The sequence below is a fragment of the Micromonospora sp. HK10 genome (assembly GCF_000982955.1).
Classification (GTDB): domain Bacteria; phylum Actinomycetota; class Actinomycetes; order Mycobacteriales; family Micromonosporaceae; genus Micromonospora.
Genome location: NZ_KQ058850.1, coordinates 57,081 through 110,536, shown reverse-complemented (window position 1 = coordinate 110,536; position 53,456 = coordinate 57,081). Strand labels below are relative to the sequence as shown.

The window sequence follows — 53,456 nt, the reverse complement described above, 5'->3', positions numbered from 1 at the left end:
AGCCCGAGCGCGAGCCGGCGGCGCCGGGCGGCCGCCGCGGCGCCGGCGCCCAGCCACCCGGCGGCCGCGAGGACCGCGATCAGCAGGTCGGCGGCGATGAGCGAGGCGACGCTCACGCCGGCTCCCCGGCCCGCACCGGCGTTTCGGTGGCGTCGACCGGCGCGGGGCCGGCCAGCTTCCGCGCCGCCTGGAGCACCCGGACCACCACGTGGACCACGATGATGCCGTTGAGCGCGTGCAGCCCGGCGAAGGTCAGGCCGAGCGGGGTGCTGGCACCCCCCGCGTCGGTGAACGCGTTCGCCAGCGCGGCGATGAGCCCCTGCAGGAGCACCAGGCCGAGCGGCAGGACGGCCAGACCGACCAGCCTGCCGGGCGCCTTCGCCAGGATCGCGAACAGGACGGTGAGCAGGGTGAGGGCGGGGATCACCGCCATCCCGGTGACGCTGTGCAGCGCGTACGCGCCTTCGCCCGCGGGTTTGGTGAACGAACCCACGGCGGCGAAGACGAACTGCAGGACGAACACGACGAGCAGCACGCTGGTGACGATGACGAGAGCCTTGCGCATGACGATCTCCTAGTGGTGGGCCGGGGACAGGGTCTGGGCGACGTGCTCGGTGGCCGTGATCGCCCCGAAGGCGACCAGCCGCACCAGGTCGGCGTCGTCCGGATGGGACAGTCGCCACAGGGCGACGTCGCCGGCCGTGACGGCGCTGGGGGCGAACGCCGCCAGCAGCGCGATCCGGGTCCCGACGCGGTCCGCGCCGGGCACGTCCCGGACCAGGTCGACGGCCCAGTCGGTGGGCCGGTCCGGGTGCCGGCCGTCCTCCCAGCGCACCGTGGCCTCGACGGTCCGCCGGGCCACGTCGCCCAGCAGGTCGCCGCCGCGCCGGGCGGCGTCGCGCAGCGCCGCGTACGCGACGCCGACCGGACTCCGTCCGGCCCAGGCCGGTGGCGGCGGCGGATCGACGCCGAGCAGCGGCAGGCTGCCACCGGGCTCCTTCGGCTCGCGGGCCGCCCGGGCGTAGAGCCGGCCCCCGAAGGAGCGCACCACCGGAGACCGTTGCAGGCCGCCGGGGAGCAGATCCGGGTCGAGCAGCGCCGAGACGACCCGGTTGATGAAGTGGAAGGCGAGCACCGTGCCGGTGACCTCCGGGCCGTACGGGCTGGCCCAGGCGGTGGCCCGGGGGGTGCGGCTGGCCTCGGCCCAGGCGACCAGTTCCGCGTGCCCCGGCTGCGGCGGCGTGCCGCCCTGGGCGATGACCTCGGCCAGGGCGTGCTCGCCGAGGGCGTGCAGCAGCATCACGTGCGCGTCGACGCAGAACCGGCACCGGTTGGCCCGGGACACCGCCGACGCGGTCAGCTCCCGGTCGACCCGGGACGCGTCCCCGGCGAGCAGCGCCTCTCTCAGCAGCGACCAGGTCGCGGCCTGCACCTCGGGCACCGCCGCGAGCGCCTGGAAGGTGGGCACCGGCCCGAGGAACTCGTCGCGCAGCTGCCGGTAGACCGCCGCGGTGAGTCCACTCGCCGTCCTGGCCGGCGCGGGGGTGAAGAAGCGGTATGTCATGGGCTCGATGCTTGTCTCGGCGGGCCGGGAAAACGTCGTGCCGCCGCAGGCACTTGCCCGGCCGCCGGTACCGCGGTCGCGGTACCCCACAGCTACCGCGGGCGCGGGATGCCCGGACCGGACCGCGCGTTCTACAGTCCGGTCATGCGCCGCGACCTGCCGTACGCCCTCACCGGCCTCGCCCTCGGCGTCCTGCTGCTCGGCAACGCCGCGCTCAGCCCGGACGCCGCCGCACCGGGGCCGGCCGACGTCGCCCTGGTCCTGATCATGGTGGCGGGCCTGGCGGTGTGCCGCCGGTTCCCGGTGCTGGCGCTGGCCGTGGTGACCGCCGCCATGCTGCTGGTCCACCTGCGGGTGCACGCCGGGGCGACGGCCGCGTTCCCGGTCCTCGGCACGGTCTACCTCGCCGCCTGGCGCGGGCACCGGTGGGCCGCCGTGCTGGCCAGCGTCGGCTTCCTCGCCGGCTTCCTGGCCCGGGACGTGTCGGTCGCGCCGGCCGGCGAGGCCGGTCAGCAGCTGGCCGAGCGGACCGCCCTGCTGCTGGGCTGGTTCGTGGCCGCCAACGTCGCCGGCCTGGTCGCCGGGCAGCGCCGGGCCTACCTGGAGCAGGTCGAGCAGCGGGCGGTCGAGGCCGAACGCACCCGCGAGGAGATGGCGTTGCGCCGCGCCGGGGAGGAGCGGCTGCGCATCGCCCGGGACCTGCACGACTCGCTGACCCACAGCATCTCGCTGATCAAGGTGCAGGCCGGGATCGCCGTGCACCTGGCCCGCAAGCAGGGCGAGGAGCCGTCGGCCGCGCTGCTGGCGATCCAGGAGGCCAGCGCCGCGGCGATGCGGGAGCTACGGGCCACGCTGGACGTGCTGCGCTCCCCCGCCGACGCCGACGAGGTGGGCCTGGACCGGGTGGCGGAACTCGCCGAGCGGACCCGGTCCGCCGGCGTACCGGTGCGGGTGACCGTGACCGGCCAGCCCCGGGGCCTGCCCAGCGCGGTCGACCAGGCCGGTTACCGGGTCGTCCAGGAGGCCCTGACCAACGTGGCCCGGCACGCCGGCGCCGCCACCGCGCAGATCCACCTCGCGTACGCCCCGGCGCAGCTGACCGTCTCGGTCACCGACGACGGCCAGGCCACGCCGGTCCGGCCGGTGACCCCCGGCGTGGGCCTGAACGGCATGCGGGAACGGGTCACCGGACTGGGCGGCACGCTGCACGCCGCGGCCCGCGACGACGGTGGCTTCGCGGTCCGGGCCACGTTCCCGCTGAACGGCCCGGCATGACCGACCGCGCGCCGGAGGCGACCGCCGGGCGGCCGGTCCGGGTGCTGCTCGCCGACGACCAGGCGCTGATGCGGGCCGGCTTCCGGGCGCTGCTCGACGCCGAGGACGACCTGCTGGTGGTCGGCGAGGCCGCCGACGGCGCGTCGGCCGTCCAGCTGTCCCGGCGGCTCCGGCCGGACGTGGTGCTGATGGACGTGCAGATGCCGGGGCTCGACGGCATCGAAGCCACCCGGCGGATCGCCGCCGACCCCGACCTCACCGCGGTCCGCGTGCTCATCCTCACCAACTACGGTCTCGACTCGTACGTCTTCGCCGCGCTGCGGGCGGGCGCCAGCGGGTTCCTGCTCAAGGACGCCGACCCCGCCGACCTGTTGCAGGCGGTGGCCGTGGTGGCGCGCGGGGACGCGCTGCTCGCCCCGGCGGTGACCCGCACGCTGATCAGCGAGTTCGTCACCGGCCCGCCGCCGGCCGACCCGGCGGCCGGGCGCGACGTGCTGACCGCCCGGGAGCAGGAGGTCGTCGAGCTGGTCGCCCGGGGGCTGACCAACGACGACATCGCCGAGCGCATGGTGATCAGCCCGTTGACCGCCAAGACCCACGTGAACCGGGCCATGACGAAGCTGCACTGCCGCGACCGGGCCCAGCTCGTCGTCTGGGCGTACGAGTCGGGACTGGTCACGCCCCGGCGGCGGTGACGGCGGGCCGGGGCCCGGTTGGCGGCGGCGCACCGGCGGTGGCGGTAGGTTCACCGGTCATGGCCACCACCGCCGACGTCCGGCGCGACCTCGCCGGCCTCGCCGATCCGGGGCGGGCCGCGGCAACCAGCCGGTTCCTCCAGATGGCCCCCGGCGGGTACGGCGAGGGCGACCGCGCCATCGGCGTCAGCGTGCCGGACCAGCGCCGGGTGGCCGCCCGGTACTGGCGGGACCTGACCCTGGCCGACACGGCGGAACTGCTCGCCGGCGAGGTGCACGAGGAGCGGTTGACTTCGCTCTTCATCCTGGTGCGCAAGTTCGCCAAGGGCGACGAGGCGGAGCGGGGCCGGATCTTCCGCTTGGTGCTGGCCAACACCGGGCACATCAACAACTGGGACCTGGTCGACTCGTCCGCCCCGTACCTCGTCGGGCCCTGGCTGCTCGACCGGGACCGCGGCGTGCTGGACCGGCTGGCCGGGTCGGACCGGGTGTGGGACCGGCGGATCGCCGTCATGGCGACGTTCGCCTTCATCCGGGCCGGCGACTTCGAATGGACCTTCCGGCTCGCCGACCGGCTGCTGCGCGACCCGCACGACCTCGTGCACAAGGCGGTGGGTTGGATGCTGCGCGAGGTGGGCAACCGGGACCGGGCCGCGGCGGAGGAGTTCCTGGCCGGCCGCTACCGGGACATGCCGCGGGTGATGCTCCGGTACGCGATCGAGAAGTTCGAACCGGACCGACGCCGGGCGTACCTGTCGGGCACCGTCTAGCCCGTCGCGCGGTGGGATCGCCGGCGCGCGGCCCGGGCCAGGCGGCCGAGCCCACGGAGACCGGCGAGCAGCAGCCAGCCCAGCCAGGCCAGCAGGCCCGCGCAGGTGACCAGGAACGCCGGCCCGGCGACGCTGTCGGGCAGCGGACCCGACGGCAGGAGCGCGCTCAGCACGATGGTGACCAGTTCCAGCAGCGCGGCGAGGGTCAGCGGGACGAGCAGCAGCCCGAGCGCGGCGTTCTCCCGGCCGGGCCGCCGGATGAGCCGGCGCCGCGACCACACCCCGTAGCCGAGGAACCCGGCCAGCGCGGCCACGCCGACGGCTGCCCGGGCCGGCCAGGACGCCGGCGGATCGATGGCCAGCAGCAGCGGCAGCACGGTGAACACCGCCCCGGCCCGGGCCAACCGCAGCGCCCACCGGCCCCCGTACGACGCCGCGCGCTGCTCGGCGAGCAGGTCGGTGCCCGACGGCTGCGCCGCGGCGCCGGCCGTCCTCGGGGCATCCGCCGGGGTGCCGCCCGGACCGGCCGCCGATCCGGGCGCGGGCGGTGGCGGGCCGGCCACCCGGCGGTCGACGGCGAACACGGCCGCCCCGCTGACGAACAGCGCCAGCAGGTGCGCCACCATCAGGCCCAGCATGACGTCCGACGGCGGCCGGTCCGGATCCTGGCCCAGCGCGGTGCCGAACAGCCCGACCGCGGTGAGCGCGCACAACGCCAGCCCGAACAGCCGGGCGCGGACCCGGATGTCGGCGCGGAGCAGATGTCCGGCGTACACCCGCGCGCCCGGGGAGAGGGCACGCCAGGTCCGGGCGGCCCACAGCAGCCACAGCAGCGGCGGCAGCGCGGCCAGCGCCCACACCCACGGGAGCATGGCGAACATGCCGATGAAGCCTCCGGTCCAGACCGACATCAGCGCCCACCCGCCGAGGCCGCCGATGACCACCCGGTCCAGTTCGGCGCGGGCGGTGGGGTTGGTCGGTTCGGCGGCCAGCACCGCGCTGAGATGCCCGGCGGCGGACGCCAGCCGCCCCTGGGTGGCCGCGACCCGACCGAGCCCGGTGAGGGCCGCGGTGTGCTCCGGGTCGAGCGCCAGCGCCCGCCGGTACGACCGGTTGGCGGACCGGTGCCAGCCGATCGTCTGGAACATCAACCCCCGGATGTGGTGCGGGCCGGCCGAGTCCGGGGCCAACACCACCGCCTGCTTGATCACCCGGAAGGCCCGGCGGGGCTGCCCGAGATTGAACGAGGCGAGCGCCGACGCCGCGTACCCGCGCCAGTCGTCGGGGGCGAGCCGGACGGTCTCCGCCGCGCTGGCCCGGGCCGCCGTCGGGTCGTCCACCCCGAGCTGGGCGAACGCGAGCAGCAGGTGACCCTCGGGCTGCGCCGGTGCGACCGCCACGGCCCGCGCCGCCGCCTCCCGCATCGCGGCGAACTCGTCCTCCGCCTGGTACGCGCGGGCCAACATGCACAGCGCCTCGACGTGCTCGGGATCGCCGGCCAGCACCGTCGCGAGTTCCTGCCGGGCGGCCTCGATCCGGCCGACCTCCAGCAGGTTGCCGGCCCGGGCCACCCCGGCGTCGGCCGCCGCCTGCCTCGTCATCGGCTCACCCTACGGCCACGAGGCACAACGCATGGCTCGCGTTCGTCACGAGGCGGGCAGGTCGGGTGCGGGGATCTCGCGCAGGTGGCCGCCGTCGAGGCGCAGCCACCGCCGCACCCCGATCTCGGTGAGGAACCGCTCGTCGTGGCTGACCACCACGAACGCGCCCCGGTACGCGGTGAGGGCGCTGGCCAGTTGGCCCACGCTGACCAGGTCGAGGTTGTTGGTGGGCTCGTCGAGCAGCAGCAGGTGCGGTGCCGGCTGGGCGTAGAGGACGCAGGCGAGGGTGGCGCGCAGCCGTTCGCCGCCGGAGAGCACCCCGGCCGGAAGCTGGGCCCGGGCGCCGCGGAACAGGAACCGGGCGAGCAGGTTCATCCGTTCGGCCTGCGGCCGGTCGGGGGCGTACGCGGCGAAGTTGTCCGCGACGCTCCGGTCGAGGTCCAGCAGGTCGAGGCGTTGCGACAGGTAGGCGACCCGCCCGTCGGCGCGGTGCACCTGCCCGGCGTCCGGTTCGAGTTCGCCCTGCAACAGGCGCAGCAGCGTGGACTTGCCGGCGCCGTTGGGGCCGGTCAGCGCGATCCGTTCCGGTCCCCGGATGCTCAGGTCGACGCCGTCGCCGGCGAAGACCGCCCGGTCGCCGTGCTGCACCCGCAGGTGCTCGGCGGCGACCACGGTACGGCCGGCGGGCACGGCGGTGTCCGGCAGGTCCAGGGTCAGGGTCTGGTCGTCGCGGAGCGTACGGCTGGCCTCGTCGAGCCGGGTCTGCGCCTCGCTGACCCGGTTGGCGTGCGCCTGCTGCGCCCGGCCCGCCGACTCCTGGGCGCTGCGTTTGAGTCCACCGGCGACGATGCGGGCCAGCCCGGCGTTGCCGAGGTTGCGGGCGGCGTTGCTGGCGCGGCGTTCGGCCCGCTCCCGGGCCTGCTGCATCTCCCGCTTCTCCCGCTTCACCTCCTGCTCGGCGCTGCGTGCGCCGCGTTCCGCCGCCTCGCGGGCCACCCGGGCCGCCTCCTCGTACGCGGTGAAGTTCCCGCCGAACAGGCGCAGGTCACCGCGGGAGAGTTCGGCGATGCGGTCCATTCGGTCCAGCAGGACCCGGTCGTGGCTGACCACCAGCAGGCACCCCGACCAGTTCTCCAGCACCTCGTACAGCCGGTGCCGCGCGTCGAGGTCGAGGTTGTTGGTCGGCTCGTCGAGCAGCAGCACGTCCGGACGCCGGAGCAGTTGCGCCGCCAGTCCGAGCGAGACCACCTGCCCACCGCTGAGCGTGTGCAGGCGCCGCTCCAACGCCACGTCACCGAGGCCGAGCCGGTCCAGCTCGGCGCGGCTGCGTTCCGCCACGTCCCAGTCGTCCCCGACGGCGGTGAAGTGTTCCTCGGCCGCGTCGCCCGCCTCGATGGCGCGCAGCGCCGCGAGCGCCGCGTCGATCCCGAGCACCTGCGCGACGGTCAGCTCACCGGCGAGGGGCAGGTTCTGCGGCAGGTAGCCGAGGACGCCCTCGACGGTCACGCCACCCCCGGTGGGGGCCAGTTCACCGGCGATCAGCCGGAGCAGGGTCGTCTTGCCCGCGCCGTTGGGCGCGACGAGGCCGGTGCGGCCGGGCGGCACGGTGAAGGACAGGTCCCGGAAGACCGGCGTGTCGTCCGGCCAGGAAAAGGACAGGTTCGTACAGACGATGCAGACATCAGACATCGGGAGACACCCTCGACAGGAGAACCGGGGTACGCCAAAGACGCCCCGGCGGGGCGGACAGGTCCACGACAAGGCAGGCCACCGTCGGCGCAGGCCGGCGTGCGGCCGGGGCTGCTCACCCCGAAATGTCGTCGTCCCCCGTCACCATGATCCGCTCCCTCACCTTGCTCAGCGCGGTCTCCGGAGCCAGCCTAACAACATCCGGGGCCGGTGGCGGCGCCACCGCTCAGGCGCACGGCCGACCACTGTTCGACCGGTCAGCCATTTCCGCAGGGTATGACGGTTTCGGGGGCGACCGACGGATCGCGCGACGGGCCTCGGACCGCGTACCCTCGCCGCGTGATCGGCAAGCGGGCGCGCACGGCGCTGGTGGTGGCGGCCGCCGTCGGGCTGGCCGGATGTGGCACCGGTTCGACCGGCCCGGAACCGGTCTGGCACGGAGGCACGCCGGGTCCGACGCCGCCCGCCGCCGCTCCCGCGACGGCGGACCAGGACGCCGCGGCCGAGGTACGGCTGACCTTCGCGGGCGACGTGCACTTCACCGGCCGCACCCGGCGCCTGCTCGACGATCCGGAGTCGGCGTTCGGGTCGATCGCCTCGGCGCTGCGGGACGCCGACCTCACGCTGGTCAACCTGGAGACGGCGGTGACCGACCGGGGCACCCCGGAACCGAAGACATACCACTTCCGGGCGCCGAAGACCGCCTTCGCGGCGCTGCGCGCGGCCGGGGTGGACGCGGTGTCGATCGCCAACAACCACATCCTCGACTACGGCCGGCAGGGGCTCTCGGACACCCTGGCCGCCGCCGCGGAAGCCGACTACCCGGTGTTCGGTGCCGGCCGCGATGCCGACGCGGCGTACGCGCCCTGGCTGACCACCGTGCGCGGGCTGCGCATCGCGGTGCTCGGCATGTCGCAGGTGCATGACCTGGCCGGGTCGTGGCGGGCGACGGACACCCGGTCGGGGGTGGCCATGGCGTTCGATCCGGCCCGGGCCACCGCCGCGGTGCGCGCGGCCCGCAAGCAGGCCGACCTGGTCATCGTCTTCATGCACTGGGGCGTGGAGGGCAACCCGTGCCCGAGCGCGGAGATGAAGACGTTCGCCGGGAAACTGTCCGGATCCGGCGCCGACATCGTGGTCGGTACGCACGCGCACACGCTGCTCGCCGACGGCTGGCTGGGCCCGACCTACGTGCACTACGGGCTGGGCAACTTCCTCTGGTACGGCACCTCGCACAGCACCGACTCCGGGGTGCTGAACCTGGTCGTGCGGGGCCGGACCGTCGTGGACAGCCAGTTCGTCCCGGCGACGGTCTCCGGCAATGGCCAGCCGGTGCGGGCCACCGGGGCCGGCCGGCAGCGCATCCTCGACCGGCTCGCCACCGCACAGCGCTGCACCGGCCTGGCGACGCGGCGCGCCGGCTGACCGACGCCCCGTCAGACGAGCCGCTGGATGCGGACCTTGGGACGCTCGTTGCGCAGGTGGCCCTGCTTGTGCTGGCGGACCTGCTCGTCCCAGACCGCCTGGTCGTAGTCCGGATCGGGTGGGATCCACCGGTGCGAGCCATCGCTGTAGTGGAACTTCTCGTCCCCGGGCCGCAGGATGCTCACCGCAGCCAGCCGAGGAAGCGTCGGTGCAGCACCCCGGCCGGTAGCCAGGTCAGGTCCTCGGCGGCGCGCACCAGCTGGGCGCCCAGATAGAGCGCCAGGGACAGCGGAGCACCGTCGAACTCCGCGCGCAGCTCGCGCCGGCGGGTGCGGCAGGGCCACGGCGCGCCGCAGCCGCCGCAGCTCCAGATCGGCAGCACCGGGTCGTGGCTGCTCACGCGCGCTCTCCGCGCAGCGCCGCCGGCAGGGACCGCGCCCGCCGGGCGGTCGCCCAGACCACCCGCCCGCACGGGTACGACGTCAGCCGAGCGGGGGCCGTCGCCGCTGCGGCCAGGTACTCAGAGTTGACTGTCATGCCAGCACGGTGCCGCTGAACCCGGTTCAGCAGCCATGTCGGCACGTCATGTCACGGTGACATGACGCTTCTCGACCCGTTTCTGATCACGTTCTAGGCTTCCGACAGACACCGTCAGTAGTCATGTGGCGACGCCGGGGAGCTGGACGTGCTAGTTGACCCGCTTCGAATTCCTTCCGATGTCTGGTCCGACAGCGTCGTCTGCGAGGCGCTGCGCAGCCGGAACATCGGGGCGTTGTTCCGCCGGATCGGCCAGCTGACCGGCGCGAGCCAGACCCGGATCGGCGCTGGCGTCGGCTTGGAGCAGGGCTACGTCAGTCGCGTCGTGGCCGGACGGAGGATCAGCACGATCGAGGTGCTGGAACGGGTAGCGGCCGGGCTCGGCATGCCCGACGAGTCCCGGATGGCGCTGGGCCTCGCGCCCACGCGAAGGCCATGCCAGCACGACATGGCCGGCACCGCCGAGCAGCGGCAGGGTGACGCCGCGGCCGACCGGTGCTGGCGCGACGACCTGCATGCCGCCGTACGGCTCTGGGAAGGCGATGTGAACCGCAGAGACCTGATCCGCCAGACGTCATTCGCCTCGACGAGTTACCTCCTTCCGGCGCTGCGCTGGTTCACCGCACCCTCCGGGCCGCCGCTGAACGCGTCCGGCCGTCGCATCGTCGGCCAGCCCGACATCGCGACCGTCCGTGAGATGTCCAAGACCTTTCGCCAACTCGACAACCGGTACGGCGGGGGCCATGCCCGTGGCGCGGTGGCGCGCTACCTCCATGAGGAGGTCACTCCGCTGTTGACCGACGGCCGGTATGACACGGCGACCGGCCGCAGCCTGCTCAGCGCAACCGCCGAGCTGACCCAGCTCGCCGGATGGCAGGCCTATGACGTTGCGCAGCACGGCGTCGCTCAGCGTTACCTGACCCTCGCCCTGGACCTCGCCCGCGCTGCTGACGATGCCGGTCTGGGCGCGGAGATCCTGGCCGCAATGAGCCACCAGGCCACTTACCTCGGTCAAGCCGCGACCGGAATCGACCTCGCCCGGGCGGCCGGGCAGACCGCCAAACGCGCCGGGTTGGCCGTCCTGCTTGCCGAAGCGCACGTGATGGAAGCCCATGCCCACGCCACAGCCCGGGACGAGAAAGCCTGTGCCGCCGCCCTGCACCAGGCCGAACAGACCCTCGACAAGGCTGACCGCAGCGGCAACCCGCAATGGCTTGGCTACTTCGATGAGGCCTACCTGTCCGCGAAGTTCGCGCACTGCTTCCTGGCCCTCGGCAGGGCGTTGCCCGCTGAGCGCTTCGCCAGCCGGTCACTCAAGATGGACGAGCGTTACGTCCGAGGAAAGGCGTTCAACCTGTCGCTGCTCGCTTCGGTGCAGGTCAGACGAGGAGAGCCGGAACGCGCCTGCGCCATCGGCACGGAAGCACTGACGCTCACCGGGCAACTTCGCTCGGCGCGAGCCGTCCGCTACGTACGCGACCTGCAGTCCCAGCTGGCGCCATACCGAAACCGGGCCGCCGTACGACAGTTCAGCACGCGAGTGAACGCCGTCCTGGGCAGCCGACGATGACCGCTACCACTCGCCGCGTGCGTCCCGGGCCACCAACTCCAGCACCGCCATCACGGTGCCTGCGCCGACGATCTCACCGCTGCTCACCAGCGCACGCGCCTCGCCGAGCGGAATCCAGGCAACCTGCTCCGTCTCGTTGATGTCTGTGGGTGGCCCGATGTGCTCCGCGCTCCGGGAGAGAAACAGCAGGTTTTCCGCGTCGGCCGTGCCGACCCACGGCTGGAATGTCAGCAACGGTTCGAGTGCGCCCGGGCGCCAGCCGGTCTCCTCTTCAACCTCCCTGGCCGCGCAGACAACCGGTTCCTCCTGGTCGTCGACGTAGCCACCGGGTAGCTCCCAGACCCAGCGGTCGATCACGAAGCGGTGTCGTCGCATCAGCAGCAAGCGCCGCTGGTCGTCCAGCACAGCGACCATGGCCGAACGGGGGGCGCGGATCACGTACTGCTCGAACCGGACTCCGTCGGGCAGCTCCACCGATGCGATGCTCAGCCTGGCCCGCCGCGTGTCGTCCACCACCCGCTCGCGGTGGATCGTCCACCGGGTCAACTCCGCCATCGGGCCAGTATCGAGGTCGCCCGGTTGCCACACCAACCTGCCTGGAGCGTGCACGGACACCCGGCCAGGACGAGGCGGCTTCCGGGTGGCAGAAGTCCCGGGAAAAGTTCTTCTGGCATAACGTCGGATCCGAGGCGAGCGGTTCGTAGCAGGGGTGAGCGGCGGCCGGAGCATGCCGCCGGGACAAGGGAGTCATGGCATGACGCGGTACTTGATCTCGTTCAATGACGGCGCGATGGACCACATCCCCGCCGCGGAGATGCCCGACGTGGGCAAGGCCTCGCACGAGGTGGTCCAGGAGGCCGTGAACGCCGGCGTGTGGGTGTTCGGCGGCGGGCTGGAGCGGCAGCGGGCGAGCGTGGTGGCCACGGACGGCACGGTCACCGACGGCCCGTACCCGGAGACCAAGGAGGTCGTCGGCGGGTTCGCGGTCGTCGACGTGGCCACCCGCGAGGAGGCGCTGGTCTGGGCGGCCAAGATCGCCGCTGGTTGCCGGTGCGCGCAGGAGGTCCGCGAGTTGATGGACGACCCCGAGACGGACGCGATGCTGCGCGCGGCCGCCGGGCGGTGACCGCCGGGCCGCTGTCCACCTTGGTGCGGGGCCGCACCCCGACCGCGGTACGCCGATGAACGGCGCCGCCGCGGTCGGGGCGGCCGGCTCCTACCGGGTGCCGCTGCCCGGCGTCACCTGAGGTGCCGGGCGAAGAACCGGCTCACGGCGTCCCCCTCGAAGTGCGGGATGCCGGTGTGCCCGCCCATGTTGGCGTGCAGCGTCTTCTCGGCGGAGCCGAACGCGTCGAACAGGTCCAGGGCCAGCTGACGGTCGTTGCCCTCGTCGTCCCACTGCAACAGCACGTGCAACGGGATGGTGACCTGCCGGGCCTCGGCGAACATGACGCGAGGCACGTAACTGCCGGCGAACAGCACGGCGGCCGCGAGGCGCGGCTCGACCACCGCGAGGCGTACCCCGATCGCGATCACCCCTCCCGCGTAGGCGACCGGGCCGCGCAGCTCGGGTCGGGCGAGCAGCGCGTCCAGGGTGGCCCGCAGTTCCGGGACCGCCTGGTCGACCAGCGGAAGAACGAGCCGTTCGACGATCTCGTCGGTGACCGGTTGGCCGGCCGCCAGCGCCCGGTGCAGGTCGGCGCGGGCCTCGTCGAGGTCGGCGCGGCGGGGTCGCTCGCCGCCGCCGGGGAGTTCGATGGTGGCCGCGGCGAAGCCCGCCGCCACGCAGTTCTGGGCCCGGACCACGAGCCGGGGGTACATCCTGCGCAGTCCGCCGGGGTGGCCGAGCAGGATCAGCGGTGCCGGTGCCGGTGCCGATCCGGGCGTCCACAGGATGCCGGGGATCTCACCGAGGGTGAATTCGCGTTCGAGTACGCCGTCGTCGAGGCGTTGTTCGGCGGTGAAGTGCATGGTCGTACCTTTCGGGAGGGCTCGTGAACGGCGCTCCCGGACGACCTATCGCCCGACCGTGACCCTCGAGGGGAGCACCCACGTCGAAACGTTCATGGGTACCACCTCCTCGGTCTCTCGCACGGCCTGCGCGGACGTTAGCAGCGCCTCCGGCGGTCCGCCAACCGGGTTTCCGGGGCGCGACGCGGCCGGAGCGGCGGCGACGGAAGCCTGACGGTACGGCTGGCATGATGGCGGTCATGTCGTTGGAGACGCGGTGACCGCCGGGTCAGCCGCCGCGGCGGTGCCCGGGCCCGGTTCGTTGGCGGTCTATCCCGGCACGTTCGATCCGTTCACCCCCGGGCACCGGGACCTGGTGGCCCGGGCCCGGGTGATGTTCGACCGGGTCGTCGTGCTGCTGGCGGTGAACGCCGACAAACGGCCGACCGCCGAGGCCACGGCCCGGGCCGCCCGGGTACGCGCGGAGCTGCCGGGAGCCTGGGGCAATGTCGAGGTCGACACCTGGGCCGGCCTGACCGCCGCCTACTGCGTGCGCCGGGGCGCCACGGTCATCGTCCGCGGCTTGCGCAGCGCCGGGGACCTTCGGCAGGAGCATCAGCTCGCGGCGATGAACGCGCACCTCGGGGTCCAGACGGTCTGGCTGCCGGCCCGTCCACGGTTGGCCGCCACGTCGTCCACGGTCGCTCGCGCCTACTGGTCGGCGCAGGTGTCCGCCGCCCGTCCCTGAAGCGGGGTCGCTCGCCCGCGAGCCTGGGTCAGGACGTCCGCACCATCGTCGCGGCGCGCTTCCGCGGCACCCTGGGCCGGCGGCGGACGATGGCCGCGGCGGCGAGGCAGACCCCGGCCGCCGCGACGAGCGGCGTACGGCTGCCGAGGTGGACCGCCCCGGCGCCGAGCGGGATGGCGAGCGCGATGGGCCCGAACATCGCCGTGTTGGCCGTGCCGGAGACCCGCCCGAGCAGCTCCGTGGGGGTGTGCGTCTGGATCGCGGTGACCGCTGCGACCAGGGTCCAGGGCAGGCCGACGCCCGCCACCACCGAGGCGGCGAGGACGCCCGGCCACCACGGCAGGCACCGGCCGAGGCAGCCGGCGGCGAACAGGACCGTGCCGGCCACTCCGACCGCGGCCGGGCCCCACCGGGTGACGATTCGGCCGATGACCAGCCCGCCGGCGACGGAACCGGCGCCCTGCCCGCTGACCAGCACCCCGAGGAACGTCGCCGGCAGGTGCAGCTCGGTCGTGACCGTCGCGTAGAAGCCCGCGGTCGTGAAGCCGGACATCGCGATCGAGACGGCCGCGAGGATGACGGGGACCCGGATCGTCGGTTGTCCGAACAGGACGGCGACCCCGGCGCGCAGGCCGCGTTGCCGTTCGGCGGGCAGGTCCGGCGGGGTGCGGTTCAGCCGCAGCGCCGCGTACAGGACGGCGACCAGCACCGGCATGACGGCGCTGAGCACCGCTACCGCGTGCCCGCCCTGCCAGGTGTAGAGGCCCGCGCCGGCCAACGGCGCGATCAGTTTCATGCCCTCCTGCGCGCTGGACCGCCAGCCGTTGACGGCGCCGAGTTCCGCGGCGGAGAACGCGGACGGCAGCAGCGCCGTCTCACCCGCGTCGATCAACACGTAGCTGACGCCGTACGCGACCGAGACCGTGAAGATCAGCCACGCCTGACCGGGTCCCCGGACCGCGAACAGGGACAGCAGGACGGCGGCCAGCGCGAGGTTCACGGCGATGATCAGCGGTCGCCTCGGTGCCTGGTCGAGGACGCCGCCCAGCCACGGTCCGGCGAGGACCGGGGCGTACACGCAGAGCTGCGCGAGCGCGGCGAGGCTGCTGGAGTCGGTGAGGTCGAGGATCCAGATCCCGGAGGCCAGGGACATGGCGCTGCTGCCGAGGCCGGACAGCAGCGAGATCGCCACGAACAGGCCGGCGTTGCGGCGCATGCGCCCTCCAGGGTTGAGTCGATACGACTCACATCCTGGATATTTGAGTCCGGGTGAAGCAAGGCCGAAGCCGTACGTCAATCTCGCGTTGACATCACGGCTTCCATCGCCGTGACGGCCGCCCGGGCCGGCGCGGGCACCTGCAAATGCGCCGCGCCCGCCAGGTCGTCGACGAGATGCCGGGCCAGGGCGTACAGCGAGCCCGGCGCGGCATCGCGAGCGTGTTCGGCCGTCCTGCGCACCAGCGCCGCCCGGGGAAACCGGGTGTCCCACGCCCGGTCCGCGTCGATCCATCGCCGCAGCTCGGATACGGCTGCCCGCAACGCCGCGATGCGCGCGGAGTAGCGGAGATCGAGTTCCCGTCGCCGGGACCGCTGGGCGGCGGCCAGCCGTTGCCGGCGTTGCTCGGCGGCCTGCCGGCTGCCCAGGCCCAGCACGGCCGCTATCTCCGCCCAGGTGGCCCCGGCGTAGCGCGCCCGGTCGATCAGTTCCAACTCCCGCTCGTCCAGGCGGATGCGGGCGTCGCCGAGCTCGGCCAGCCGAGCCAACTCCACGGTCATCTGTCAACGCTACGTTGACAGGCAGGCGGCTGGCTAGGCTCCCCCGCTCGACGGCGGCCGCACCTCGTCGGTGTGCTCAGGCCCGGACGCCGGCGGGGCTGCCCAGCTCGGCCAGCAGGGCAATCACCGCCGGCCGCTGCGGCCGGCCGCCGAGAGCGCGGGTGACCGCGAAGATGCGTCGCTCGGTGACCGGCTCGACCAGCGGCTCCACGTGCACCCCGGGCGGCACGTGGCGCAGCGCCAGCGCCGGCACCAGCGCGGCACCGAGCCCGGCCGCGACCAGGTCCAGCGTGAGCGCAAAGTCGACGGAACGGTGCCGGATGTCCGGCTCGAAGCCGGCGAGCCGGCAGGCGTGCAGAGTGGACCGCAGGCAGGGCGTCTGCTCGGCGCTGGCGATCCACGGCACGTCACGCAGCTCGCTCAGCCGGCCGGTGCGCCGGCCCCAGCCGACCGGGGTGATCAGGTGCATCGGGTCAGCGGTGATCGGGTGCCGGTCCAGGTCGTCGACCAGCGGCGCGGGCACGTGGTCGTACTCCTGGAGCACCACCACGTCGAGGGTGCCGGAACGCAGGTCGAGGCGGCTCTGCTGGTCTTCGGCCTCGATCACCCGCACGTCCAGCTCCGGGTGCTTCGCCCGGGCGCGGGCGGCGGCGGGCGCCACCAGCGCCCCGGCCGCGGACGCGAACGCGCCGATCCGCACCGTGCCGCTGACCCCGTGCCTAATGGCCGCGAGCCCGGCCACCGCCTGCTCCACCGCGCCCAGCACGGTCTTCGCGTGGCTGGCCAGCACCTCGCCGGCCGGGGTGAGCACGATGCCCCGCCCGGCCCGCTCGACCAGGTCGTGCCCGGCCTCGCGGGACAGCTGGACGAGCTGCTGGGAGACCGCCGACGGGGTCACGTGCAGGGCCGCCGCGGCGGCGGTGACGCTGCCGCGCAGCGCGACCTCGTGCAGCACCCGCAGCCGGCGAACGTCCAGATCCATGTAGCCAGGCTACATCGGCGATGAAGAACATTGAACTGGTCCTTAAGCGTCCGGTCCGGCACCGTAACCGGCATGAAGGCATCACACCGGCTGCTCGCCGTGCTCGTCGCCGCCATCTGGGGCGTCAACTTCGTCGTCATCGAGGTGGGGCTGCGCGACCTGCCGCCGCTCGTGCTGACCGCGCTGCGGTTCGTGGCGGCCGCGGTGCCGCTGGTCTTCCTGGTGCCGCGCCCCAGCGCCCGGCTGCGCTACGTGCTCGGCTACGGGCTGGTGCTCGGCGTGCTGAAATTCGGTGCGCTGTTCACCGCGCTCGCCGCCGGCATGTCCGCCGGCCTGGCCTCGCTGGTGCTGCAGGCGCAGGCGCTGATGTCGGTGCTGCTGGCGGCGGCGGTGCTCGGCGAGCGGCCGGCGCGGGCGCAGGTGGTCGGCGTACTGGTCGGATCGGTCGGGATCGGCGTGCTGGCGATGGACAGCGGTGGCCACGCCACGGTGATCGGCTTCGCGCTGACCCTCTTCGCGGCGGCCAGCTGGGCCGTGGCCAACCTGGTCATGCGGGCCAGCGGCGAGACCCGACCGCTGTCCCTGCTGGTCTGGTCGAGCCTGGTACCGCCGCTGCCGCTGCTCGGCCTGGCCGGCGCGCTCGACGGCCCGCAGTCGGTGCTGGCCGCGATCACCGGGCTGTCCTGGCGCGCGCTGCTCGCCGTGGCCTACGTCGCGTACCTGTCGACGCTCGTCGGCTTCGGCATCTGGAACCGGTTGATCGCCCGGTACTCGGTCACCCGGGTGGCGCCGTTCAGCCTGCTGGTGCCGGTCTTCGGGCTCAGCGCCGCGTGGCTGCTGCTCGACGAGCGGGTCGGCCCGACGGAACTGGCCGCCGCCGCCATCGTCCTCGCCGGGCTGACGCTGGTGGTCCGGCGGTCCACGGTGGACCGCGACCCCGCCACGGCGGCGAGCGAGAGCCGCGGGCCCGGGTACGCCGCGGCCCCCACCGCCTGACCCGGCGCGCCCGGCGCGGCGGTCACCGAGCCGTCGAGCGGCGCGCCGTGCCGCCGCCGGGGTGGAGAGCGGGAGCCGTCACTCGTACCCCATGGCCGGGATGATCTCGCCGAGGGCCGCCTCGACGGACCGGCGGGTGTCGTCGTCGAACTGGTTGTCGCGGTTGCTCAGCTTGTGCGCCTGGAACGTCGCGACGGTGGCGAAGTCCTCGACGCCGAGCCGCTCGAACAGGGCGCGGCGCTGCCCGGGCCAGTCGGCGGCGAGGTCTTCCGCCTTCACCTCGACGTACCGCCGGCCGGTCAGGTCGACCGTGCCCTTCCAACCGAGCCACCGGTGGTAGATCGGCGTGAGGTAGGCGAGCGCACCGTCGACGGTGGGCGGCGCCCAGGGCTGGGCCAGGTGGGAGGCGAGCACCGCGACCGGGTGACGCGTGATGTGCACGATGGTCGCCTCCGGGACCAGCTCCCAGAGAAACTCCATGCACAGCAGGTTGAACGGGGTCTTCTCGCACCAGGTCGGCTTGCCCGCGTCGGCCGCCGCGCCGCCGAACAGGGTGTCGACCAGACCCCGCAGGATCGCCAGCAGCTCACCCCGGTCGTCGAAGTACCGGGGCACCACCCGCCGGCGGCCCCGCGGGGCGAACGGACCGGCCGGCCGGTCGGCGTCGCCGAAGCCCTCCGCGGGCGCGGGCTCGTCGAAGGTGTACGCGACCAACCGCGGCCAGAGCTGCTGCACCGCGTCCCGGTAGCGCCGCTCGCCGACCAGCTCGGGAACGGTCTTGCCGCGATCGTCGCGCCGGCCGGGCACCCGTACGGTGAGGAAGTCGCTGAGCCGGTGCAGGGCGTCCTCACCGACGGTGGGGTCGTACCGGTGCGTGAGCGCATCGGCAAGGTCCCGCAGGCCACCCGGGTCGATGAGGAACCTGGTCTCCATGGGGATCCGGTGGATCAGCGGATGCTCGCCGATGATGTCGGCGATCCGTGACGTCCCGGACCGACCCGTGCCCGCGACGAAGACCGGTGAGGGGGAAGGCATGGCGAGAGTCAACCGTGCACTCCGGACCGGGGCAAACCGATTTCCCCGGCACCCGCTGCCGCGGGCCCACACCTGGAGCGCGGGAACCGGCTACGCCAGCAGTTCCCGGCTTCGCGCCGTCAGTTCCTCGATCCGCCCCCGGACCCACTCCTGCCGGGTCGGGTCGGGCGCGTAGGAGAAGAAGATGACGCCGAGCATGAGTACGGTGTCCAGCCGGACCAGGGCTCCAGCGCCGGCTCCAGCACGGGCAGCGCGGCCCGACCCCGGTATCCCGCGAGGACGTCGCGCTCCCGCAGGCCGTTCTCCGGCAACTGGGCGTACTCCGACAGCCGCGCCAACTCCGCCCCGGGATGGCCCACCATGGCGCAGGTCCAGTCCACCCACCCGGTGATCCGCCCGTGCTCCGTCAACAGGTTGTCCGCCCGCAGGTCCAGGTGCAGCAGGACCGCCGCCCGTCCGACGGGCGCCAGCGCGGCGGTGGCCCGCTCGACCGAGGGCGCCTCCGGCAGGTCGGGCAGGTACGCCCGCAGCTGCTCCCAACGGCGGCTCAACCGTCGCCCGATCGCCTCGGCCACGGGGTAGCCGTCGTGGTCGACCGGCGCCAACCTCGGCGGGACGGGCGTGTCGTGCAGGCGCGCGAGCAGCTCACCGACCTGTCCGCCGTCCAGCCCCGCCGGTTCACCGGGCAGGAAGCGGGACACCAGGACCGGGCCCGCCGCGGTCTCCACCAGTTCCAGCGGCTCCGCCACCGGGAAGCCCCGCGGGTGCAGGTGTGCGCAGATGCGCCACTCCTGCCGCAGCGAGCGGGTCGCGCTGAACGGCTTGCGGCCGGGGAACCGGTAGACGTGATAGCGCGGCACCCGGACGGCCACCGGCCCGGTTGATCGTCACCGGCCGCCCGCCCGGGGCGGCCCAGGCGTCCACCGCGCACCGGAAGCCCTGCGCACCCGCCGCTGAACGTCCGCCCGTCCGGTCACGATACGGAGGCCGGGCGGGAGGTTGATCCCACGACTCGCTTCGGTTGTTGATAGAACCGCTGGATGGAGCAACTGACCGACCCCCTTGCCGGGCTGAACGAGATCCCCTGGGAGTCGCTGCACCACGCGTACGGGCCGGCCGTCGACGTACCGGAGCAGTTGCGGGCGCTGCGCTCGGCGGAGGTCCCGGTCCGGCACGGCGCGCTGTCCGCCCTGTTCGGCAACGTCTACCACCAGGGCACGCGGTGGGGGGCCAGCTGCCACGTGGTGCCGTTCCTGGTAGCGCTCATCGACGACCCGGACACCCCGGACCGGGCGGCGGTGGCCGACCTGCTGCGCTCGGTGGTGGTCGGTGACCGGCGCGACGACGAGTTGCCGTTCGATCCGCGGCGGACCTTCGCCGCCGCCGAGGGGGTCACCGACGAGCAGGTGGCGCTGGTGGAGCGGCACCTGGAGGCCGAAGACCTGTTCGAGCACGAGGAGGCCGCGGAAGTGGCCGACGGCGTGGCGGTCCGCTGGGAGGCCGACGCCTTCCATGCCGGAGCCCGGCACACCGACCGGTACCTCCGCTGGCTCACCGATCCGGACCCGCGGCTGGCCGCGTACGCCGCCGAACTGCTCGCCTGGTTCACGCCCGACGACGCGGCGCTGGCCGGGCTTGTCGCGGTGCCGGACAGCGAGGCGGGCGCCGCCGCCCGGGCCAGCGCCAACCTGACCCTCGGCCACTGTCCGGTCAGCTCGGCGCGGATCGACGCCTGCCTCTACGAGCTGCTCTCCGCGCCCGCCGCGATCGTCCGGGTCACGGCCGCGGTGGGGCTGGCCTACCGGCTCGGCGAGGAACTACCCGACCTGGCCCTTGACGTGCTCACCGAGGCCCGGACCTCGGACTTCGATGCCGACGTACCGGGCTGGGACCGGTCGGTCCGCGGGTTCGTGGCCGGCGCGTTGCACCGGCTCGGTCTCGCCTGACCGGCCGGTGCGGCTGCTATCCGACGGCCGCCAGGAAATCCGAGTAGAACAGGCCCAGGCCGACCGCCACGCCGACGCCGGCGACGATCCAGAACCGGACCACGATGTTGACCTCGCTCCAGCCGCCCAACTCGAAGTGGTGGTGCAACGGCACCATCCGGAAGACCCGCCTACCGGTGGTCCGGTACGAGACGATCTGGATCACCCAGGTCGTCGTGATGATGACGAAGAGCCCGCCGATCAGGATGGAAAGCAGCGTGGTGCGGGTCGCCACGGCGAGCCCGCCAATCAGGCCACCGAGCCCCAGCGAGCCCACGTCACCCATGAAGATCCGCGCCGGGGAGGCGTTCCACCACAGGAAGCCCACGCAGGCGCCGGCGGCCGCCGCCGCGATCATGGCGATCTCCAGGGGATCCCGGACCTGGTAGCAGTAGTCGTTCACCCGGGCGTACGCGTCGTCGGCGCACCAGTGCCGGTACTGCCAGAAGCCGATCAGCGCGTACGCGCCGAACACCAGGATCGAGGCGCCGGTGGCCAGACCGTCGAGGCCGTCGGTGAGGTTCACGCCGTTCGACATCGCCATGATCACGAAGACGAAGCCCATGACCGCACCGACCTTGCCGACGTCCAGCCAGCTGATGTCGCGGATGAGCGAGATGTGCTCGCTGGCCACGGTCTGGCCGTTGGTGCTCGGCACGTAGAGCGCGGCGACGGCGAACCCGCCGCCGACGATCGCCTGGCCGAGCAGCTTGCCCCGGGCGGAGAGTCCGTCGGAGTTGCGCCGGCGCACCTTGAGGAAGTCGTCGAAGAAGCCCACCGCGCCGCAGAAGACGAACAGCCCGAGCAGCACCAGGGCCGTCATGGTCGGCCCCTCCTGCGCGATCTGCCGTTCGGGCAGGGTGCTCAGGGCGAGATGCCCGGCGACGTAGGCGAAGACGGTCGCCACGATGAAGACGACACCGCCCATCGTGGGCGTGCCTGTCTTGCCCTGGTTGCTGGCGAGCCCGATGGATCGGATCGGCTGGCCGGCCTTGAGCGCGGTGAAGACGCGGACCGCCACCGGCGTGGCGACCAGCGAGATGAGGAACGCGACCGCGGCCGCGACGATGACCGCCCTCACCGGCCGACCTCCACCGGATCCGCGTGTCTCGGGGCGCCCCCGGCCGGCTTCCCGACCAGCGCCCGACCCGTCGTCCTGAGCGGGCCGCGCGGATGGTCCGCAGCGAAGTCATCGATCACGAGACAGGAGCTTGCCATCCGACGGCGAGTTGAGCAGCCCTGCGGCGCGCCGTCACCGGCCGTCCGGCGCCGAGCGCGATGGGCCACCCGGCGCACCCGGCCACCCGCGTCCATCTCGCTGAACGCCGGGAGCGACCGGACGGATCAGCGCCAGCGTGACCAGGAGGTCCAGCGCGGCGGCGGTGCCGACCACCAGCACCGCCGCGTCCAGGTGATTCATGTGCGCCTCCGTGGCATGGAACGGGACCGCGGGCTCGGCTGACGCCATCCCGGCGGACCCGGGGGTCCCGGTCGTACCGCTGGTTCGGGCCCCCGTCAGTCGTGCCGGCGGATGGCGGTCGGCCAGCAGCGGGTGGTCACCCCGATCGTGTTCCAGGTGTTGATCGCGATGACCAGGGTGAGGAGCGCCGCGGCGCCCTCCTCCCCGTACGCCTTGGCGAGGGCTTCGATGGTCGACGCCGGCACCTTCGTGCTGGCGAGCAGGGTGACGTCCTCGGCGAAGTGGAGGGCGGCCCGCTCGGCGGCGGTGAACAGGTTGGAGTCGGACCAGATGGCGACGGCGTCCACCCGTTGCGGCGTGACGCCGGCCCGGCGGGCGGCGCGGGCGTGCATGTCGACGCAGTAGGCGCAGCCGTTGAGCTGGGACGCGCGCAGCCGCACCAGCTCGCGCAGCGCCGGGTCGATGCCGGCCCGGTCGAGCTCGGCCGTGGCGGCCTCGTCGAGGTCGTTCACGGCGCGGGCGAAGGCGGGCACGAGAGCGTCGAAATCGAGACGCGCCGGGATCGGTACGTAGTCAGTCGCTGTCATGCCCAGCACGCTAGGGCTCGATCGCACCAGGTTGCTGGGGCAATCCGGCGACTGAGTCCTGGGTCAATCTGCTGGCGGTCGGGCACCGCCCCGGATGCTCGCCACCAGCAGTTCGAGCGCCGTCTCGTACTGTCCCGGGGTCGGGCCGCCGTACCCGATCACCAGGGCCGGCCCGGCCGGCTTCCGCTCCGGTCCGAAGTGGAAGGAGCCCAGGCCCTCCAGCCACAGCCCGCGCGCGGCGGCTTCCTGCTCCACCATCTCCTCGGTCCTCCCGGCGGGCAGCGTGAGCAGGCATTGGAGGCCGGCAGCGAGACCGGTCACCTCGCAACCGGGAAGCTGATCCGCGACCACCTCCTCCAGCCGCCGGCGACGCGACCGGTAGGTGGCGCGCAGCCGCCGCACGGTGCGGTCGTAGTCGTGTGCCTCGACGAACCTGGCGAGCGCCAGTTGGTGCAGCGCCGCCGGCTGCCCCCCGGAGAGCGCCCGCTGCTCCAGCACGTCGGGCAGCAGCCAGCTGGGCAGCACTCCCCACGCCAGGCCGACGGCCGGCGCCACCGCCTTGCTGGCGGTGCCCAGGTACGCGACCCGCTCGGGCGCCAGGGACTGGAGCGCGCCGATCGCCCGCCGGTCGTAGCGGAACTCGCCGTCGTAGTCGTCCTCGATGACGACGGCGTCGTGCCGCTCCGCCCAGCCGACGAGCCAGCGGCGCCGGTCGGCGGCCAGCGGCACGCCGACCGGGAACTGGTGGGCGGGCGTGAGCAGCACCGCCGACACGTCGAGCTGCGCCAGGAGCTGGACGTCGGCGCCGTCGTCGTCGACCGGCAGCGGTACGGGCGTCATGCCGGTCCCGGCGATCAGCCGGCGGTGGGTGTCGTGGCCGTACTCCTCCACGGCGATCCGGGTCGCGCCACGCTGGCGCAGGGCCCGGCACAGCAGCACGAGCAGCTCCCCGAAGCCCTGGCCGACCATGACCCGTTCCCGCTCGACCGCGACGCCCCGGGTGCGGGCCAGGTACGACGTCAGCGCGGCGCGCAGCCGCGTGGTGCCGGCCGGGTCGGGGTAGCCGAGCTCGGCGGTGGTGACGTCCAGGGCCGCCTGGCGTGCCGCGGACGCCCACTCCCGGCGGGCGAACCCGGCGGTGTCCGGTATCCCGCCCCGCAGGTCGACCCAGCGCCGCCGGACCGTCCGTTGGCGCAGCCCCGCCTGGACGTACGACGGGGTCTGGCCGGAGACCCAGGTGCCCGCGCCGACCCGCGATTCGAGCCAGCCCTCGGCGGCGAGCTGCGCGTACACGTCGGCCACCGTGTTGCGGCTGATGCCGAGGTCGGCGGCGAGCGTCCGGGCCGCGGGCAACCGGGTGTCCGGGCCGAGCCGGCCGTCGAGGATGGCGGCGCGCAGCGCCGCCTCCAACGACCGCCCGGGCCGGACGGGTGACAGGTCGAGGTGCAGGTCCAGGCCGAGGCTCACCAGGAGATCGTAGATTGCCCCAGTTCACGACCGAGGAACAGGCACAGCGAGCTGGGTCGATCACCGCGTCCGGGTCGACGCCGGCGGCACCGGCCGTCGGCGTCCGAGCGTTCCTGTCGGACCCGCCGGCTAGCATCGCCGCGATCGCCGACGGACGCGATCGCGGACCGGAGGGAGAGCGCCGTGGCCCAGGGCGACAGCACGAGCTTCGTGGACCGGGACCTACAGGGCGCGCGCTTCCGCAGCTCGACCCTGGCCGGCGCGGTGATGCGCGGCGTCGACGTGCGCGGGCTCGACATCGACGCGCCCTGGCTGACGGACGGTCCGCTGGTGGTCAACTCCGTCGACGTCGTACCGCTCGTCGAGGCCGAACTCAACCGGCGGTTTCCGGGACGGGAGCTGCGGCACGCCCCGGATCCCGAGGGCCTGCGCACGGCGTGGGCAAAGCTCGAACACGCCTGGGCGGCCGTGGTCGAGCGGGCCGTGGCCATGCCCGAGGGCGCCGTCGACGTCTCGGTCGACGGCGAGTGGTCATTCGCGCAGACCCTGCGCCACCTCGCGTTCGCCACCGACGCCTGGCTCGGCAAGGCGATCCTGCGCCGGCCGCAGCCCTTCCATCCGCTCGGGCAGCCGCACGCCGAGTACGAGACGGACGGCTTCGACATGTCCGTCTTCGCCACCGCGCAGCCGAGCTTCGCCGAGGTGCTCGAGCTGCGGGCCGGGCGGCAGGCCATGGTCCGGGACTTCCTCCGCGACGTCACGCCGGAACTGCTCGCCGAGCCCCGGCCGACCGCCTGGTCGCCGGAGCACGAGGAGCCGGTCCGGCACTGCCTTTACGTGATCTTCGACGAGGAGTGGGAGCACCTCCGCTACGCCGTGCGCGACCTCGACGCCCAGGCATAGGGTCCCACCTTCCGCACCTCGCCCGGCCAGTCCGACCCACACCCGGCCGGGCGCCTCGACCTGCCCCGGCGGGCCCGACCGGCGCCCCGACCGGCCCGCCCGCCTCCGGCGGACCCACCCGTACCGGCGCCGGGCCTGCCCGGGATCATCGAGGTGGCTCATGTCGGGCATCCGCCCGGGCCGACGCCCTGCCGCGCCGCTCGCCCGCACCGCCGGTGACCCGTTTCACGTGCTCGACGGGCCGGCGTCAAAACCGCGTCAAGAATCCGCCGGCCGGCGTGATGGTTGCGTTAACGCCCCTGTCCGGCCGGTCGCCCCGGGGCTTTGATTGCCCGGCGCGGCCGGTTGGCGGCCGTGACGAACTCATTGCCGGTAAGGGGAGTCAGCCGTGTCTGACGTGGTGTTCGTGGTCTTGACGGTGGCGCTGTTCGCAGCGCTCGCCGTGGTGGTGCGGGCGGTGGAGAAGCGGTGAACGCCGTCAACGCCGTGGGCCTGGTGCTGGCGGTCGGCCTCGGTGTGTTCCTGGTCGCCGCCCTGCTGTTCCCGGAGCGCTTCTGATGACCACGACAACAGCCGGCGTCATCTTCGTCCTGTCGCTGATCGGGGCCCTGGTCGCGGTCCACAGGCCGTTCGGCGACCACCTGTTCCGCGCGGTGTCGGGCACCCGGCCGTCCCGGCTGGAGCGGGGCCTATACCGCCTGGTCGGGGTCAACCCGGTCGCCGAGCAGTCCTGGGGCGTGTACGCCCGCAGCGTGCTGGCCTTCTCCGCCGTCTCGATCCTGTTCCTCTACGCCTTCCAGCGGGTGCAGCAGCACCTGTGGTTGTCGCTGGGCTTGCCCGCGGTGCCGCCGCACGGCGCGTGGAACACCGCGGTCTCGTTCGTGACCAACACCAACTGGCAGTCGTACTCCGGTGAGTCGACCATGGGCCACCTGGTGCAGATGGCCGGCCTCGCGGTGCAGAACTTCGTCTCCGCCGCCGTCGGTATCGCGGTCGCGGTGGCGCTGGTCCGCGGTTTCGCCCGCAGTCGCACCGGCGAGCTGGGCAACTTCTGGGTCGACCTGACCCGCATCGTCCTGCGGATCCTGCTGCCGGTCGCGGTGCTGGGCGGGCTGGCCCTGATGATCGGCGGTGCGGTGCAGAACCTGTCCGGCGGCACCGAGGTGAGCACGCTGACCGGCGGCACGCAGACGATCACCGGCGGCCCGGTGGCCAGCCAGGAGGTCATCAAGGAGCTGGGCACCAACGGCGGTGGCTTCTACAACGTCAACAGCGCCCATCCGTTCGAGAACCCCACCTCGTGGACGAACTGGCTGGAGATCTTCCTGATCCTGGTGATCCCGTTCAGCCTGCCCCGGGTCTTCGGTCGGATGGTCGGGCAGAACCGGCAGGGGTACGCAATCGCGGCCGTGATGGCCATCCTCGCGCTGGCCAGCGTCGCCCTCACCAACGTCTTCGAGCTGGCCGGGCACGGCACGGTGCCGCAGGCGGTCGGCGCCGCGATGGAGGGCAAGGAGGTGCGCTTCGACGTGTCCAACTCGGCGACCTTCGCCGCGGCCACGACGCTCACCTCCACCGGCGCGGTGAACTCGTTCCACGACTCGTTCACCTCGCTCGGCGGCATGATGACCATGCTCAACATGATGCTCGGCGAGGTCGCGCCCGGCGGCGTCGGCTCCGGCCTCTACGGCCTGCTGATCCTGGCGGTGATCACCGTCTTCGTGGCCGGTCTGATGGTCGGCCGCACCCCGGAGTACCTGGGCAAGAAGATCGGCTCCCGCGAGATCAGGTTCGCCTCGCTGTACTTCCTGATCACCCCGGCGCTGGTCCTGGTCGGCACGGCGGCGGCGTTCGCCAGCGGCAACAACTCGACAGCGCTCAACGTCGGCCCGCACGGTCTGTCCGAGGTGCTCTACGCGTTCACCTCGGCGAGCAACAACAACGGCTCCGCCTTCGCCGGCATCACCGTGAACACCACCTGGTGGGACACCGCGCTGGGGTTGTGCATGCTGCTCGGCCGGTTCCTCCCGATCATCTTCGTTCTTGCCCTGGCCGGGTCGCTGGCCCGCCAGGCGCCCGCGCCCGCCTCGGAGGGCACCCTGCCGACCCACCGGCCGCTCTTCGTCGGCATGGTCGTCGGCGTCACGGTGGTCCTCGTGGCGCTGACCTTCCTGCCCGCCCTCGCGCTCGGCCCGCTGGCCGAAGGGCTGTGACCACCATGAGAGAGAAGGACATGACCCCGTCCACGCCGGCACCGCACGGCACCGCCGACGCGGCGACCGCCGGCACGCCGGCCACCCAGGGCGACCGGGCCGGTGGTGGCCTGCTCGACCCCCGGCAGTTGGTCCGCTCCCTGCCGGACGCGCTGCGCAAGCTCGACCCGCGCACCCTCTGGCGCAACCCGGTGATGCTGATCGTCGAGATCGGCGCCGCCTTCACCGCCGTCCTCGCCATCGCCGACCCGTCGGTGTTCGCGATCGTGATCGGGATCTGGCTCTGGCTGACCGTGCTCTTCGCCAACCTCGCCGAGGCGGTCGCCGAGGGCCGGGGCAAGGCGCAGGCGGCCACCCTGCGGCAGGCCAAGAAGGACACCGTCGCCACCCGGCTGGTCGGCTGGACGCCCGGCGCCGCCCCGAACGCCTACCGGGACGAGGCCGTCCCGGCGCCGCAGCTGCGCCCCGGCGACATCGTGCTGGTCGAGGCCGGGACCATCATCCCCGGTGACGGCGACGTGGTGGAGGGGATCGCCAGCGTCGACGAGTCGGCCATCACCGGCGAGTCCGCCCCGGTGATCCGGGAGTCCGGCGGCGACCGCAGCGCGGTCACCGGCGGCACCCGCGTCCTCTCCGACCGGATCATCGTACGGATCACGCAGAAGCCGGGCGAAAGCTTCATCGACCGCATGATCGCCCTGGTCGAGGGGGCGAACCGGCAGAAGACCCCGAACGAGATCGCGCTGAACATCCTGCTCGCCGCGCTCACGATCATCTTCCTGCTCGCGGTGGTCTCGCTGCAGCCGCTGGCGATCTTCTCGAAGGGCTACCAGGCCGCCGCGCCGGACTCCGGGGCGATCACCGGCACCGGGGTCACCGGGGTGGTGCTGGTCGCGCTCCTGGTCTGCCTCATCCCCACCACCATCGGGGCGCTGCTGTCGGCGATCGGCATCGCCGGCATGGACCGGCTCGTGCAGCGCAACGTCCTGGCGATGAGCGGCCGCGCGGTCGAGGCGGCGGGCGACGTCACCACGCTGCTGCTCGACAAGACCGGCACCATCACCCTGGGCAACCGGCAGGCCGCCGAGTTCCTGCCGGTGGCGGCGGTCACCGCCGCCGAGGTGGCCGACGCCGCACAGTTGTCCAGCCTCGCCGACGAGACGCCCGAGGGCCGCTCGGTGGTGGTGCTGGCCAAGAACGAGTTCGGCCTGCGGGAGCGGGAGCCGGGCCTGATCCCGCACGCCACGTTCGTGCCGTTCACCGCGCAGACCCGGATGAGCGGCGTCGACCTCACCCCCGCTGCCGGCCCGGCCCGCCGGGTCCGCAAGGGTGCCGCGGCGGCGGTGATGACGTGGGTACGCGACAACGGCGGGCATCCCACCGCCCAGGTCGGGGAGATCGTGGACGCGATCAGCGGCACCGGCGGCACGCCACTCGTGGTGGCCGAGCACGTCGCGGGCCAGCCGGCCCGCGCGCTCGGGGTCATCCACCTCAAGGACGTGGTGAAGGCCGGGATGCGGGAGCGGTTCGACGAGATGCGCCGGATGGGCATCCGCACCGTGATGATCACCGGCGACAACCCGCGTACCGCGAAGGCCATCGCCGACGAGGCCGGCGTGGACGACTTCCTCGCCGAGGCCACGCCGGAGGACAAGCTCGCCCTGATCAAGAAGGAGCAGGAGGGCGGCCGGCTGGTCGCCATGACCGGCGACGGCACCAACGACGCGCCGGCGCTCGCCCAGGCCGACGTGGGCGTGGCCATGAACACCGGCACGTCGGCCGCGAAGGAGGCCGGCAACATGGTCGACCTCGACTCCGACCCCACCAAGCTCATCGAGATCGTGGAGATCGGCAAGCAGTTGCTGATCACCCGGGGCGCGTTGACGACGTTCAGCATCGCCAACGACATCGCGAAGTACTTCGCGATCATCCCGGCCATGTTCGCCGGCCTCTACCCGAGTCTGGACACGCTGAACGTCATGCGGCTGGCCAGCCCCGAGTCGGCGATCCTCAGCGCGGTGATCTTCAACGCGCTGGTCATCGTGGCGCTGATCCCGCTGGCCCTGCGGGGCGTGCGGTACCGGCCGGCAGCCGCCGCGACGCTGCTCAGCCACAACCTGCTGATCTACGGCCTCGGTGGCATCATCGTGCCGTTCCTCGGCATCAAGCTCATCGACCTGCTCATCCAGTTCATTCCGGGGATCTCGTGATGCGCCTACCCACCTGGCTCGCCCACCACCTCGCCGCCCTGCGCGCGCTGCTGGTCTTCACCGTCCTGCTCGGCCTGGCGTACCCGCTCGCCCTGGTCGCCGTCGGCCGGCTCCCCGGCCTGGCCAACCGGGCCGACGGGTCGCTCGTCCGCGCCGGAGGCACGCCGGTCGGCAGCGCGCTGATCGGCCAGGCGTTCACCGACGCCGACGGCCACCCCGTCCCGCGCTACTTCCAGTCCCGCCCCTCGGCGGCCGGGGACGGCTATGACCCCACCGCCACAGCCGCCAGCAACCTCGGCCCGGAAAGCGTCGTCGACACCATCGCCACCGACCCGGCGCAGTCGACGCCGAGCCTGCTCACCCAGGTCTGCGCGCGCAGCAGGGCCGTCGGTGAGCTCGACGGGGTCGACGGGCGGCGCCCGTACTGCACGGCGGACGGCGTCGGCGCGGTGCTCGCGGTGTTCCGCGCCGACGGGCTCACCGGCCGGATCACCCGGGTGGTCAGCGTCAACCAGGCCGCCCCGGCCACGCCGTTCCTGAGCACCTACCGGGGCGTGCCGGTGGTGCCGGCGGAGCCGGGCGTCGACTACGTGGCCGCCGGCGGGATCGTCACCCCGATCCGCGGCGACGCCCCCGCCGAGCCGGCGGTACCCGCCGATGCAGTCACCGCCAGCGGCAGCGGCCTCGACCCGCACATCAGCCCGGCGTACGCCGAGATCCAGGTGGCCCGGGTGGCGCGGGAGCGGGGCGCGGACCCGACGGCGATCCGTCGCCTGGTCGAGCAGCACACCTCGGGCCGGTCGCTGGGCTTCCTGGGCGAGCCGGCGGTCAACGTGCTGGCCCTCAACCTCGCCCTCGACGAGCGGTTCCCCGCCCGCTGACCCCCGTGCCCGGGTCGGGCCGGCCGTCGTGCCGGCCCGGCCCGGCGGGCGGGTCGCCGCCGGGTGAGGCGGTGTGCCGGACCGCCTCGCCAGTGGCCCCGTGACCAGGAAGGATCGGCTGCGTGTCCCGCGGAGAACTGCGCATCTATCTGGGCGCCGCCCCGGGCGTGGGCAAGACCTACGCCATGCTGGAGGAGGCACAGCGCCGCGCCGAGCGCGGCACCGACGTGGTGATCGGGCTGGTCGAGACGCACGGCCGCCCGCACACCGCGGCCATGATCGGCGACCTGGAGCAGGTGCCCCGCCGCACGATCACCTACCGGGGCGCCGAGTTCACCGAGCTGGACCTCGACGCGCTGCTCGCCCGCCGCCCCGAGGTCGCGGTGGTCGACGAGCTGGCGCACACCAACGTGCCAGGTTGCCGGCACGACAAGCGCTGGCGCGACGTGCAGGAACTCCTCGACGCCGGGATTAGCGTGCTGTCGACAGTCAACGTCCAGCACCTCGAGTCGATCAACGACGTGGTCGCCCAGATCACCGGCACCACCCAGCGGGAGACCGTGCCCGACGAGGTCGTACGCGCCGCCGAGCAGGTGGAACTGGTCGACATGACCCCGGAGGCGCTGCGGCGGCGGATGGCGCACGGCAACATCTACCGCCCCGACAAGATCGACGCGGCGCTGGGCAACTACTTCCGGGTCGGCAACCTCACCGCGCTGCGCGAGTTGGCGCTGCTCTGGCTGGCCGACAAGGTCGACGAGCAGCTCGACCGGTACCGGGCCCAGCAGGGCATCTCCGCCACCTGGGAGGCCCGGGAGCGGGTCGTCGTGGCGCTCACCGGCGGCCCCGAGGGCGAAACCCTCGTCCGCCGGGCGGCCCGGATCGCCGCCCGCAGCAAGGGCGCCGACCTGCTCGCCGTGCACGTGGCCCGCAGCGACGGCCTGGCCGGCGCCGACCCCGCCCAGCTCGCCCGCCAGCGGGTCCTCACCGAGAGCCTGGGCGGCACCTACCACCAGGTGCTCGGCACCGACATCCCGGCCGCGCTGCTGGAGTTCGCCCGCGGCGTGAACGCCACCCAGCTCGTACTGGGCGCCAGCCGGCGCGGTCGCTTCGCCCAGGTGTTCTCCCGCGGCGTCGGGGTCACCACCACGGCGCTGTCCGGCGCCATCGACGTACACCTGGTCACCCATCCCCAGGCGGGCCGGGGCCGGCGGGCGGCCGGGGTGCCGGCGGCGCTGTCGCGCCGGCGCCGGCTGCTCGGGTTCGCGCTCGCCGGGCTGGGCCTGCCGCTGCTCACGTCGCTGCTGCAGGTCCTGCCGGACCTCACGCTGACCAACGACATCCTGCTCTTCCTCGCCGGCGTGGTGGGGGTGGCACTGGTCGGTGGCCGGTGGCCCGCGCTGGTCGCCGCGCTCGGCGGCTCCCTGCTGCTCAACTGGTTCTTCGCCCCGCCGTACCACACCCTGACCATCGCCGAGGCGGACAACCTGCTCGCCCTCGGCGTCTTCGTCGGCGTGGCCGTCGCGGTGAGCTGGGTGGTCGACGTGGCCGCCCGGCGTACCCGCGAGGCGGCACGGGCGTCCGCCGACGCGCAGACCCTCGCCACCGTGGCCGGCGGCGTGCTCCGCGGGGAACGGCCGCTGCCCGCGCTGCTGGACCAGCTCCGGGAGACCTTCGGGCTGCGCGCGGTCAGCGTGCTCGAGCTGACCGCCGGGGCCGAGGGCCGCCCCACCCGGGCTCGCGAGGAGAGCGCGTGGCGGGTGGTGGCCGGCGTCGGCGACGCGCCACCCGGCAGCCCCAGCGCGGGCGAGACCGCCGTACCGGTGGACGACCGGCTCACTGTCGTGCTGTCCGGGCGGCGGCTGGAGGCCGCCGACCGCCGGGTGGTCGAGGCGTTCGCCGCGCAGGCCGCCCTCGCGCTGCGCCAGGAACGCCTCGCCGAGGAGGCGGCCACCGCCCGGCCGCTGGCCGAGGCCGACCGGATGCGCACCGCACTGCTCGCCGCGGTCAGCCACGACCTGCGTACGCCGCTGGCCTCCGCCAAGGCCGCGGTGTCCAGCCTGCGCAGCCCCGACATCGACTTCGATTCCGACGACCAGGCAGAACTGCTGGCCACCGCCGACGAGTCCCTCGACCGGCTCGGCCGCCTCGTCGCGAACCTGCTCGACATGAGCCGGCTCCAGGCCGGGGCGCTCGGCGTCACCGCCGTGCCCGTCGGCATGGAGGACGTCGTGCCCCGCGCCCTGGACGAGCTGGGCCCGCCCGCCACCGACGTCACCACCGACATCCCGGCCGACCTGCCCGCCGCGCACGCCGACCCGGGCCTGGTCGAGCGGGTCCTGGTCAACATCGTCGCCAACGCGCTGCGCCACAGCCCACCCGACCGGCCGCCCACCATCACCGCCAGCGCGCACGCCGGGCAGGTCGAGCTGCGGGTCATCGACACCGGCCCCGGCATCCCCGAGGACCAGTGGGAGCACGTCTTCCTGCCGTTCCAGCGGCTCGGCGACCGGGACAACACCACCGGCGTCGGCCTCGGACTGGCGCTGTCCCGCGGCCTCGCCGAGGCGATGGGTGGCAGCATCACCCCCGAGACCACCCCCGGCGGCGGCCTCACCATGGTGCTCCGACTGCCCGCTGCCGCACCGACGAGCGCGGAAGGGCCGCCGGAATGATCCGCATCCTGGTCGTCGACGACGAACCGCAGATCCTGCGCGCCCTGCGGATCAACCTGCGCGCCCGCGGCTACGACGTCCAGGTCGCCGACACCGGCACGGCGGCGCTCAGGGCCGCCGCCAGCCATCCGCCGGACCTGGTGGTGCTCGACCTGGGCCTGCCCGACATCGACGGCGTCGACGTCATCAGCGGCCTGCGCGGGTGGACCACCGTGCCGATCATCGTGCTCTCCGGCCGGGCCGGCAGCGAGGACAAGGTGGCCGCCCTCGACGCCGGCGCCGACGACTACGTCACCAAGCCCTTCGGCGTCGACGAACTGCTCGCCCGCATCCGCGCGGTCACCCGCCGGCTGACCGCGACACCGGCCGACGGCACCGGGGCCGCTGCGACGCCCACCGCCCGGGTGGGTCGGCACACGATCAACCTCGCCGACCGCACCGTCACCCGCGACGACGGCGTCGAGGTGCGACTCACCCCCACCCAGTGGGCGATGCTCGACAAGCTGCTGCGCCACCCCGGCAAGCTGATCAGCCAGCGGCAGCTCCTGCACGACGTGTGGGGCCCGGAATACCAGCAGGAGACGAACTACCTGCGCCAGTACATGGCCCAGCTGCGGCGCAAGCTCGAGGACGACCCCGCCCGCCCCCGACACCTGATCACCGAACCGGGCATGGGCTACCGCTACCGGCCCTGACCGGCCCGACCGGCGGCACCCCGACGAATCCGGCCCGCACCGCGGCTTGACCTTGACGCTACGTCAACCCTCCATGCTGGCTGGCATGAGCGTTCCGGCAACACATCCGGCCCACGAGCCGGCCATCCAGGTACGCGGCCTGGAGAAATCGTTCAAGGATCTGACGGTGCTGCGCGGCGTGGACATCGACGTCGCGCGGGGCAGCATCTTCGCCCTGCTCGGCTCCAACGGGGCGGGCAAGACCACGATGGTGCGGATTCTGTCCACGCTGCTCAAGGCCGACGCGGGGACCGCCCGGGTCGCCGGGTTCGACGTGGCCACCCAGGCCGGCGACGTACGCCGCTCCATCAGTCTCACCGGCCAGTTCGCGGCGGTCGACGCCATCCTCACCGGGCGGGAGAACCTCGTCCTGGTCGCCCGGCTCCGGCACCTCAAGGACCCGGGCCCGATCGCGGACGACCTGCTGCGGCGCTTCTCGCTGGCCGAGGCGGGCGGCCGACGGGTGGCCACCTACTCCGGTGGCATGCGCCGCCGCCTCGACATCGCGATGAGCCTCATCGGCGATCCGCCGGTCATCTTCCTCGACGAGCCGACGACCGGGCTGGACCCGGAGGGGCGCCTCGAGGTGTGGCAGGCCGTCCGGGAACTGGCCGCGGGCGGCACCACGGTGCTGCTCACCACGCAGTACCTCGAGGAGGCGGAGCAGCTCGCCGACCGGATCGCCGTCCTGCACCAGGGCCGGATCATCGTGAACGGCACCCTCGCGGAACTCAAGCAGCTCCTCCCGCCCGCCCGGGTCGAGTACGTCGAAAAGCAGCCGACCCTGGAGGACGTCTTCCTCAGCGTCGTCGGCGCCCGGACCGACAAGGAAAACCGATGACCACGCACTTCCTCGGCGACACCGCCGTCCTGCTGGGCCGTTCGCTGCGCCACATCGCCCGCAGCCCGGACACCATCATCACCACCGCGATCATGCCGATCGCCTTCCTGCTGCTCTTCGTCTACGTCTTCGGCGGCGCGATCCAGACCGGCTCCGACTCGTACGTGAACTACCTGCTGCCCGGAATCCTGATCATGACGGTCGCGTCCGGCATCTCCTACACCGCCTACCGGCTCTTCCTGGACATCCAGGGCGGCATCTTCGACCGCTTCCAGTCCATGCCGATCGCCCGCTCGTCCCTGCTGTGGGCGCACGTGCTGACCTCGCTGGTGGCCAACCTGATCTCGCTCGTGGTCGTCGTCGGCGTCGCTCTCGTCATGGGTTTCCGCACCGGGGCGAGCGTGCTGGGGTGGCTCGCGGTGGCCGGCGTGATGGTCCTGTTCACCCTGGCGCTGACCTGGCTCGCCGTGATCCCCGGGCTGACCGCGAAGTCCCTCGACGGGGCGAGCGCCTTCGGTTACCCGCTCATCTTCCTGCCGTTCGTCAGTTCGGCCTTCGTACCCACCGAGTCCATGCCCGGCCCGGTGCGCGCGTTCGCCGAGCACCAGCCGGTCACCGCGATCGTCAACGGGATCCGGGCGCTCTTCGCCCAGCAGCCGGTCGGCGCCGACATCTGGACCGCCCTGGCCTGGTGCGCCGGCATCCTGGTCGTCGGCTACACGCTCGCCGTGCTCGCCTATCGGCGCAAAATTTCCTGACCGGCCCGGACGAGTGAGGGCAGGATCTACCGCATGCTGACGATCGGGCAACTGGCCTCGTACGCCGGGGTCACCGTGCGCGCGGTGCGGCACTACCACCAGATCGGGCTGCTGCCCGAGCCGGAACGGGACTCCTCGGGCTACCGGCGGTACGGCGCGACGGCGGTCGTGTCCCTCATCAAGATCCGCACCCTCGCCGACGCCGGCGTGCCGCTGGCGCAGATCAGCCGGATGCTCGAGGCCGACGCGGCCACCTTCGCCGAGGCGGTGCGGCGGATCGACCGGCAGCTGCGCGACGAGATCGACCGGTTGCAGGCCAGCCGCACGCAGATCGCGCAGCTCACCGCCGGGAACGGCCTGGCGCTGCCCCCGGAGGTGGCCGCGTACCTCGACCGGCTCCGGGAGGTCGGGGCGTCGAAGCGGATGGTGGCGGCCGAACGGGACGGGTGGATCCTGGTCGCGGCACGCCGGCCCGACCGGGTCGTCGAGTGGATGCCGGTGAAGCTGGCGCAGCTCGAGGACCCGCAGGTGGTCCGGCTCTACCGGGTACTGTCCGAGATCTTCGACAGCGACACGACCCAGGAGGATCTGTTGGTGGAGGCGGCCGACATCATGGTCGCCCTGGCCGAGCAGGCGTACCGCTCGGGGGACATGGTCGCCGAGGAGGAGCCGCTGGACGACCTGCCGGACCTGCTGGACGCGCTGGCCGCCGAGCACGACCCACGCACGGATCGGCTGCGGGCGCTGATGCGCGAGCGCGGCTGGTCGGGGTGGAACCGGATGGAACGGCTGCCGGAGCCGCCCGACCGGCCGCCCGTGTCCTAGGGTTGTGCCGCCTCGCTCGGCAGCGCCGCCGCCCGGACCCGGCCGATCAACGCCACGATCACCAGCGCCAGCACCGCCACCACCACGAACGCGGTGCGCAGGTCCAGCGCACCGGCGAGCAGCCCGATCACCGGCGCCGCGAGCAACGCCCCCGGCCACTGGCCCATCGCCACCACGGAGACCCCCTCGCCGGAGGTCAGGCCGGGCTGGTCGCCGGCGAAGCCGAGCACCGTCGGCGTCACGCAGGCCAGGCCGAAGCCGAGCAGCCCGAAGCCGGCCATGACCGCGGCCGGCTGGGGGTACGCCACCGGCAGCGCCACACCGACGGTGGCGACCAGCGCGGACAGCCGGACGAAGCGGACCCGCCCGACCCGACCGGCCAGCCGGTCACCGACCAGCCGGGCGACGGTGGCGGCCAGCGACAGGCAGGTGTAGGTGGCGGCGGCCAGCACCGCGGCGGCACCGGCGACCTCGGTGGCGTACAGCGCGCTCCACTGCGCGCCGGCCATCTCGACGAACGAGGCGAGGAACGCGATCGCCGCGAGCAGCAGCAGTTGCGGGGTGAACCGGTCCCGCAGCCGGCGGCGGGCCTCCCCGTCCTTCGTCTCCTGCCGGGGCGTGTCCGGCAGCCAGCGGTGGGTGCCGACCAGCAACGCTCCCAGCAGGACGCTGGTGATCGCCATCTGCGCCGACGGGGACAGCCCGACCGCGGCGGCCGCCGTGCCGCAGAGGCCGCCGATCAGCATGCCGATGCTGAACCCGGCGTGGAACGTGGACAGGATCGGTCGCCCGTAGCGCTTCTGCACCTCGACCGACTGGGCGTTCATCGGGGTGGCCAGCAGGTTGGCCGCGAAGCCCCACACGGCGAGCCCGGCGATCAGCGCCACCATGGTGCTGGACGCGGCCAGCAGCGGCGCGTTGACCAGGATCAGCGCCGCACCGGCCAACGCCAGCCGGCGGGTGTTGATCCGGCTGATCAGCACCGCGACCACGACCAGGGAGACCAGCTCCCCCGCGTTGGTGGCGATGTTGGCCAGTCCCCAGCCGGTGTTGCCGACGCCGACCGCGTGCCGGACGTCCGGCACGCGGGCGGACCAGCCGCCGATGGCCAGGCCCATGATGACGAAGAGCAGCAGCACCGAGCGGCGGGCCCGCACGGCCGACCGGGGCACCGGCGGGGCGGGCGGCTCCCCCGTCTGCTGCTGCGTCGAGGTGTCGGTCATGGTCGTCGTCCCCCTCCGTCGGCCTCTGCGTCCCCTACCCGCTCGCGTGGCCGGGAAAGCACGCGCAGCGCAGCGACCGACGGACAGCGCATCACCTTCGGCGGCGCCGAACCTCAGCCCCGAGGCCCCGGGGCGAGCAGCCAGTGCTCCGTCGTGGACCAACCGAGCAGCCGCCGGCCGACGCCGGCCCGGCCGTCCGCGTCGAACGTGCCACCACTGATGACGTGCGCGAGGCCGGCGACCGCCGGCGCTGCCCGGGCCCGCACGAAATCGGGCTGGGTGGACAGTTGCTGCTCGGCGAAGGCCGGGAAGGCCGTCTGCTCCTTCCCTGCGGACAGCGACAGGAAGAACAGCATCTGCCGCCACGCGTACGCGATGTTCTTGACGGTCCCCAGTGGACGAGGGTTGTGCCGGAGGCGCTCGGTCAACCGCAGCACGGTGTCCAGGCAGCGTTCCGCGAGGTCCGCCGCGGGCAGGTCGACACCCAGCTCGACGATGGTGGCCAGGTTGTGGGTGGTCAGGATCTGCGCCTGCTCGATGATCATCCCGTTGGCGGCGACGCTCGACCACAGCCGCTTGCCGGAGGTGCCGGCCCGACCACGGCACAGCCGGTCGAAGGCGTCCGAGGTCCGGGGCCGCCCGATCAGCCGGCTGCCGGCGTCGTCGATCGCGGCGATGGCCGGGTAGTCGATGTCGTAGTACCGCGCGTACGGGCTGTCCGCGAGCCACCCGCCGGCGAGGGTGGCCGCCTGGAGGAACTTCGCCGAGAACGTGCCCATGAAGATGTCCGCCGCGAGCTCCTCGACCCACGGCAGCTGCCGGTTCGCCTGCTTCGACAGCGCCGCCAGCTCACCGACGAGCGGGTTGGGCAGCACCGTGGCCGGGAACCCGCGGACCGCCGCGGAGGCCAGCCGGACCAGGGTGCGCGTCGCCCGGTCGCGGGTGTCGCTGGTATCCAACCGGGCGGAAGCGACCGCCCGGACCCAGGGCAGCTCGGCCAGGCGTACCTGATGCTCCAGGTTCAGCAGCAACAGGGAGCGGCGATCCCGGAAGGCGCGGTAGGTGGCGTCCATCAGGACGCGCAGGGCCGGGTCCGGGTATGCCGAGGCCGCGGTCGCCGCCGCGAGCCGCGGGGTGAGCCGGGCCAGCTCCTCCGCCGAGGCGATGACGCCACGGTCGATCAGCTGCTCCAGGGTGCCGGCGGCGGCACGCGACACCATCCGCGCGACCGGGTGGGGCACCGGCCAGCCCGCCACCGCACCCGCCGACCGGGCCTCGCCGGCGTCGACCGGGCGCAGCACGGTCTCGACGTCGGCGATGCCGGTGTCCTGCGGCAGGGCGGCCAGCCGGACGGCGACCAGCCGCGCGAGCTGATGGTGGCGGGGCAGCGCCGCCTCGCGGGCCTGCTGCTCGCGGCGCGCCGCGTGCTCGGGACTGCCCGGGCGGCCGCGCTTGCGCAGCATCGCGTCGACGACGCTTTGCACCAGGCCACGCTCGCGCGGCGTCAGCTCCGCGCCGGCCACGCGCCGCTCCAGCGCGCTCCGCAGCACGCCGATGTTGCTCTTCCGGTTGCGATGCTTGCCGCAGCGCGGATGCTCGGCGGCGAGGCGCCGGTAGCGGGCCAGCAGCTGTCCGGCCCGCGGCAGCCAGCCGTCCGGCGTGACCGCGCCGACCCGGTCACCGTCGCGGGTCTCGCACCACAGCGCCAGCAGGTCGTCGGCGAAGGGATTCCACACCGTCAGCGCCTCACGCATCGTCTCGATCCGCGCGTTCGGCTGCCGCTGCTCCAGGGACCGGCGCACCTCGCCGGCCGTCTGCCGGTAGACCACGTCCGGGTCGCCGGCGTGCTGGTCGGCCGGGGCCGGCGTGAACCGCAGCCGGTCGGCGAACGGCGCGATCTCGTCCAGCACGGCCAGGGCGCCGTCGCGGTCGCCGGCACGCAGCAGCCACGCCACCGCCGGCAGCGCCGCCTCCTCCGCGTACGCCACCCGGTAGCGGCCGCTGTCGAGCAACGCGCTCAGCTCGGCCAGGCCCGCGTCGGTCAACCAGGACCAGAACAGCGCCCGGCGCTCGGCCGGCAGGCCCAGCCGCCGCGCCTGGTCGGCCTCGTCGGGGCGCAGCGGGCCGCCCGCCGCCGGCTCCCCGGTCGCGAACCCGCCGTGCAGCACCTCCGGCGTCACCCAGGCGGGCAGGCCCTTGACGGGGGTACGCGAACCGATGTCCAGCCGTCCCGCGGCCATGCCGGCCACCACCTGCCGCCAGCGCCCGATCCGCAGCTCCGCCCGCTGCCGGGTGGCCGGGTCCTCGTGCGTCCCGGCGGTCGTCAGGGCGCGCCCCAGCTGAGCCAGCGGAAAGCCGCCGCCGGCCCGGATGTCGTTGTCGCTCATGCCGGCGTGGCGGGCCCCGCCCCCGCGCCCTCCGGGACCCGAGCCCGGTGCTCTCCTCGCTGAGCTACACGCCGATGCCGCGACACTCTACGCAGACCGCCGCCGCACCCGCACCCGAGATCCGCGGCGGCGATCAGGCTGGGGACTCGTCCCGCGCTGCTCCCCCACGCCGCCGCCGGCCAGGACCGGTTGTGCCCGCGCCGGCCGTACTGGGCAGACTAGGGCGATGTCCGCCGTCGATCCGCCCGTCCGTCCCGTCCGCCGTCGCCGCGTCCGGGCGTGGCTCGCCGTGGTCGCGGCGCTCGCCCTGGTGGCCGGGGTCGGCGCCTGGTCGGTGCGGGACCTGGCCGCCCGCGATGGCGGGCCGCCCGCCTCCCGCGACGCGGCCGCCCTCGCCGCCGGCGGTACTGACTGCGCCGGCCGGCCGGCCCGGGCGACCCGTGAGGTACGCGGGATGTGGATCACGACGGTGAACAACATCGACTGGCCGAGCCGGCGCGGGCTGCCGGCGGAGCAGGCGCGGGCGGAGTTCCGCGGCTGGCTGGACCTGGCGGTGCGGCAGCACCACAACGCGGTGTTCGTGCACGTGCGACCCAGCGGGGACGCGCTGTGGCCGTCGGCGTACGCGCCGTGGTCGGAGTGGCTGACCGGCCGCCGGGACGGCCGCGACCCGGGCTGGGACCCGATGGAGTTCATGGTCGCCGAGGCACACGCCCGGAACCTGGAGTTCCACGCCTGGTTCAACCCGTACCGGGGCGGGCAGCCGGCCACCGTGGGCGGCCCCGGCCCTCGGCTCGACCGGCTCGCGCCGAACCATCCGCTGCGCCGGCACCCGGAGTGGGTGGTCACGTACCCCAGCGCCGACCGGCCCGGCAGCCGCCTCTACTTCAACCCGGGGGTGCCGGAGGCGCGCCGGTTCGTGGAGGACGCGATGCTGGAGGCGGTCCAGCGGTACGACGTCGACGGGGTGCACTTCGACGACTTCTTCTACCCGTACCCGGAGCAGGGGCAGGACTTCCCGGACAACGCGGCGTTCGCCCGGTACGGCGGGCGGTTCACCGACAAACACGCCTGGCGCCGGGACAACGTCAACACGTTGGTCCGGGAGATGAGCGAGCGGATCAAGGCGATGAAGCCGTGGGTGAAGTTCGGCATCAGCCCGTTCGGCATCTGGCGCAACCAGCGCACCGACCCGGCCGGCTCGGCCAGCCGGGGCCTGCAGAGCTACGACGACATCTACGCCGACACCCGGCTCTGGGTACGCCAGCGGTGGCTGGACTACATCGTGCCGCAGCTCTACTGGCACATCGGCTTCGACCGGGCCGACTACGCGAAGCTGCTGCCCTGGTGGGCGGCGACGGTCAAGGGCACCGGTGTGCAGCTCTGGATCGGCCAGGCCGACTACCGGGTGGGCGAGCGCGGCGCGTGGCGCGACCCGGCCGAACTGGACCGCCAGCTCGCCCTCAACCGGCGGTACGGGGTGAGCGGCAGCGTGCACTTCAGCGCCCGGCAGGTACGCGCGGACAAGCTCGGCGCGGTCACCCGCTACCGCCGGGCGCACTACGCCGAACCGGCGCTGCTGCCCCCGATGGCCCGGCTGCCGTCTGCCCCGCCGGAGGCGCCGGCGCTCACCGGCGCCCGGCGTACCGCCGGCGGCGTGGAGCTGAGCTGGCGCGGGGGCGGCGCGACGAGCTTCGCCGTGTACCGGGTGGACGGCGACGCCGCCCGGCTCGTCGGCACCACCCGGGGGGCCGGCTGGACCGACCCTGCCGCGCCCCGTGACCGCCCGCTGACCTACTGCGTGTCCGGGGTGGACCGCAGCGGCAACCCGGGTGGACTGAGCGCGCCGCGGTCGGTGCCCGCCGGCGGATAGGCGCTCCGGCGGGCGCTATCCGGCGGACCGGCTGAGCGCGCGGGCGCGGCCGTACTCGGCGAGGGCGTGGAAGGCCGCCTTGGGTGTCCACGAGCCGTCGGGCAGCACCCGTACGATGCCCCGGGATGCCAGGTCGTAGTCGTGTTCCGGGTCGCCGGTGGTCGGCAGGTGCCGGTTGGCGAACGTGTACACGAATGCCGCGTCCACCCCGCCGGCCTCGTAGTCGCGCAGCAGGTCGACGAGGTAGCGGGCCTGGCCTTCCTCGTCGCGTTCCAGCTCGGCGGTGAGCGTCGCCGCGCGGCCGTGCTCGTCGTAGGTCACCGGTTCGGTGCGGCCCGCGACGTCGGCCGCGCCCCGGAACGTGCAGCAGCCGAATTCGGTCGCGGCGTACGGCTTGCCCTGCCTCACCGCGGCAGCCAGGCTCTGCGGGAAGGCCGCGGCGTTGGTGGCGTCGCGGTAGCCGGCGTCGCTGGCGATGATGTCGAATCCGGCCCAGTCGACGTCCTCCAGCGGGATCGAGGCGTAGCCGACCGGGCCGCCGAAGCGGTCCCGCACCTCGGGTAGCGCGTCGGCGAGGAAGTCGCGCACCGCGGCCCGGGCGGCCGGGACCGCCTCCCGCAGCCGCATGGGGTCGGTGAACAGCGCCATCCGCTCGGCCAGGTCCCGGCCGGGCAGGAAACCGTCGGTGAACATGGCGATCTCGGAGCCGGTGAGGTAGACGACGGCGGCGCCGGCACGGCGTAGCCGCTCGGCGCGCTCGGCGCCGTCGAGCAGGAACGCCATGAGCCCGTCGCGGTCCAGGCCGTTGGTGAACGGGCAGTACCACACCTGGAGCCCCGCCTCGGCGGCCGCCCGGGCGGTCAGCTCCAGCCGGTCCTGGATGCCGCCGGTGATCCGGACCGCGTCGCAGTGCAGTTCGTCGCGGATGACCCGCAGGTCGCTGCGCACGGTGTCGGGGTCGAACGGCTCGTGGGTGGTGGACCCGGCACTCACGAAGCCGGTGTCGTAGTTCATGCCGAAGACGCGCATCGGAAGCTCCCGCCCTCCTTAGGGTACGAGCCGTACCCTATAACGTACGGCGCGTACCCTACAACCCATGAGCGGCAGGCGACGTCGGGGCGAGGAGCTGGAACAGGCGATCCTGCGGGCCGCGGCGGAGGAACTGCGCGAGTCCGGCTACGCGGGGATGACGATGGACCGGGTCGCCGCCCGCGCCGGCACCAACAAGAACGCCATCTACCGGCGGTGGCCGCATCGCGCGGCGCTGGGCATCGCGGCGTACCGCCACCTGTCCGACGCCGCCCTGCCGAACCCCGACACGGGCAGCCTGCGCGGCGACGCCCTGGAGATGCTGCGGCAGATCAACGCGACATGGTCGTCGCCGCACGGGGCGGTCCTGCGTGACCTGCTCGCCGCCGCGGCCGACGAACCGGAACTCCTCACCCTCATGCGCGAACGGTCCGGCGCCGATTCCATGGACCGCGTCTGGCTCGGGATGCTCGAACGGGCCGCGGCCCGGGGCGAGGCGCCGGCCGCGGCCGTCCATCACCGGGTGGCGACGACGCCCGTGATGGTGCTGCGCGCCGAGTACGCGGTGCGTGGCAACCCGTCGGTCCCCGACCAGGTGCTGGTCGAGATCGTGGACGAGGTGTTCCTGCCGCTGGTGCGCGGTCGGGGCTGACCCGACAGCAACCAGCGTTGCGGTCGGGGCGTACGGCTCGGGTAGTATGCCCGGCGCAAGGCGCAGATGGGGACGAGTACCGACGCACGCAGCCAGGAGCGACCCGGGGACGGTGGAAGCCCGGGGGTGTGCGCGACGGGAAGATCACCCCGGAGCCGTCGGAGGAAAGGCCGCCGAGGCCGAGTAGAACCGACCGCAGCACCTCGAGTGGGCCGGGACGGCGCGTCGCGGTCAAGGAGGGTGGTACCGCGGGGTCTCGTGCCTCGTCCCTCCGTTGGCGGCAGTTCCGATGTCCGACGGAGGATTCCATGTACCGCTCAGTGGCGGCTCAGGTCGACCTGCCCGCGCTCGATCACGAGATCCTGCGCTTCTGGCGGGCGAACGACGTCTTCGCGCGCAGCCTGGAACAGTCCCGGGGCCGGCCGGAGTGGGTGTTCTACGAGGGGCCCCCGACCGCGAACGGCATGCCCGGCGCCCACCACATCGAGGCGCGCGTCTTCAAGGACGCCTTCCCGCGCTACCGGACGATGAAGGGCTACCACGTCGCCCGCAAGGCCGGCTGGGACTGCCACGGCCTGCCGGTGGAACTGGCCGTCGAGAAGGAACTCGGGTTCAGCGGCAAGCAGGACATCGAGGAGTACGGCATCGCCGAGTTCAACGCCCGGTGCCGGGAGTCGGTGACCCGGCACACCGACGCGTTCGCCGAGCTGACCGAGCGCATGGGCTACTGGGTCGACATGGACGACGCGTACCGGACGATGGACCGGGACTACATCGAGTCCGTCTGGTGGTCGCTCAAGCAGATCTTCGACCGGGGCCTGCTCGTCGAGGACTTCCGGGTCGCCCCCTGGTGCCCGCGGGATCAGACCACGCTCTCCGACCACGAGCTGGCCCAGGGCTATGAGACGGACGTCGACCCCGCCGTCTACGTCCGGTGCCCGCTCACCTCCGGCCCGCTCGCCGGGCGCGCGTCGCTGCTGGTCTGGACCACGACGCCGTGGACGCTGGTGTCGAACACCGCCGTCGCGGTCAACCCGGAGGTCACCTACGTGGTGGCCACCGACGGCGACGAGCAGGTGGTGATCGCCGAGCCGCTGGCGGCATCGGTGCTGGGCGCGGGCTGGACCACGACCGGCGAGTCGTTCACCGGCAAGGAGCTGGAGCGCTGGACGTACCGCCCGCCGTTCGACCTGGTCGAGGTGCCGGACGCGCACATCGTGATCCTGGCCTCCTACGTCACCACCGACAGCGGCACCGGCCTGGTCCACCAGTCCCCCGCGTTCGGCGCGGACGACCTGGCCAGCTGCCGGGCGTACGGGTTGCCGATGGTCAACCCGGTCCGCCGGGACGGCACCTTCGAGCCGGACGTGCCGCTGGTCGGCGGCCTGTTCTTCCGGGCGGCGAACGAGCCGCTGGTCGAGGAGCTGACCAGGGCCGGCCTGCTCTTCCGCCACGCGCCGTACGAGCACCAGTATCCGCACTGCTGGCGCTGCCACACCGCGCTCATCTACTACGCGCAGCCGTCCTGGTACGTGCGGACCACCGCGGTCCGGGACGCGCTGCTGCGCGAGAACGAGAAGACCAACTGGCAGCCGGAGACGGTCAAGCACGGTCGGTACGGTGACTGGCTGAGCAACAACGTCGACTGGGCGCTGTCCCGCAACCGCTACTGGGGGACGCCGCTGCCCATCTGGCGCTGCCCCGACGGTCACCTGACCTGCGTCGGCTCGCTGGCCGAGCTCGGTGACCTGGCCGGGCGCGACCTGTCGGCGCTGGACCCGCACCGGCCGTTCATCGACGACGTGACCTTCGGCTGCCCCTCGTGCGCGTTGACCGCCAGCCGGGTACCCGAGGTCATCGACGCCTGGTACGACTCCGGCTCGATGCCGTTCGCCCAGTTCGGGTACCCCTACCGGAACCGGGAGCTGTTCGAGCGGCGCTTCCCGGCGCAGTTCATCTCCGAGGCGATCGACCAGACCCGCGGCTGGTTCTACACCCTGATGGCCGTCGGCACGCTCGTGTTCGACCGCTCCCCGTACGAGAACGTGGTCTGCCTGGGGCACATCCTCGCCGAGGACGGCCGCAAGATGTCCAAGCACCTCGGCAACATCCTCGAGCCGATCCCGCTGATGGACACCCACGGCGCGGACGCGGTGCGCTGGTTCATGGCGGCCGTCGGCTCGCCGTGGTCGGCCCGCCGGGTCGGGCACGCCGCGCTCCAGGAGGTCGTCCGCAAGACGCTGCTGACGTACTGGAACACCGTCGCCTTCCAGGCGCTGTACGGCCGTACCGCGGGCTGGTCGCCGTCGGCGGCGGACCCGGCGCCGGCCGACCGGCCGGTGCTCGACCGCTGGGTGTTGTCCGAGCTGACCGACCTGGTGGGCAAGGTCGACGCGGCGATGGCGGCGTTCGACACGCACGAGACCGGCAAGCTGCTCGCCGGGTTCGTCGACGACCTGTCGAACTGGTACGTGCGGCGCAGCCGGCGGCGGTTCTGGCGCGGCGATCCGGCCGCCCTGGCCACCCTGCACGAAGCGCTGCGCACCGTGACGTTGCTGATGGCGCCGATCACCCCGTTCATCACCGAGCGCGTCTGGCAGGACCTGATCGTGGCCGTCGACCCGCAGGCGCCGCAGTCGGTGCACCTGGCGGCGTTCCCGGATGCCGACGAGTCGTTGCGCGATCCCACGTTGTCCGCCCAGTTGGTGCTCGCCCGCCAGCTGGTCGAACTGGGCCGGGCGGCGCGAGCCGAGTCGGGGATGAAGGTGCGCCAGCCGCTCGCCCGGGCCCTGGTCTCGGCGGCCGGCTTCGCCGACCTGCCCGGGGAGCTGCTCGCGGAGATCGCCGCGGAGCTGAACGTCGGCGGGCTCGCCCCGGTCGCGGGTACGGTCGTGGACACCACGGCGAAGGCCAACTTCCGTACCCTCGGCAGGCGGTTCGGCAAGCGCGTGCAGCAGGTCGCCCGGGCCATCGCGGGGGCCGACGCCGCCGCGCTCGCGACCGCCCTGCGCACGGCGGGTACGGCGACCGTCGAGGTCGACGGCGAGCCGGTCACGCTCGGCCCCGACGAGGTCGTCATCACCGAGACGCCGCGCGAGGGCTGGGCCGTGGCCTCGGACGCCGGCGCGACCGTGGCGCTGGATCTGCACCTGACCCCGGAGCTGCGCCGGGCCGGCCTGGCCCGGGACGCGATCCGCCAGATCCAGGAGGCACGCAAGGCCAGCGGATTCGAGGTGACCGACCGGATCGAGCTGCGCTTCGTGGCCGGCGACGAGGACACCGCGCTCGCCCTGAGCGAGCACCGCGACCTGGTCGCCGACGAGGTGCTGGCCACCGGGTACGCCGCCGGCGAGCCGACCTGGCCGGCTGCCCGGACCTTCACGGACGAGACGAGCGGGCTCCGGTTCTGGCTCCGTAAGGCCTGACAGCGGTGGTGCGGGCGCGCCGGTTTTCTTGACCGCCCCCTGCTGCTTTACTAGGGTACTAGTAAAGCAGCAGGGGGCTACCGTGTTCGTCTTCCGGCTCGACACCCACTCCGGCGTGCCGCCGTACCTGCAACTCGTCCAGCAGGTCCGCCAGGCGGTGCTGCTGGGCTTCCTCCAACCCGGCGACCGCCTCCCGCTCATCCGCGAGGTGGTCGAGGACCTGGCGATCAACCCGAACACCGTCGCCAAGGCGTACCGGCAGATGGAGCAGGAGAACCTGGTCACCGGCCGGCCCGGCCAGGGCACGTTCGTCAACGAACAGCAGTCGGCCGCGATGTCGGCATCGACGTACACGTCGCTGCGCCGCGGCCTGGCGACCTGGCTGCGCCGCGCCTACGCCGCCGGCCTCGACGAGCAGGCGGTCGACGCGCTCTTCACCTCCGTCCACCAGCAGACCAGGAACGAGGACGTGGCGTGACAGAGACCGAGTTCGCGCTGCGCACCGACGGTGTGGGCAAGCGGTACCGGAAGGGCTGGGCGCTGCGCGACTGCACCCTGAACCTGCCGGCCGGCGGCGTGATCGCCCTGGTCGGGCCGAACGGCGCGGGCAAGACCACGCTGCTGCGCCTGGTCGTCGGGTTGCTGGCGCCGAGCACCGGCACCGTGGAGGTCCTCGGCCACGACGTCACCGCCAGCACCCCGCACACTCTGTCCCGGGTCGGGTTCCTGGCCCAGGACCACCCGCTGTACAAGCGCTTCACCGTCGCCGAGATGCTCCGCTTCGGCCGGGCCTGCAACCTGCGGTTCGACCAGGGGCTGGCCCAACGCCGGCTGGCGAAGCTGGGCATCCCGCTCGACCGCCGCACCGGCACGCTCTCCGGCGGGCAACAGGCCCAGGTCGCGCTGGCCCTGGCCCTGGCGAAGCGGCCCGACCTGCTCGTCCTCGACGAGCCGGTGGCCAGCCTCGACCCGCTGGCCCGGCACGAGTTCCTCCAGGTCCTCATGGGCGCGGTCGCCGAAGGCGGGGTGACCGTCCTGTTCTCCTCCCACGTCGTGCACGAGCTGGAGCGGGTCTGCGACCACCTGGTCGTGCTCAACCAGGGCCGGGTCACGCTCACCGGCGACATCGACGCCCTCCTCGCCGAGCACCGGCTGCTCGTCGGCCCGCGCACGGCCACCGACCCCGACCGGGCCGGCGCCGTCGTGGAGGCCGTCCACAGCGACCGGCACACCACCCTGCTGGTACGCGACGGCGGGCTCCCGGCCGCGCCCGGGTGGCAGGCCCAACCGGTCGCGCTGGAGGACCTGGTGCTGGCGTACCTGCGCCGGCCGTCCGAGCCGAGCGGCGCGGTCACCTCGGAGGTGGCGGCATGACCTGGCTGATCTGGCGCCAGCACCGGACCGAGGTCTGCGTCCTGGGTCTACTCGTCGGCATGTTCGGCATCGCCCTGCTGGTGCTCGGCACGCAGGCCCACGACCTGTTCCCCGGCGGTCCCGCCCGCTGTGCCGGACCGGCCGGTGTCGACGAGGCCTGCGTGGCCTCCTTCCGCCGGCTCGACGAGGGGTACGGGTACGTCGAGAACCTCCTGGCGGCCTTCTATCTGGTCCCCGTCGTCATCGGCGCGTTCCTCGGTGCGCCGCTGCTCGCCCGCGAACTGGAGGACGGCACCTGGCAGCTCGCCTGGACGCAGGCCGTGCCGCGGACCCGCTGGCTGGCCGCCAAGCTCGCGGCACTGGCCGGCGTCACCGTCACGCTCACCGCGTTGTTCACCGCGGTGCTCACCTGGTTCCGTCAGCCTTTCGACGCGTGGGAAGGCCGGTTCCAGTACGACGCCTTCGACCTGGAGGGACTTGTTCCGGTGGCGTACGCGCTGTTCGCGTTCGGCGTCGCCACCGCGGCCGGCGCGATCCTGCGGCGCAGCCTGCCCGCGTTCGGCGTCGCGTTCGGGGCGTTCCTCGCCGCCCGGATGTCGGTGGCGCTGTTGGCCCGTCCCGCGTACGCGACCCCGCTCACCACCATGCGGCCGGTCCCCGCCGGCGGCGCCACGGCCGACGCCGCGCACCGACCCGTGCGCAGCGTCGCTGACTGGGTGATCGAGCGCGGCTACGCGGACGCCAGCGGGCGCAGGCTGAGCTCGACCGAGTACTACCAGCTGGAGGACGCCGCCAACCGGGCCGGCACCAACCTCAACCAGTTCCTGCACGCGCGGGGCATCCAGCAGTTCGGGGTCTACCACCCGGCCGACCGGTTCTGGACCTTCCAGCTCATCGAGGCGGCGCTGTTCGTCGCCGCCGCCGCGGCGCTGATCGGCGTGGTGGTGTGGCGGGTACGACGCCGGGTGATCTAGTGCCCGGATCGACACCACGACCGGGTCCCGTCACGGCACCGGCTGTGCCGCCGCCGGCTCGGGCTGCTCCTCCGCAAGCCGTTCGTCCGCCTGACGGCGCTGACGTTCGTCGAGCCAGGCCCGCCTGATCCCCCTGCTGGCCAGGAACGATCCCGCCGCCAGTCCCGAGCCGCAGCCGAGGACGGCGAGACTCGCTGCCACGTTGGCCGTGTCGCCGGTCACGGCGGTGATCACACCGAGGGTCAGGATCGTCGCGCTGCTGGCGACCGTCGCCGCAATCTGGGTGTACCAGAGGCGAGTCTCCATCAGCCGGTCGTGGATCGCCTGCTCCTCGTTCATCTTCAACTGGTGTTCCAGGTGCCACCCGACACCCCGAGTCTCCGACCCATGAAGATCATGTTCAACCGGCTGGTCGACCCGATCGTTGCCGGATTGCGGACAGGTGACCGGACACCACACCGCGGCATCCGGCCGGCGAGCCCAATTCAGGCGACAGCCGCACCCACACACGGGTACCGATATACCTTTGCATCCGATACATTGAGCGCGTGGAGACACCGCTACGCGAACCCACCTTCCTCATCCTCGCGGCGTTGGCCGCGGAGCCACTTCATGGCTACGGCCTGATCACCGAGGTGACCCGGCTCTCCGACGGCCGCGTGTCACTGCGCCCCGGCACGCTCTACGGCGCCCTCGACCGGCTGCTCGACGCGGGTCTGGTCGCCGTCGAGCGGGAGGAGGTGGTGGACAGCCGACTGCGCCGCTACTACCGGCTCACCAATCACGGCGGTGACCTGCTCGCCGACGAGACCGAGCGGATGCGCCGCAACGTCGAGGCCGCGACCGCCCGCTTGACCGCACGTACCCGTCGAGGCACGCCCCGACTCAGTGGAGGAATCGCATGAGCGACCTGGAACGCCGCTATCTGCGACTGGTCCGGATCTGCTATCCGGCCGGCTACCGCGACGCGCGCGGCACCGAGATCGCCGGTACGTACCTCGCCCTGTCCTCGCCGGACCGGAGGTGGCCCTCGGTGGCCGACGTGACCGACGTGGCCGTCGGCGGCCTACGCCAGCGGCTCCGCGCGGTCGGCGCCACCGGAGTCGGCCCCGGCCTACGGCTGGCCGCGACACTGGCGTTGGTGACCGCCACAGCTCTCGCCGGCTGCTGGGCCACGCTGGAGCTCAGTCCGTGGACGACGGCGTGGTTCGGCGTCGCACAGCACGGCACGTCCGTCACCCTCGGTCTCGGCGTGTGGGTGACATGGCTGCTCGCCGCGGCGGCGCACGTGGCGGCACCCGGCCGGTGGACCCGCGCGGCGATCGGTCTCGCCCTTGTCCTCACCGTCGCCGTCGTACCGCTCGCCGCCGTCGTCGACCGGTCCCGGCCTCCGCTGTTCGTCCTGCTCCCCCAGGTCTGCCTCGGTTTCGTGGCGCTCGGCGTGCCCAGCCGGTCGCCCGGGTGGCTACGGCTGCTGCCCGTCGCCGGCGTCGCCGCGGCTCTGCCCGTGGGGGCGGCCTTCGCCGGCAACGGAGGCGACGTGTTCCTCGGCTACTACGGCTGGCCCGCCCGGCAGATCCTGCCCGCCGCCGGGACGGCACTTCTCCTGGTGGCGGTGCTCGTCGGCGTGGTGCTGGCGGCACGCGGCGACCGTCGTGGTGGGTGGGCGCTGCTGGTGCTGCTCGGCCCGATCGGCATGCTGTCGGTGCATCCGCTGGCCGGAGAACTCGCCGCCCGCTTCTACGGCGGTGGCCCGAACGCGGACTGGACGACGCTGGCCACAGCGGCGACCATCGCGGCGGTCGCGTCGGCGACCGCCATGTGGGCCGCGCTGATCGTCCAACGACGGGTCGCCGGCGCTGCCCGCCGTTCAGTGCCCGGCGGGCCCCGATCCCACGAGGCCTCCGGCTAGGCCAGCGCCGCCGGCAGAACGAGGAGGGCGAAACGGGATACGCGCCCGAGTAGGCACGCGCCGGCGAACTCCCAGTGCCGAAGGCCCGCCCTGCCGGCGGCGAGGCTGACCACGGCCAGCGGCGGAAGCCCGACGGTGGCGGAGACGAGCACCGTCGGCAGGGCGGTGCGCCGACGCGAGAGCCAACGCTTTACCCGCGCAGCCCAACGGGCACTCCGGGCCGCCGCGCGAGCCGATCGGCTCCGGGGCGCGAATTTCCGGGCCAGCCGCCCCCTTCGCGCCGCTTGGAACAGGAGCAGTTTGCCGACGGTCTGCCCGAGCGCCAGCGCGAGGACGACGACCAGGGCGTGGCCGCCACGGTGCCCGACGACGACCGCGTAGGCGTCGGCGCTCACGAGCGGGACGACGGCGGAGGCGAGACCGTACCCGAGCGCCAGCACCGCCTCGGCGAGGCTGTTCATGCCCGGCCGTCCCGGTCGAGCAGCCGGACCACCGCCGCGGCTGACCACAGCTTCACCCCGACGACCGCCACGGCGACGGCCAGCGCGAGCCGGTACTGCCCGCACGCGATGGCGCCGACCACCCCCGCGGTGTTCGCGGCCTTCGCCCCGGGCGACCAGTTCAACACCCATACCCGCCGGTCGATCAGGTGGAAGTGGTTGGGGCTGAGCACCGGCCAGCACAGGAACGCCAGCGACAGCATGGTGTCCAGCACCAGGAACGAGAGCAGGAACACCAGGGCCACAACCGCGACGTCGGGCATGAGCGCCACCAGGCCCGCGCCGAGCACGGCGGTGCAGGCGCGGTCGCTCACGATGTCGAATACGGCTCCCGCCCGGGTCTCCTGTCCGAGCCGGCGGGCGGCCCAGCCGTCGAGCACGTCGCCGAGCCAGTAGATGCCGTACGCCACCGCGAGCAGTCCGACGGAGCCGGCGACGAGGGCGGCGACCCCGACGGCGACCGAGGCGACGGTACGGATGGCGGTGATCAGGTTCGCGACCGTACGGAGCGGGCCGATGGTGGTCGCGGTGCGCGGTTCGACAAGAGTCACCTCCGCAGCGTCGCGCGGTGACCGTTCCGGGCGGAACGTCCCGCGGTGCCGACCTGGTCGCGGGGGCGGCACCGGGGTGCCGGCCCGATCCGGTACCCCGGTACCTGTCCGGCGTCCGGCCTGATCGCCGAGACTGTGCAGGTGAGGACCAGGAACTGGGAAGGGTGGCGCGACCCGGGGCGAGTGCGCCGGCTCACCTACGGTGCGGCGGGCCTGATCATCGCCGCGGTGGTCACGACCGTCGAGGGCGGCCTGGCCGTGCCGGCGGGCTGGGTGCGGCTGGTGGTGCCCGTCGGCCTCGGCGCCCTGGCGCTGCGGCCCGCGTACCGGAGCCTGGTCTTCGCGGTCTGCGCCGGGTTCGTGGCGGTGGTGAGCACCGGGGAGTCGGTGCAGCTGGGCCTCGCGGTCGCCGGCCTCGTGTTCCTCTCGACCTGCGAAGACCCGGCCCGACGCCCGTGGCTGGGCTGGCTGGTCGGCTTGACCGGCGCCGCCGGCGCCCTCAGCGTCGCGCTGCTCGACCAGCGTGGGCTCTACGAGCAGCCGATCGGCTTCGTGACGGCCGGCTACCTCCTGGGGGTCCTGTTCCGGTCCTGGTCGCGCGGCCGTGCCCTGACCCGGGAGGCAGGTGAGCTGCGCGGCCAGACGGCCTGGCTCGAGCAGCGCACGAACCTGGCCCGCGAGCTGCATGACGTGGTCGGCCACCACGTCACCGCGATGGTGGTGCAAGCCGAGGCGGGCCAGTTCAGCGCCGATCCGGGGGCGGCGCTGCGGGCGATCGCGGACAGCGGACGCACCGCCCTGAGCGAGCTCGACACGCTCGTCGTGCACCTGCGCGACCCGGACGCGGCGATCGCGGTGAGCGCGCCGCCACGCCTGTCCGACATCGACGAGCTGCTCGCGCAGCCGCTGCGCCGGCAGGGTGTGACGGTGCGGGTACGGCTGGACCCGGAGCCGGGCCTGGACGAGGTCGGCGTGTTGACCGTCTACCGCATCGCCCAGGAGGCGCTCACCAATGTCGCCCGCCACGCGAGAGCCACGACCGCCTGCGTCGAGCTGGTCCGCGACGGCGACCGCGTCCGGCTGCGGGTCAGCGACGACGGCATCGGGCCGCCCTCGGCACCCACGCGCGGCTCGGGCCTGCTCGGCATCGGGGAGCGGGTGCGCGCTCGCGGTGGGAGCTGGGAGTTGGGCCGGCGGCCTGGCGGCGGCACCGTCATCCAGGCCAACCTGCCGGTGGCGACGCCGTGATCCGGGTCGCGATCGCCGACGACCAGCAGCTGGTCCGCGACGGCTTCAGCCTGATCCTGCGGTCCCAACCCGACATCCACGTCGCGGCCGAGGCCGCGGACGGCCGGCAGCTCCTCGACGCCGTACGTCACGACCCGCGCATCGACGTCGCTCTGGTCGACATCCGCATGCCGGTACTCGACGGCCTGCAGGCCAC

The 53,456-nt window shown here is 73.5% G+C and carries 53 protein-coding genes (1 of these 53 only partly in view); 29 read left to right on the top strand and 24 right to left on the bottom strand.

The window, feature by feature from the left end:
- Positions 1-112: 112 nt before the first annotated feature.
- Both LQ51_RS21275 and LQ51_RS21270 read right to left on the bottom strand, forming a co-directional pair.
- The gene (locus tag LQ51_RS21275) at positions 113-565 is read right to left on the bottom strand and encodes a DUF6220 domain-containing protein (RefSeq protein WP_046568341.1); all 453 of its coding nucleotides are present in this window, start codon (positions 563-565) and stop codon (positions 113-115) included.
- A gap of 9 nt (positions 566-574) precedes the next feature.
- The gene (locus LQ51_RS21270; protein ID WP_046568340.1) at positions 575-1,564 is read right to left on the bottom strand and encodes a carboxymuconolactone decarboxylase family protein; all 990 of its coding nucleotides are present in this window, start codon (positions 1,562-1,564) and stop codon (positions 575-577) included.
- A 144-nt stretch (positions 1,565-1,708) separates the two neighbouring features.
- On the opposite strand from LQ51_RS21270, the gene LQ51_RS21265 reads away from it, so the two are divergent.
- The 3 genes from LQ51_RS21265 to LQ51_RS21255 are packed head-to-tail and all read left to right on the top strand — an operon-like array spanning position 1,709 to position 4,304.
- The gene (locus LQ51_RS21265; protein ID WP_046568338.1) at positions 1,709-2,839 is read left to right on the top strand and encodes a sensor histidine kinase; all 1,131 of its coding nucleotides are present in this window, start codon (positions 1,709-1,711) and stop codon (positions 2,837-2,839) included.
- The gene (locus tag LQ51_RS21260; RefSeq protein ID WP_046568337.1) at positions 2,836-3,534 is read left to right on the top strand and encodes a response regulator; all 699 of its coding nucleotides are present in this window, start codon (positions 2,836-2,838) and stop codon (positions 3,532-3,534) included. Before LQ51_RS21265 ends, LQ51_RS21260 begins: the two co-directional genes overlap by 4 nt.
- 59 nt (positions 3,535-3,593) lie before the next feature.
- On the top strand, positions 3,594-4,304 hold the full coding sequence (locus tag LQ51_RS21255) for a DNA alkylation repair protein (protein WP_046568335.1): 711 nt from the start codon (positions 3,594-3,596) through the stop codon (positions 4,302-4,304).
- Here LQ51_RS21255 and LQ51_RS21250 read toward each other — a convergent pair.
- Positions 4,301-5,905, bottom strand: a complete 1,605-nt coding sequence (locus LQ51_RS21250; RefSeq protein WP_046568331.1) for a tetratricopeptide repeat protein — start codon at positions 5,903-5,905, stop codon at positions 4,301-4,303. The genes LQ51_RS21255 and LQ51_RS21250 overlap by 4 nt on opposite strands.
- Positions 5,906-5,950: 45 nt before the next feature.
- Entirely contained in the window at positions 5,951-7,594 is a 1,644-nt protein-coding gene (gene abc-f, locus LQ51_RS21245; RefSeq protein ID WP_046568330.1) for a ribosomal protection-like ABC-F family protein, read from the bottom strand.
- Positions 7,595-7,933: 339 nt separating this feature from the next.
- Between abc-f and LQ51_RS21240 the strand changes: the two genes are divergently transcribed.
- Complete coding sequence (locus LQ51_RS21240; protein WP_197087862.1) at positions 7,934-9,019, top strand: CapA family protein; 1,086 nt, start codon at positions 7,934-7,936, stop codon at positions 9,017-9,019.
- Between the two features lie 11 nt (positions 9,020-9,030).
- Here the strand turns inward: LQ51_RS21240 and LQ51_RS33485 are convergent, their stop codons facing one another.
- The 3 genes from LQ51_RS33485 to LQ51_RS32920 are packed head-to-tail and all read right to left on the bottom strand — an operon-like array spanning position 9,031 to position 9,556.
- Positions 9,031-9,204 (bottom strand): hypothetical protein, encoded by a 174-nt coding sequence (locus tag LQ51_RS33485; protein WP_197087861.1) that lies wholly within the window; start codon positions 9,202-9,204, stop codon positions 9,031-9,033.
- Positions 9,201-9,419, bottom strand: a complete 219-nt coding sequence (locus LQ51_RS21235; RefSeq protein WP_046568328.1) for a hypothetical protein — start codon at positions 9,417-9,419, stop codon at positions 9,201-9,203. Before LQ51_RS21235 ends, LQ51_RS33485 begins: the two co-directional genes overlap by 4 nt.
- Positions 9,416-9,556, bottom strand: a complete 141-nt coding sequence (locus LQ51_RS32920; protein WP_156313192.1) for a hypothetical protein — start codon at positions 9,554-9,556, stop codon at positions 9,416-9,418. Before LQ51_RS32920 ends, LQ51_RS21235 begins: the two co-directional genes overlap by 4 nt.
- Positions 9,557-9,704: 148 nt before the next feature.
- Here LQ51_RS32920 and LQ51_RS21230 point away from each other — a divergent pair, with 148 nt between their 5' ends.
- Complete coding sequence (locus LQ51_RS21230; RefSeq protein WP_046568326.1) at positions 9,705-11,126, top strand: hypothetical protein; 1,422 nt, start codon at positions 9,705-9,707, stop codon at positions 11,124-11,126.
- 3 nt (positions 11,127-11,129) lie between these two features.
- Here LQ51_RS21230 and LQ51_RS21225 read toward each other — a convergent pair whose 3' ends face one another.
- Positions 11,130-11,681 carry an NUDIX hydrolase gene (locus LQ51_RS21225; protein ID WP_046568324.1) on the bottom strand — a complete coding sequence of 184 codons (552 nt, stop codon included), beginning with the start codon at positions 11,679-11,681 and terminating at the stop codon, positions 11,130-11,132.
- A 199-nt stretch (positions 11,682-11,880) separates the two neighbouring features.
- Here LQ51_RS21225 and LQ51_RS21220 point away from each other — a divergent pair, with 199 nt between their 5' ends.
- A complete protein-coding gene (locus tag LQ51_RS21220; protein WP_046568322.1) occupies positions 11,881-12,252 on the top strand; it encodes a YciI family protein in 372 nt (123 codons plus the stop codon).
- Positions 12,253-12,365: 113 nt separating this feature from the next.
- Here LQ51_RS21220 and LQ51_RS21215 read toward each other — a convergent pair whose 3' ends face one another.
- A complete protein-coding gene (locus LQ51_RS21215; protein WP_046568321.1) occupies positions 12,366-13,097 on the bottom strand; it encodes a dienelactone hydrolase family protein in 732 nt (243 codons plus the stop codon).
- 256 nt (positions 13,098-13,353) lie between these two features.
- Here LQ51_RS21215 and coaD point away from each other — a divergent pair, with 256 nt between their 5' ends.
- Positions 13,354-13,824, top strand: coding sequence for a pantetheine-phosphate adenylyltransferase (gene coaD / locus LQ51_RS21210; RefSeq protein ID WP_231605822.1), 471 nt, complete (start codon positions 13,354-13,356; stop codon positions 13,822-13,824).
- Between the two features lie 28 nt (positions 13,825-13,852).
- Here coaD and LQ51_RS21205 read toward each other — a convergent pair whose 3' ends face one another.
- From LQ51_RS21205 to LQ51_RS21195, 3 genes are all read right to left on the bottom strand, one after another.
- Positions 13,853-15,040: an MFS transporter gene (locus LQ51_RS21205; protein WP_046568320.1), complete on the bottom strand. Its 1,188-nt coding sequence runs from the start codon at positions 15,038-15,040 to the stop codon at positions 13,853-13,855.
- A 77-nt stretch (positions 15,041-15,117) separates the two neighbouring features.
- Positions 15,118-15,600 (bottom strand): hypothetical protein, encoded by a 483-nt coding sequence (locus LQ51_RS21200; RefSeq protein ID WP_046568318.1) that lies wholly within the window; start codon positions 15,598-15,600, stop codon positions 15,118-15,120.
- 76 nt (positions 15,601-15,676) lie between these two features.
- Positions 15,677-16,582 carry a LysR family transcriptional regulator gene (locus LQ51_RS21195; RefSeq protein WP_046568317.1) on the bottom strand — a complete coding sequence of 302 codons (906 nt, stop codon included), beginning with the start codon at positions 16,580-16,582 and terminating at the stop codon, positions 15,677-15,679.
- A 72-nt stretch (positions 16,583-16,654) separates the two neighbouring features.
- On the opposite strand from LQ51_RS21195, the gene LQ51_RS21190 reads away from it, so the two are divergent.
- The gene (locus tag LQ51_RS21190; RefSeq protein ID WP_046568315.1) at positions 16,655-17,578 is read left to right on the top strand and encodes an EamA family transporter; all 924 of its coding nucleotides are present in this window, start codon (positions 16,655-16,657) and stop codon (positions 17,576-17,578) included.
- Between the two features lie 78 nt (positions 17,579-17,656).
- Here the strand turns inward: LQ51_RS21190 and LQ51_RS21185 are convergent, their stop codons facing one another.
- Positions 17,657-18,613 carry a sulfotransferase family protein gene (locus LQ51_RS21185; protein WP_231605821.1) on the bottom strand — a complete coding sequence of 319 codons (957 nt, stop codon included), beginning with the start codon at positions 18,611-18,613 and terminating at the stop codon, positions 17,657-17,659.
- A 119-nt stretch (positions 18,614-18,732) separates the two neighbouring features.
- Complete coding sequence (locus LQ51_RS21180; protein ID WP_046568313.1) at positions 18,733-19,485, bottom strand: phosphotransferase family protein; 753 nt, start codon at positions 19,483-19,485, stop codon at positions 18,733-18,735.
- Positions 19,486-19,653: 168 nt separating this feature from the next.
- Between LQ51_RS21180 and LQ51_RS21175 the strand changes: the two genes are divergently transcribed.
- Complete coding sequence (locus LQ51_RS21175; RefSeq protein WP_046568311.1) at positions 19,654-20,559, top strand: hypothetical protein; 906 nt, start codon at positions 19,654-19,656, stop codon at positions 20,557-20,559.
- A gap of 16 nt (positions 20,560-20,575) precedes the next feature.
- Here the strand turns inward: LQ51_RS21175 and mraY are convergent, their stop codons facing one another.
- The 4 genes from mraY to LQ51_RS21155 all read right to left on the bottom strand — a co-directional run bounded on the left by mraY (position 20,576) and on the right by LQ51_RS21155 (position 24,072).
- The gene (gene mraY / locus LQ51_RS21170; protein WP_046568309.1) at positions 20,576-21,679 is read right to left on the bottom strand and encodes a phospho-N-acetylmuramoyl-pentapeptide-transferase; all 1,104 of its coding nucleotides are present in this window, start codon (positions 21,677-21,679) and stop codon (positions 20,576-20,578) included.
- 171 nt (positions 21,680-21,850) lie between these two features.
- The gene (locus LQ51_RS21165) at positions 21,851-22,018 is read right to left on the bottom strand and encodes a hypothetical protein (RefSeq protein WP_156313191.1); all 168 of its coding nucleotides are present in this window, start codon (positions 22,016-22,018) and stop codon (positions 21,851-21,853) included.
- A 95-nt stretch (positions 22,019-22,113) separates the two neighbouring features.
- Positions 22,114-22,605 (bottom strand): carboxymuconolactone decarboxylase family protein, encoded by a 492-nt coding sequence (locus LQ51_RS21160; protein WP_052745021.1) that lies wholly within the window; start codon positions 22,603-22,605, stop codon positions 22,114-22,116.
- Between the two features lie 63 nt (positions 22,606-22,668).
- The gene (locus LQ51_RS21155) at positions 22,669-24,072 is read right to left on the bottom strand and encodes a MocR-like pyridoxine biosynthesis transcription factor PdxR (RefSeq protein WP_046568305.1); all 1,404 of its coding nucleotides are present in this window, start codon (positions 24,070-24,072) and stop codon (positions 22,669-22,671) included.
- A 183-nt stretch (positions 24,073-24,255) separates the two neighbouring features.
- On the opposite strand from LQ51_RS21155, the gene LQ51_RS21150 reads away from it, so the two are divergent.
- The 10 genes from LQ51_RS21150 (at position 24,256) to LQ51_RS21105 (ending at position 36,112) form a co-directional block, all read left to right on the top strand.
- Complete coding sequence (locus tag LQ51_RS21150; protein WP_046568303.1) at positions 24,256-24,975, top strand: DinB family protein; 720 nt, start codon at positions 24,256-24,258, stop codon at positions 24,973-24,975.
- Between the two features lie 468 nt (positions 24,976-25,443).
- Positions 25,444-25,533: a K(+)-transporting ATPase subunit F gene (gene kdpF / locus LQ51_RS21145; protein WP_046568301.1), complete on the top strand. Its 90-nt coding sequence runs from the start codon at positions 25,444-25,446 to the stop codon at positions 25,531-25,533.
- Positions 25,533-27,188, top strand: coding sequence for a potassium-transporting ATPase subunit KdpA (gene kdpA / locus LQ51_RS21140; RefSeq protein WP_046568299.1), 1,656 nt, complete (start codon positions 25,533-25,535; stop codon positions 27,186-27,188). Before kdpF ends, kdpA begins: the two co-directional genes overlap by 1 nt.
- A gap of 20 nt (positions 27,189-27,208) precedes the next feature.
- The gene (kdpB, locus tag LQ51_RS21135; RefSeq protein WP_046568298.1) at positions 27,209-29,398 is read left to right on the top strand and encodes a potassium-transporting ATPase subunit KdpB; all 2,190 of its coding nucleotides are present in this window, start codon (positions 27,209-27,211) and stop codon (positions 29,396-29,398) included.
- Complete coding sequence (locus LQ51_RS21130) at positions 29,398-30,279, top strand: potassium-transporting ATPase subunit C (RefSeq protein WP_046568293.1); 882 nt, start codon at positions 29,398-29,400, stop codon at positions 30,277-30,279. Before kdpB ends, LQ51_RS21130 begins: the two co-directional genes overlap by 1 nt.
- A 122-nt stretch (positions 30,280-30,401) precedes the next feature.
- Complete coding sequence (locus tag LQ51_RS21125; RefSeq protein ID WP_046568290.1) at positions 30,402-32,954, top strand: sensor histidine kinase; 2,553 nt, start codon at positions 30,402-30,404, stop codon at positions 32,952-32,954.
- Complete coding sequence (locus LQ51_RS21120; protein ID WP_046568287.1) at positions 32,951-33,649, top strand: response regulator; 699 nt, start codon at positions 32,951-32,953, stop codon at positions 33,647-33,649. Before LQ51_RS21125 ends, LQ51_RS21120 begins: the two co-directional genes overlap by 4 nt.
- Positions 33,650-33,734: 85 nt before the next feature.
- Complete coding sequence (locus tag LQ51_RS21115) at positions 33,735-34,529, top strand: ABC transporter ATP-binding protein (RefSeq protein ID WP_231605820.1); 795 nt, start codon at positions 33,735-33,737, stop codon at positions 34,527-34,529.
- Positions 34,526-35,287: an ABC transporter permease gene (locus tag LQ51_RS21110; RefSeq protein WP_046568284.1), complete on the top strand. Its 762-nt coding sequence runs from the start codon at positions 34,526-34,528 to the stop codon at positions 35,285-35,287. The genes LQ51_RS21115 and LQ51_RS21110 overlap by 4 nt, the downstream gene beginning before the upstream one ends.
- A 33-nt stretch (positions 35,288-35,320) precedes the next feature.
- The gene (locus LQ51_RS21105; RefSeq protein WP_046568282.1) at positions 35,321-36,112 is read left to right on the top strand and encodes a MerR family transcriptional regulator; all 792 of its coding nucleotides are present in this window, start codon (positions 35,321-35,323) and stop codon (positions 36,110-36,112) included.
- Here LQ51_RS21105 and LQ51_RS21100 read toward each other — a convergent pair.
- Both LQ51_RS21100 and LQ51_RS21095 read right to left on the bottom strand, forming a co-directional pair.
- Positions 36,109-37,335 carry an MFS transporter gene (locus LQ51_RS21100; RefSeq protein WP_046568281.1) on the bottom strand — a complete coding sequence of 409 codons (1,227 nt, stop codon included), beginning with the start codon at positions 37,333-37,335 and terminating at the stop codon, positions 36,109-36,111. The two genes, LQ51_RS21105 and LQ51_RS21100, sit on opposite strands and share 4 nt — an antisense overlap.
- Before the next feature lie 113 nt (positions 37,336-37,448).
- Positions 37,449-39,722, bottom strand: a complete 2,274-nt coding sequence (locus tag LQ51_RS21095; protein WP_046568369.1) for a hypothetical protein — start codon at positions 39,720-39,722, stop codon at positions 37,449-37,451.
- 226 nt (positions 39,723-39,948) lie between these two features.
- On the opposite strand from LQ51_RS21095, the gene LQ51_RS21085 reads away from it, so the two are divergent.
- Entirely contained in the window at positions 39,949-41,595 is a 1,647-nt protein-coding gene (locus LQ51_RS21085) for a glycoside hydrolase family 10-like protein (protein ID WP_046568280.1), read from the top strand.
- 15 nt (positions 41,596-41,610) lie between these two features.
- Here LQ51_RS21085 and LQ51_RS21080 read toward each other — a convergent pair whose 3' ends face one another.
- On the bottom strand, positions 41,611-42,624 hold the full coding sequence (locus tag LQ51_RS21080; protein WP_046568279.1) for a hypothetical protein: 1,014 nt from the start codon (positions 42,622-42,624) through the stop codon (positions 41,611-41,613).
- Positions 42,625-42,691: 67 nt separating this feature from the next.
- On the opposite strand from LQ51_RS21080, the gene LQ51_RS21075 reads away from it, so the two are divergent.
- The 5 genes from LQ51_RS21075 (at position 42,692) to LQ51_RS21055 (ending at position 49,049) form a co-directional block, all read left to right on the top strand.
- Positions 42,692-43,276 (top strand): TetR/AcrR family transcriptional regulator, encoded by a 585-nt coding sequence (locus tag LQ51_RS21075; protein WP_046568278.1) that lies wholly within the window; start codon positions 42,692-42,694, stop codon positions 43,274-43,276.
- A 308-nt stretch (positions 43,277-43,584) separates the two neighbouring features.
- A complete protein-coding gene (gene ileS, locus LQ51_RS21070) occupies positions 43,585-46,701 on the top strand; it encodes an isoleucine--tRNA ligase (protein WP_046568277.1) in 3,117 nt (1,038 codons plus the stop codon).
- A gap of 82 nt (positions 46,702-46,783) precedes the next feature.
- The gene (locus LQ51_RS21065; RefSeq protein WP_046568276.1) at positions 46,784-47,179 is read left to right on the top strand and encodes a GntR family transcriptional regulator; all 396 of its coding nucleotides are present in this window, start codon (positions 46,784-46,786) and stop codon (positions 47,177-47,179) included.
- Positions 47,176-48,075, top strand: a complete 900-nt coding sequence (locus LQ51_RS21060; RefSeq protein WP_046568274.1) for an ABC transporter ATP-binding protein — start codon at positions 47,176-47,178, stop codon at positions 48,073-48,075. Before LQ51_RS21065 ends, LQ51_RS21060 begins: the two co-directional genes overlap by 4 nt.
- Positions 48,072-49,049, top strand: a complete 978-nt coding sequence (locus LQ51_RS21055) for an ABC transporter permease subunit (protein WP_046568273.1) — start codon at positions 48,072-48,074, stop codon at positions 49,047-49,049. Before LQ51_RS21060 ends, LQ51_RS21055 begins: the two co-directional genes overlap by 4 nt.
- Before the next feature lie 30 nt (positions 49,050-49,079).
- Here the strand turns inward: LQ51_RS21055 and LQ51_RS21050 are convergent, their stop codons facing one another.
- Positions 49,080-49,388, bottom strand: coding sequence for a hypothetical protein (locus LQ51_RS21050; RefSeq protein ID WP_046568272.1), 309 nt, complete (start codon positions 49,386-49,388; stop codon positions 49,080-49,082).
- 209 nt (positions 49,389-49,597) lie between these two features.
- Here LQ51_RS21050 and LQ51_RS21045 point away from each other — a divergent pair, with 209 nt between their 5' ends.
- Positions 49,598-49,954 carry a PadR family transcriptional regulator gene (locus LQ51_RS21045; RefSeq protein ID WP_046568270.1) on the top strand — a complete coding sequence of 119 codons (357 nt, stop codon included), beginning with the start codon at positions 49,598-49,600 and terminating at the stop codon, positions 49,952-49,954.
- The gene (locus LQ51_RS21040; protein ID WP_046568268.1) at positions 49,951-50,961 is read left to right on the top strand and encodes a hypothetical protein; all 1,011 of its coding nucleotides are present in this window, start codon (positions 49,951-49,953) and stop codon (positions 50,959-50,961) included. Before LQ51_RS21045 ends, LQ51_RS21040 begins: the two co-directional genes overlap by 4 nt.
- On the opposite strand, the gene LQ51_RS21035 is transcribed toward LQ51_RS21040, so the two are convergent.
- Together LQ51_RS21035 and LQ51_RS21030 are read right to left on the bottom strand one after the other, a co-directional pair.
- Positions 50,958-51,422 carry a VTT domain-containing protein gene (locus LQ51_RS21035; protein ID WP_046568266.1) on the bottom strand — a complete coding sequence of 155 codons (465 nt, stop codon included), beginning with the start codon at positions 51,420-51,422 and terminating at the stop codon, positions 50,958-50,960. The two genes, LQ51_RS21040 and LQ51_RS21035, sit on opposite strands and share 4 nt — an antisense overlap.
- Positions 51,419-52,012: a CDP-alcohol phosphatidyltransferase family protein gene (locus LQ51_RS21030; RefSeq protein ID WP_046568263.1), complete on the bottom strand. Its 594-nt coding sequence runs from the start codon at positions 52,010-52,012 to the stop codon at positions 51,419-51,421. Before LQ51_RS21030 ends, LQ51_RS21035 begins: the two co-directional genes overlap by 4 nt.
- Before the next feature lie 141 nt (positions 52,013-52,153).
- On the opposite strand from LQ51_RS21030, the gene LQ51_RS31450 reads away from it, so the two are divergent.
- Together LQ51_RS31450 and LQ51_RS21020 are read left to right on the top strand one after the other, a co-directional pair.
- Positions 52,154-53,260, top strand: a complete 1,107-nt coding sequence (locus tag LQ51_RS31450; RefSeq protein WP_156313190.1) for a sensor histidine kinase — start codon at positions 52,154-52,156, stop codon at positions 53,258-53,260.
- Positions 53,257-53,456: the start of a response regulator gene (locus tag LQ51_RS21020; protein WP_046568261.1), read on the top strand. The gene runs 448 nt beyond the window's last position; only the first 200 of its 648 coding nucleotides appear in the window; its start codon is at positions 53,257-53,259; its stop codon lies beyond the right edge, outside the window. The genes LQ51_RS31450 and LQ51_RS21020 overlap by 4 nt, the downstream gene beginning before the upstream one ends.

Bases quoted from the DNA above. Each gene is read 5' to 3' on its own strand.
- LQ51_RS21275 (WP_046568341.1), bottom strand. From the start codon at position 565: ATGCGCAAGGCTCTCGTCATCGTCACCAGCGTGCTGCTCGTCGTGTTC.
- LQ51_RS21270 (WP_046568340.1), bottom strand. From the start codon at position 1,564: ATGACATACCGCTTCTTCACCCCCGCGCCGGCCAGGACGGCGAGTGGA.
- LQ51_RS21265 (WP_046568338.1), top strand. From the start codon at position 1,709: ATGCGCCGCGACCTGCCGTACGCCCTCACCGGCCTCGCCCTCGGCGTC.
- LQ51_RS21260 (WP_046568337.1), top strand. From the start codon at position 2,836: ATGACCGACCGCGCGCCGGAGGCGACCGCCGGGCGGCCGGTCCGGGTG.
- LQ51_RS21255 (WP_046568335.1), top strand. From the start codon at position 3,594: ATGGCCACCACCGCCGACGTCCGGCGCGACCTCGCCGGCCTCGCCGAT.
- LQ51_RS21250 (WP_046568331.1), bottom strand. From the start codon at position 5,905: ATGACGAGGCAGGCGGCGGCCGACGCCGGGGTGGCCCGGGCCGGCAAC.
- abc-f (WP_046568330.1), bottom strand. From the start codon at position 7,594: ATGTCTGATGTCTGCATCGTCTGTACGAACCTGTCCTTTTCCTGGCCG.
- LQ51_RS32920 (WP_156313192.1), bottom strand. From the start codon at position 9,556: ATGACAGTCAACTCTGAGTACCTGGCCGCAGCGGCGACGGCCCCCGCT.
- LQ51_RS21225 (WP_046568324.1), bottom strand. From the start codon at position 11,681: ATGGCGGAGTTGACCCGGTGGACGATCCACCGCGAGCGGGTGGTGGAC.
- LQ51_RS21220 (WP_046568322.1), top strand. From the start codon at position 11,881: ATGACGCGGTACTTGATCTCGTTCAATGACGGCGCGATGGACCACATC.
- LQ51_RS21215 (WP_046568321.1), bottom strand. From the start codon at position 13,097: ATGCACTTCACCGCCGAACAACGCCTCGACGACGGCGTACTCGAACGC.
- LQ51_RS21205 (WP_046568320.1), bottom strand. From the start codon at position 15,040: ATGCGCCGCAACGCCGGCCTGTTCGTGGCGATCTCGCTGCTGTCCGGC.
- LQ51_RS21200 (WP_046568318.1), bottom strand. From the start codon at position 15,600: ATGACCGTGGAGTTGGCTCGGCTGGCCGAGCTCGGCGACGCCCGCATC.
- LQ51_RS21195 (WP_046568317.1), bottom strand. From the start codon at position 16,582: ATGGATCTGGACGTTCGCCGGCTGCGGGTGCTGCACGAGGTCGCGCTG.
- LQ51_RS21190 (WP_046568315.1), top strand. From the start codon at position 16,655: ATGAAGGCATCACACCGGCTGCTCGCCGTGCTCGTCGCCGCCATCTGG.
- LQ51_RS21185 (WP_231605821.1), bottom strand. From the start codon at position 18,613: ATGCCTTCCCCCTCACCGGTCTTCGTCGCGGGCACGGGTCGGTCCGGG.
- LQ51_RS21175 (WP_046568311.1), top strand. From the start codon at position 19,654: ATGGAGCAACTGACCGACCCCCTTGCCGGGCTGAACGAGATCCCCTGG.
- LQ51_RS21165 (WP_156313191.1), bottom strand. From the start codon at position 22,018: ATGAATCACCTGGACGCGGCGGTGCTGGTGGTCGGCACCGCCGCCGCG.
- LQ51_RS21160 (WP_052745021.1), bottom strand. From the start codon at position 22,605: ATGACAGCGACTGACTACGTACCGATCCCGGCGCGTCTCGATTTCGAC.
- kdpA (WP_046568299.1), top strand. From the start codon at position 25,533: ATGACCACGACAACAGCCGGCGTCATCTTCGTCCTGTCGCTGATCGGG.
- kdpB (WP_046568298.1), top strand. From the start codon at position 27,209: ATGACCCCGTCCACGCCGGCACCGCACGGCACCGCCGACGCGGCGACC.
- LQ51_RS21130 (WP_046568293.1), top strand. From the start codon at position 29,398: ATGCGCCTACCCACCTGGCTCGCCCACCACCTCGCCGCCCTGCGCGCG.
- LQ51_RS21120 (WP_046568287.1), top strand. From the start codon at position 32,951: ATGATCCGCATCCTGGTCGTCGACGACGAACCGCAGATCCTGCGCGCC.
- LQ51_RS21115 (WP_231605820.1), top strand. From the start codon at position 33,735: ATGAGCGTTCCGGCAACACATCCGGCCCACGAGCCGGCCATCCAGGTA.
- LQ51_RS21110 (WP_046568284.1), top strand. From the start codon at position 34,526: ATGACCACGCACTTCCTCGGCGACACCGCCGTCCTGCTGGGCCGTTCG.
- LQ51_RS21105 (WP_046568282.1), top strand. From the start codon at position 35,321: ATGCTGACGATCGGGCAACTGGCCTCGTACGCCGGGGTCACCGTGCGC.
- LQ51_RS21100 (WP_046568281.1), bottom strand. From the start codon at position 37,335: ATGACCGACACCTCGACGCAGCAGCAGACGGGGGAGCCGCCCGCCCCG.
- LQ51_RS21095 (WP_046568369.1), bottom strand. From the start codon at position 39,722: ATGAGCGACAACGACATCCGGGCCGGCGGCGGCTTTCCGCTGGCTCAG.
- LQ51_RS21085 (WP_046568280.1), top strand. From the start codon at position 39,949: ATGTCCGCCGTCGATCCGCCCGTCCGTCCCGTCCGCCGTCGCCGCGTC.
- LQ51_RS21080 (WP_046568279.1), bottom strand. From the start codon at position 42,624: ATGCGCGTCTTCGGCATGAACTACGACACCGGCTTCGTGAGTGCCGGG.
- LQ51_RS21075 (WP_046568278.1), top strand. From the start codon at position 42,692: ATGAGCGGCAGGCGACGTCGGGGCGAGGAGCTGGAACAGGCGATCCTG.
- ileS (WP_046568277.1), top strand. From the start codon at position 43,585: ATGTACCGCTCAGTGGCGGCTCAGGTCGACCTGCCCGCGCTCGATCAC.
- LQ51_RS21055 (WP_046568273.1), top strand. From the start codon at position 48,072: ATGACCTGGCTGATCTGGCGCCAGCACCGGACCGAGGTCTGCGTCCTG.
- LQ51_RS21050 (WP_046568272.1), bottom strand. From the start codon at position 49,388: ATGAACGAGGAGCAGGCGATCCACGACCGGCTGATGGAGACTCGCCTC.
- LQ51_RS21040 (WP_046568268.1), top strand. From the start codon at position 49,951: ATGAGCGACCTGGAACGCCGCTATCTGCGACTGGTCCGGATCTGCTAT.
- LQ51_RS21035 (WP_046568266.1), bottom strand. From the start codon at position 51,422: ATGAACAGCCTCGCCGAGGCGGTGCTGGCGCTCGGGTACGGTCTCGCC.